This is a genomic window from Pontiella desulfatans (assembly GCF_900890425.1).
In the GTDB taxonomy this organism is placed as follows: Bacteria; Verrucomicrobiota; Kiritimatiellia; order Kiritimatiellales; family Pontiellaceae; genus Pontiella; species Pontiella desulfatans.
Genome location: NZ_CAAHFG010000001.1, coordinates 1037549 through 1095219, shown reverse-complemented (window position 1 = coordinate 1095219; position 57671 = coordinate 1037549). Strand labels below are relative to the sequence as shown.

Below are 57671 nucleotides of genomic sequence, written 5' to 3'. Positions count from 1 at the left end.
AAGGGCAGGAAATCGAACGCGAACCGCGCAAGATCACCATCTTCGATTTCGATGTGCTGGAGTTTGAAAACCCGCTCGTGAAATTCCGCGTCAAGAGTACCAAGGGCACCTATGTCCGCACCCTCGCCCACGACCTGGGCAACATCCTCGGCGTTGGCGGAAGCCTCGACGCCCTGCGGCGCACCGGCTCCGGCCCCCTGTCGATCGACAAGGCCCATACCATGGAAGAGATTCTGGAATGCGACCGGGAGACGCTGCAGGAAAAAGCCATCCTGTTGACCGATATGATGAGAGACTAAAGTCTCCGTATTTCGTACTGCGTATTACGTATTGCGAATGCGGAACAACCAGCAATACGGAGTACGCAGTACGTAATACTTGTTGCCATGAAAATCATTCACGCACTTGAAGAGTTCCACGAATCGAAGACCCCCGTCATTCTTGCGGCGGGTTGTTTCGATGGCTTGCATATCGGCCACACCGCCGTTATCCAAAAAGCGATCGACCGCGCCCGGGCCATCGGCGGTGAAGCATGGGTGTTCACGTTCGACCCGCATCCTGCCAAGGTACTGATGCCCGACCGCGCGCCGCCGCTGATTTTCACGACTGAACAGCAGTCGCGCCAGCTCCAGCAGATGGGCGTGGACGGCTGCATCCTCCAGCCCTTCACGATTGAGTTCATGAAGCAGGAGCCGCTGGACTTTTTCGACAACCTCTGCACCTGCATCCCGAAGCTGGCCGGCATCTCGGTTGGCGAAGACTGGTCGTTCGGCCGCAACCGGGCGGGCAACGCCGCATTGTTGACCAAACTTTGCAACGAACGCGGCATGTGGTTCAACGCCCACGAAGCCGTTTGCTGGCAAGCTGAACGGGTTTCAAGCACCCGCATCCGCGAGGCCATCAAGCTGGGCCACATGAACGATGCCATCAGCATGCTCGGCCGCCCCATCAGCACCATCGGCATCGTCGAACATGGCGAAAAGATTGGCCGTAAGCTGGGCTACCCGACTGCCAATATCGCCCCTGAAAACGATATGCTACCCCCGCGCGGAATCTATGCCGCCAAGCTGCGCGTTGGCCAGGAAACCTATACCGCCGCCGCCTACATCGGCCACCGGGGAACCTTCCACGAAAACGAGCCCCAAGTGCTCGAAGTCTACCTGCTCGACACAACGGATATCGACCTCTACGGCCAACACGTCGAAGTCAGCTACATCGAATACATCCGTGGGGACGAGGTCTTCGAGGATGCCGACAAGCTCAAAGACCAGATCGTACGGGATATCGAAGCCATCCGCCGCACACTCTCCTAGTGCGTTGTATCGTCTTAATATTCGGGGTTTGACCGCAAAGACACTAAGACGCAAAGGAACGAGAGTGATGAAAACCTTAGCGCCTTAGTGTCTTTGCGGTCATTACTCGTCTAAGTTTCGGCTGCATCCGTCTGAAGCTTTAATGTATTCAGTGTACTAGCGCCCCTCCCGGAAACACGGAAATTGCCTAACGCATCCCCATCATACTTGCATAAGTATGATAATCCGATTCGCGCTACTATAACTGAACATCCAGCAATATCATACTTATGCAAGTATGATAATACCCCGCCCTCAGCTGTCACATGGCCCGCCGTCCCTTGGAGCGCTACGCCGGAATTCCATCGCTATATCCCGGCAAATCCCAGGGTTGTGGAAGCCCGGCCGGAATCCCCATGGCGACCTTGTCGGAAAAATTCCTGAGTTCATTGCCTTTGAGCGGCTTAAAATTGGTGGCCATCCTGGCGTTGCTTTCAAGGTGGTCGATGTCGCCGGTTCCAACAATGGCGACGCAAATGCCCGGAAGGCTGAGCGCATACCGGACCAGCTCGCGCGGTGGTTCATCGGAATTCTTCACGTGTTTCACCGTCTTCATGGCAATGACGCCTATGTTGCGTTCCCGGGCCAGCGGCAGCAATTCGTCTTCATACCGCCCGTTATCGGGACGGTTGGCCGGAAAAATCGACAGGAGCGCATCGGGATCGTAGGCCTTGATGCATTCCATCAGGATGTCGGGGCCGCTATGGCCGGTGACGCCGAAGGCTTTGATCATGCCCTGTTCGCGTGCCTTGAGCGCAGCTTTGCAGGCGCCTTCGCGGGCCTTCGGCGAGGTGTCGCCTTGCTTCGGTTGCCAATTATGCATGTGGTAGAGATCGAGATGGTCGGTGCGGAGGTTTTTCAGACTGGCATCGAGTTCCTTCATGAAATCGTCGTAGGACTTGGCGTTGCTTTTGGAAACCATGAACACCTCGGAGCGCCGTTTTTCGAGCACAGGGCCAATCAGAGCCTCGCTCCCTTCGTAGCTACGGGCGGTATCCCAATAGTTGATGCCATAGTCGAGCGCCCTTTCCAGCATCCGATGCGCTTCCTCGGGTTTCCCGGCGAATGGCTTGAAAAAGGCACTGCCCAGGCCGAGTCCATAGATGGAGACCTCGGCACCGGTTCTCCCCAGCACCCTGCGATCCACCTGTTGTTCCTTTGGCTTGGCTTCGGCGACCGTTGCCGCCAACCCCGCCAAACCGCCACCCACCGATGTTGCAACAAAACCTCTCCTTGATCCATTCATGGGAACACCTCTCGTTGAAGTTGTTAGAACACTACTATTTAGATCGCGTTGCAACAACGCATTTATGGGCACAAAAAAAAGGCCAGCCCCGTAGGCCGGCCTTCATACGCTTCCACCGGGGAATCTAGATCCGGGCAATTTTCGTTGACTTTGCCGCCGTCATCAGGCGTCCGACCAAATCATCGTAGCTGCCGGCCGCCAAAAGGATTTCGCCATTGGGCATAACGAGTTCCGCGCGATCGTCGAATTGCTCGGACGTCCGAATGCGCACGCCGGTCATTTCGATCAAGCGACGGTTTTCCGGTTTCTTGGAGTCGGCGGTATCATTGGTGTAGTTTTCGAGGTTAACTGCATATACTTCGAGGAACATAGGTTTCTCCTTACTGGTCTGTTTAACCGGATCCACCCCGAAATTTTCCATTCCAGAAAAGGGCGAATCCGTCAAAGGGCGGGTCTTATATAGGCGGATTCCCGCCATGTCCACCCCCAAAACACAATACTTTGCGGCCATGCCGGACCGCCATGACTTGCGGGATATTGGCAAAACCTGCAAGCCGGACACGGTTCGGTGCCATTTAATTTGAGGCAACCCGGCCTCCCGATTCATGGGGCTGAATACTTGACGCGAGCAATGCGTTTCCCTAATTTCCCCGCTTCATAAGCCCCCTTGTGAAAGCGGGCTTTTTTAATGGTTGTCAGAAAAAAGGCGGACAAGTGCGGATCTTCCGATAACCGATAATTACTAATAGGAGTGTACCAACATGTCGAAAACAGTACTTATCGGGTCGCAGTGGGGCGACGAAGGCAAAGGGAAGATCATTGACGTACTAACCGCCAATGCGGACTGGGTGGTCCGTTACCAGGGCGGAAACAACGCCGGCCACACCGTGGAAATCGGCGACCAGAAATATGTGCTCCACCTCACCCCCTCCGGCATTCTCCGCGAAGCGTGCAAATGCGTAATCGGCAACGGCCTCGTGGTTGACATCTACGGCCTTATGACCGAGCTGACCGAGCTCGTTGAGCGTGGGATCAAACTGGAGGGCCGCCTCTTCATTTCCGACCGCGCCCACATTGTCCTGCCCTACCACAAGGCCCTCGACGGCACCAAGGAAGGAAACCTTGAAGAAGGCAAGAAGATCGGCACCACCAAGCGCGGCATTGGCCCGGCATACATGGATAAAGCCGACCGGATCGGCCTGCGCATGGGCGACATCCTTGAATCCGATTTCTTCGATCGCGTTCGCGCCCTGACCGCAGACAAAAACAAGATCATCGAAGCCATGGGCGGCGCTGCCCTCGACGTGGAAGAAGTGATTGCCGACATGACCGAAGCGGCCAACTATTTGAAGCCGTTCATCTGCGACACCATTCCAATCCTGCACAAAGCCGTTCAGGACGACGATGAAATCCTGTTCGAAGGCGCACAGGGCGTGATGCTCGACGTCGACTTCGGCACCTACCCCTTCGTCACCTCGTCGAGCACGGGCGCCGGCGGCGCCCCGGCCGGTTCCGGCATTCCGCCGAATGCGATCGACCGTTGCGTCGGCATCGTCAAGGCCTACACCACCCGTGTTGGCGAAGGCCCCTTCCCGACGGAACTGTTCGACGACATGGGCATGCATATTGCCAAAGTCGGCCACGAGTTCGGTGCCACCACCGGACGGCCGCGCCGATGCGGCTGGTTCGATGCGGTGATCGCGAAATATTCCGCCATGGTCGGCGGAATCAACGAATGGTCGCTGATGAAACTCGACGTGCTCGACGCGGTCGAAACCATCAAGGTCTGCGTGGCCTACGAATGCGACGGCGAACGCATTGACCATGTTCCGGCCTCCATCAGCAAACTGGCGCGCTGCACGCCGATCTATGAAGAGTTCAAAGGCTGGAACACCCCGACCACCGAATGCACCTGCTGGGAAGAGCTACCGGAGCAGGCGCAGAAGTATGTCGAATACATCGAAAAAATCACCGGCGTCAAGGTGAGCATTCTTTCCGTTGGCCCGAAACGCGCCAGCACCATGCTCCTTGACAGGTAACTCCCAAATCCGAATATCGAAATTCTAAACAAATTCAAAACTACAATGGACAACTGTCAAAACAGCCAATTTGGAACCGTGGGATTTTCCAATTGGAATGTGTTTAGAATTTCGAATTTAGAGATTGGGATTTTCGAATGACACCGCCATTCGACAAAGTTCCTCGCCACGTTGCCCTGATCATGGACGGCAACGGGCGGTGGGCCCAGGAGCGCGGTCTTTCGCGCATCGAAGGCCATAAGGAGGGGGCGCAATCGGTTCGCGCCGTCCTGCGCGCCGCCGCGCAGGCCGGGGTCGAGTTCATCACCGTCTACGCCTTCAGCACCGAAAACTGGAAGCGTCCGCCACAGGAGATCGACGGCTTGATGAAACTGCTCGTCAGCTCGCTCGAAGCCTATGAGCAGGAGCTGCACGAAAACCGCATCCGCCTGCGGGTGATGGGCCAGTTCGAACGGCTTCCCCTGCCCGTCCGCATGCGCCTGCAAAAGACGATCGATGCGACGGCGCACTATGCCGACCACACGTTCATTATTGCCTTGAGCTATGGCTCGCGCACCGAAATCGCCAACGCGGCAAAGCAGCTCGCCGAAAAGGTGGTCGCCGGGGAAATGAGGATAAAGGATATCGATGAACAGGCGGTCGCCAACCACCTCTATCTTCCGGACATCCCCGATCCGGAACTCATGATCCGCACCAGCGGCGAGCTACGACTGAGCAATTTCATGCTCTGGCAACTCTCCTATTGCGAGTTCCACATCACCGACACCTACTGGCCGGACTTCCGCGAAGAACAGTTTTTCCAAGCATTGGAAGCTTTCAACGGGCGAAATCGTCGGTATGGTGGTGTAAATCAAAAGTAGCGAAAGCCCTGTATGGACAAAAAACGGATCCTCATAGCCCTCAGCATCGCGGCGGTTCTCATCCCCGCCTTCAGCCTGGTGCCCTGCAGCTGGCCCATCGGGCTGGTCGGAATGCTTCTTTTTGCAGGGGTCGGCACGTGGGAGTTCTTTGGTTTGCTCAATGCCGGCGGCGTGAAAACCTCGACCAAGTGGGGCATCGGAAGCGGGCTGGTCTTTGTCGCCGCCACCTGGTTCCACATGACGGGCCACCTTTCCAACAGCCTGCTTTGGTGCATCCTGTTGCTGGTGATCGTTTCCAACTTTTTCCGGATCCTGGCCTATACCGACCTGCGCAAGGGACTCGACAGCTGCATGGGAACCATTCTCGGCGTGGTCTATGTTCCCCTGCTCTGGAGCTTTGTTGTTCGCCTCTTCCTCTGCGGCGATCTTTCAAAACCCGGCTGGGCGGCCTTCTATGTGATCCTCTGCATGAAACTGGCCGACTCCGGTGGCTATTTCTTCGGCACGCGCTTTGGCAAACACAAACTGGCCCCAACCATCTCCCCGAAAAAAAGCTGGGAGGGCCTCCTGGGCGGCATTGTTTTCTGCGTTGCCGTGAACGTGCTCTGGGTGTTCATCTCCAAAGGCAAGCTCAACAGCACCATCCCCCTGCCCATCGGCCACGCCCTCGTTCTCGGCGTCCTGTTCCCCATTGTTGGAACATTGGGCGACCTCGTTGAATCGCTCTTCAAACGCGCAGTCGACGTCAAGGATTCCAACACCATGGTCTACGGACTCGGCGGCATCCTGGACATGGTCGACAGCATCCTGTTCGCCGCGCCCATGCTCTACATCTACATCGAACTCTTCCTCAAATAAAACTCCACCAAGGCTTTCCCCATGCTCGAAACACTCTTCTTCATCGCCATGATGCTATTCCTTTTCGGCATCACCATTTTCGTCCACGAATTCGGTCATTTCATCGTCGCCAAGAAATGCGGACTGGTGATCGAGGCCTTCTCGATCGGCATGGGCCCCGCCCTTTGGAAAAAGGAAGTCGACGGCATCGTCTACAAGATCGGCGCCTTCCCCATCGGCGGCTATGTCTCCCTGCCCCAGCTCGACCCGGAAGGCATGGAAAAGATGCAGGGCGACAACGAGAACGACCGCGCAACCCTGCCCGAGGTCTCCCCCTGGAAAAAGATTGCCGTCGCCGTTGCCGGCCCCCTCTGCAACATTCTCTTCGCCATCCCGCTGGCCCTGATTGTATCCACCGCCGAAAAGGCCCCCGACACCACCGTGGTCGGCGGGGTTTCAACCAACAGCGTCTGCCATGCCAAAGGGCTCAAGGCCGGAGATGAAATCATTGCCATCAACGGCAACGAAGTCACCAGCTGGTACGACATCATGGTGGAAAAAATGCTACTGCAGGATACCGGGCGCATTTCGATCGACTATGTCTCCGCCGGCACCACCAACCAGCTTGAACTTGTTGGCGAGGAAATCGACCAGGAAGTCATCGGCTTCAGCGGCGTGGGCCAGGCCCTGCGGCCCTTGCTGGCCGACATTCGCTCCGGCGAACCCGCAGGCGATGGCGGGCTCAAGACCGGCGACCTCGTCACACAGATCGACGGCAAACCGATCCACTATTGGCACGAGCTGCCCGAAGCCGTCCAGGCCCGCCGCGACCAACCGACGGAGTTCACCGTGCTGCGCAAGGACGAAACCCTCACGCTCACCGTCACCCCCAAATATATCGAGGAATACGACAAGGTGATGATCGGCGTCACCCCGGGCGACCCGAACGCCCTGCCATGGTCGATGTCCGGCAACCCGATCACGCAGATCAAGAGCGACGCCATGAAGATTTTCCGCCTGCTCAAGGCGCTCACCACCAAGGGCGAAGCCAAGCAGGCCGCCGGCGGCCTCGGTGGCCCCGTAGCCATCTTCACCATGATCTGGTTCGCGCTGAAGCTCGGCCTCCCCTACGCCATCGGCCTGATCCGCTTCATCAACATCAACCTGGCCGTACTCAACCTGCTGCCGCTGCCCGTGCTCGACGGCGGCCACATCTGCTTCGCGCTGTGGGAAGGCATCACCAAACGCAAGGTGCATCCCAAGGTGGTCGGCACGCTGGTGAACATTTTCGCCATCCTGCTCATCTCCGCCATGCTCTTCCTCTCCTGGCGCGATGTCGACCGCAACTGGAACGTCAGCCGCTTCTTCAAGAAGGCCCCGGCGGAACAGGTCGATGAACCGGCACCGACGGAATAGCCGAAACAGAAAAAAGCATTCGCGATTTATCCATTTAGGTTTTCGGGGTTGGCAGCCAATTTCAGACGTTGTGGATGTTGCATCGGGACTGATCGAATGGCATTATTCCTCCATGCAAAGGCAACACACCTCTAAAGGCCGGTTAGGCAACCATGAAGACGACAACTATGTCGAAGGCTCGGTGAGCTATCGCTTGGGCCTGGTATGGCCTCTTACCCGTGAAGTTGCCGCATTGAGTCCCTCCCATGATCCTGAACGACGATTACAGAGACATATTACAAGCGTTAAACGACGAGCGGGTTGAGTTCATCCTGGTCGGTGCCTACGCCTTGGCGGCACACGGATATCCTCGGGCCACGATGGATATCGATCTCTGGGTGTGTCCCTCCGAAACAAATGCCCTAGCCGTGTTGCGGGCGCTCAACCGATTCGGGGCACCGCTACATGGTCTGACCGCCGAGGATCTCTGCAAAGACGATACGGTTTTCCAAATAGGAATCGCCCCTTGCCGGATTGACATCATTACGGGAGCAACGGGCTTGGCATTCAAGGCGGCTTCCGCAAATTGCAAACCATGCGAGATCGACGGTATCCCTCTTAAAATTCTTTCACTCGATGATCTCATTGCCAATAAATCCGCAACAGGGCGTCCCAAAGATGCCGTCGATGTGATTGAGCTGAAAAAGCTCAAGGCCGAATAGCGCCCATCTCCACATGCTCTTCCTCTCCTGGCGCGACGTCGACCGCAACTGGAACGTCAGCCGCTTCTTCAAGAAGGCCCCGGCGGAGCAAGTCAAAGAGCCGACCGCCCCATACTGCCAAGTTGCTAGAATGCGTAATGCAAACCTCCCCAGAGACTATGGGATTGATAACTGCTGCGCATTGCGGCCTCGTACTCCAAACCAATGCTATCCGGGTCTGCTTCATCGCCGCCCGCTGGGAACATTTCTCCCAGTCACTGATCATGTCTGACGCACAAAACACGCACGTTCCGAAAGGAAACGTGCGCGTGGAATTGCAGTGCACTAGCTCAAGACTCTATAATTTTTTGGCACTCCAGGTAAAGGCGATAGATATTTCCACTGCAACCTGTTGATCAAGCGGAAAGGAAACATCCGATGGGTAATATGTGCCGGTACCGCTCATGGACGTACTACTATGAATATCACCGTCTAGCTCCGCCCGATCACCATCCGCTAGATCCATGTCTAAACGAATTTTCTTTCCTCCTCCGTAAATTTCGAGTTCAAACACATTTCCATCGTAGGGAATAGTCGTTTTTAAATCCACGACTTTACTCAGCTCAGCAGGAAAGGGGACTAAATATGTGTCAGTAGCACTAATCCCTGCGGCTGTTAGCTTATATTCCCAAGTACCTTCAAGATTTATCCCCTCATCGCCGCCGCCATCATCACCACCACACCCCATCATTCCGGCCATGCAGACCACACCAAATGCCACGATCAGTGTTTGCTTTAATATGCTCGACCACTTTGTTCTAGTTTTCATAGTTGGCTCCTTGTAGTTTGCTTGTGAATGGCGGCCCGACCACCCGTCGCATCGACCTCCGGGAGCACCGTTGCCCCCGAACCCTTTCTGTCGAATGAGTATACTCTGCCCGACACCACTCAGCATAGGGTGCATAAGTTTGGTTTAGAGGACGTTTGTTTAGATCCTCAAGAGGGAACTTCTTGCGAGGTGCCTATCTCGAAGGCCGCATGGCTTCGCTCCAAGCCCGGGGAGGCAAGCCGGTCAGCTTCTTGAAGGCAAGGCGAAAGCGATGCGCGCTTGCATAGCCGACTGCCTGCGCAATCTCGTTCACGTTCTTGTCCGGATGGCCAAGCAACTCCTTGGCTTTTTCCAGGCGAAGCTCGGTGAGGTAGGCCTTGAAGGGCAAGCCTACCGTATGGGAGAACAGATCGGATAGATATGCTGAGTTTCGCCGCAAGTCGCGGGCACATTTCTGGAGCGTGATCGGTTCGGCATAATGCTGGTGCACCATCTCAAGCAAACGTTGCACGAGAGGTGGCGGTGGAAGGAACTGCTCAGACTGCCGGTGTTCCTCCGGCATTAGACGATGGATGTGCTCTTTCAACCGATCCTGTTCCTGTTGCAGGGCGCCCATCGCCTGTCGGGCCTGTGCCACATCCGTCTGGTTCAGCTCGGCCAGAACGGAAGTTTCCGCACTTTGGGCAATGAACTGCAGTAGGCGCGCCGCGTCGTCGAACTCAGACCGGCTAAGGAAGCGGGCCTCGGCACTCGCGGGGTTCTTCAAGAGCTGATTGCGAAGAATGTGGTTGGCCTTGTCGAGCGCCTGCACGAACGCGGTTCCGACCACCACATCCCGAACCGTGATCGTAAACCAATAGTTGCTTACGCCCATCCCGCACGTGAACCGGTGGCCATTCTGGCCCGCGCGCCCGGCAAGCTCATGTTGATGCCGACTGCAAGCGGAGCATATCGGCGGAGGGGGTGTGCCTGATAGCTGGCTACAGACATTGCATGCCGTGGAGGACAAGGGCTCCTCGGATGTCGGATGTAGCGGTGCCCAGGCAATATGAAAATGAAGCCCCGTGAATTCGGAAAAGAGATTCTGGCGCAACTCGCCAAGGTGCTGGCATGCAAGATCCTGATATTGCTTTTGGAGCAAAGACCGATCAATGGCTTGGGTAGCAGGCACAACCGGAATCGCAGGTATGGAAAGGCCCGGGGAACCTTGCCGGTTTGCTGGCTCCCCAGACCCGCAGCACTCATCTTTCGATTGTTTGTCAAAATGCATATTATTTCACATCGCCCAAACCAATACTCAAACTCGCTCCCCTCTTTTATTAATTACAACATGCTTTGTCAAACCCATCCACTCATCATCAATTAACTAGTTTCTTAACACCTTCACTCCTCTGCGAGTCATTTATGAAACCAACAAAAAAATGAGAAACAAGGTGACCTTGGAAGGAGTTGCCTTCGGGATTCGACATTCCCGGTTCGATATTCGATATTCGCTTCCATGAAACGTAGCTACAAAAAGCGAACGGTGTTAGATTTTTCCAAGATCGGGCAGATCGCTTTTGTTTTTTTCGTGGTGTTCATCGCCTACCGGATCCTGACACCGCCGAGCAATGAAACAGGTCCGCTTAAAGCCCCCGACGGCAGCAAGACCGCGCGGCTAAAGACGTTTTATTACTACGACAACCAGCCCTCCTATAAAATCTACTACCGCGAGGCCGGGAAACGGGCCTGGCTCAACCTGCTCTATCTGCCCGCCCACACCAACGCCCCTGCCAATGCGAAGGCCGACATTGCCTGGAGCAGGGATTCCGACCGGCTGGACTTCCTGATCGACGGAACCTCCATCTGGCACCATGTGTTCAGTCCATAGCGGACTTTCTTCGGCCCACCGGAAAATAAAAAACCTCCTTGTCCGTTATTCGACCGAACCGGGGAAGCAACCGATAGGAGGCACCAAAATGAAGACAGGATTAAAAACAGCGGCCATCGTCACCGCAACCATCGCAACGGCCATCGTTGCCGGAGCGCACCCTCACCCAGAGTGGCAAAACGAGCAACAGATTCCACAGCAACCGTTCCAAGGCCATCAACGCCAAGGATGGATGCAACACCAGTATGCCCCGCAACAGCTTGCCCCACAGCAGCCATTCCAAGGCCGTCGGCAAGGTCCATGGGCACCGCAGCAGAGACCGCTGTTCCAGAACCAGCAGCAGCCGCAAGTCCCGCAATTCCATGGCCGCCGGCAGCAAGGTCGCCGGGCTCTGCAGCAAAGACCGCAGTTCCAGAACCAGCAACAGCGTCCGCGGGCTCCGAAGTTCCAGGGCCGCCGGCATCCACAAGCGATGCAGCAGTTCCAGAACCAGCAGCAACGCCCGCAGGCTCCGCAATTCCAGGGCCGCCAACGCCTGGGCCACGTACAAGGCCAAGTGACTCCGCAACAGCGGAAGCAGGCCTGGCAACGCAGGCAGCAGTTGCAGAACCAGGGCAACCAACCGCAGTCCCAGCAGTTCGAAGGCCGCCGAGGACAAGGGCAGCAGAAACCGCAGCAGGGGCAGCTGCTCCAGCAGCGAAAACAAAAAATCATCGAAAAATTCGATGCGGATAGCGATGGAAAGCTCTCTGAGGAAGAGCGCCAAAAAGCCCGCGAAGCCTATAAAAAGCATCGTTCAGGCCCCAAAGGCAACCCTGCCCAGAAACCGACCACCCCCGAAGCTGGCATATCCGAGGAATAAAGATGTCCAAAACCCCACACGACCTGCGTCGTGTGGGTATGAATGTTCCCGCGGGAACATGAGAAACGGCGCAAGGTTTTCCTCCTCTTTTCCTTGCGCCGTTTTTTTTTGCGCCCAGTCGGAGGGGCATTGGCCTCAATGCCCGGACGGCGAGGCCGCCGTCCCTCCGCAACACGGGCTATTCAAGAAAATAGTTGTAGTCGCGGGCTTCTTCGCTTTCGATAACTTCCATCGCGTCTTCGGGACTGATGGCGGCCATGAGGCGGGTGCGAATGGCATCGTTGCGAACCATCGAGGAGAGGCTGGAGAGCACCTTGAGGTGCATGTCCTTCTTATCCTTCGGCGTAACGATCAGCATGATCAGCTTCACGGGCTCCCCGTCGGGGGCATCGAATTCGATTCCATTCCGGCAAATGCCCATCACGCCCTGAATGGCGGGGCCTTTTTCGATGTGCCCATGCGGAATGGCAATGCCCCGCCCCATGGCGGTCGACATATCCTTTTCCCGATCCACCACGGACTGATACAGCTCGTCCTGGCTGATATGCTCAACCCGGTGCGTACGCATCATAAACGTGACGAGTTGCCGGATGGCATCCCACTTGTCGAGCGCCTTGAGATCGACCACGATGAATTCCTCGGCTAGGAATTCCACCAGGCGCTGCCGGTCGCGGTTGGCCTCGCCGGAACGCGCCAACGCGGCTTTGGTGGCAAATGGGCCAATGATTTCCGCCACGGTTACACCGGCAAGAATAATGGCACCAACCGCACTCTTGATCTCTCCCGGAACAAATGCATCGTCGTTCAACAACACCACCAAACCGATGGCAATGCCGGATTGGGGATACAGGGCGTAGGACATGTTTTGCCACATCCGTTTGGAACACTTTCCAACCATACCACCCATCGCCGCACCCAGTGTTTTACCCAGAACACGGGCACCGATATACACCGTGGCGGCAACCCCGACCGCCGCGAGTTCATCCAGGTGGAGCGAAACCCCGGCCAACGTGAAAAAGATGACGTAGAGGGTCGGCTCCAACGGCGTTAGTGTGTTGAGTTGCTTTTCTGCCACCTCGGAACTGTTGCCCAGATAAACCCCGAAAAAGAGGCACACCAGCAATGGGCTCAGGGTGAGGTAGGCCGCCAATCCGTCGAGCAGCATGATCGCCAGCAGGATGGTCGTGAAATCGTGGAACTTTGGCTTTGAAACCAAAATTTTGGTGATCCACCCCATGCCCAGCCCCAGTATCAGGGCACCCAGCAAATGATAGCCGGATAACAATAGGGCGTCGTCGATCTTGCCGGTGGTCTCCCCACTTTCAAAATAGGCCGACACAAAGGTGCGCATCATCACGAAAATGAGGATGCAGAGGATATTGTTCAGGGCTACGGCGGAAATGAGCGTTTTCACAAACGGCCCCTTTGCACGAGATTCCCGGATGAGGGCAATGGTGGTGGCCGGAGCCGTGGACGCGGCGATCCCGCCCAACAGCAACGTAGTCGGCCAGTCCATACCGAAAAGTTTGCAGGCAACGACCACCGTGATGACGGAAAGGAAAACCTCGAACATCGAAATGGATATAATGCGGCGCAGGGAGTTGTGGATCCGGCGGTAGGACAGATGGCCGCCGATACTCACCGCAACCAGGCTCATGGCGAATGTGGCGATCGGCTGGAGATCATGCAATTGATCGTGGCCGCCGATCAATCCAAGGCAGTAGGGCCCGACCACAATCCCGCCGAGAATATTCCCTGTTACGTGGGGCAACTTGAAAAATTTACCGACCCAGTCGCCGGCAAACCCAGCCAGGATCAATATGCCAACCACCAGAAACGGGCTCATGTGCCCGGCATGCATAATTGAATCAAAGATTTGTTTTAATGCTTCCACAAACGCCCTTTCAGAATCAGATGCACCCTGATGGATTGCTTTTTAGTGTGGCAGAGCCTAAAGCCAATGGCAAGTAATCAGGATGGAATCTAAATAATCCATTTCCAATGCCTTTGCAAAACCCCTCGACTTTCAGTGGTAAGCGCATAAACTTCTTCAAATTCAAAGGCACCGCACAGTGCGGAGTCCGGAACCAGGAGGCACCCATGAAACGAGTACTATCCATTGCAGCCGTTGCGCTGCTGCTTGCATCCACCACCATGGCCATGGGCCGCGCGAAGAAATGCTGCGGCGAAGATGATGCATGTTGCAAGGAAAAGGCCAAATGCGAATGCCCGGAAGGCAAGTGCACCTGTGCCAAGGAAGAAGCCAAGAAGGAATGCTGCGGCACCTGCCAAACGGAAGCGGAAAAGAAATAACGGCAACTCCGTGAATACAGAAAGCCCGTCCACCACCGTGGGCGGGTTTTCCTTTGAAGTCATCCAACCTCATCCGACTTTTACAATCCGTGCTCGATTTTATAGTCTACGATTTATAAAAGCATCCCCTATAAAGCGTCCATGCGGCAGAGGAGTTGAGCAGAATCATTAAATGCAAAATGAGGAACATTCAACATGCCTTGTCGTAGCCAACATTTTGCATTAAATGATTTTGCTTAAACCCTTGTAGAACGGCAGTACCGATAAAGCGGCCCAATGGGAATGGATACGATGAACCTGATTGAAGAACTGGAAAAACTCGAGGCCCTCCACCGGAACGGTGCCCTCTCGGATGCTGAATTCCGCGAAGCAAAGCATGCGCTGCTGACCCAACACCAGGGCTTCGCGCAAAGCCCAAGCCGCGGGATGGCCTCCTCCGACGATGAACTTTGGGGCGTGTTGCTCCACCTGTCGCAGTTTGGCGGCTATCTGATTCCCCTTGGCGGATGGATTATTCCGATCGTCCTCTGGCTCATCAAGCGCAACGACTCGCCGGTGATCGACCGGCATGGACGGATCGTCATCAACTGGATCCTCACGGAAATCATCTACGGCATTATCTTCGCCCTGCTCAGCATTTTCGTCATCGGCATCCCCTTGCTCATCATCCTCGGCATCCTCGCCTTCGTCTATCCCATCATCGGCGCCGTCAAGGCCAGTGGAGGAAAAACCTGGGACTATCCCGGCAACATCCATTTCCTTTAATTCGACGTTTACCCATAGGCAAGGCCCATCCTTGTATCCCTAGCCCGGAACCCCTACCATCGGCGCCATGTTTATCATCAACAGCATAGCGCCGATCTTTTTGCTGATCGCCTTGGGCAAGGTTTTGCAGAAGACCGGCTTTTTTCCGGACGCCTTTTTCAAGGGACTGAACAAGTTTGTTTTTTGGTTTGCGCTGCCGGCCTTGCTCATTGGCAACATCAGCCAGGCCACGCTGGAACTCGACACCATCTACAAGATTGTTCTGTTGTTCAGCGCAGGCACTTTGCTCAGCCTATTGTTTGCCTGGTGTGTTGCCAAAGTCCTCAAGCTGCCAGCGCCGACGACCGGCTCGTTCATTCAGGGATCGTTCCGGGGCAACGGCGCTTTTATTGGATTGCCCGTCATCATCTACACGCTATCCGGCCTTGATGCTTCGGCAGAAGCCCTGGGTACGGTGGTGCTGGCGCCGGTGGTCGTGTTGTTCAACGTTCTCGGGGTTACGGTGCTGCTCCACTATGGCAAGGGCAAGCATAGTGCGGGCGACTCGATTGCGACGTTTTTCATCCAAATGGTTAAAAACCCGTTGCTGATGTCGTGCGTGGTGGGCATTGCCCTCAACGTGCTAGGCATCCGACTCCCCCTCTTTCTCCATCGTTCGCTGGAAGCCCTTGGCAAAACGGCGCTTCCGCTGGTTCTGCTGAGCATCGGATCGGGACTCGCCTTTGAGCGCGTGAAGGGAGTGGCATCCCCGTCCCTAATTGCCTCGTTGATCAAGGTGGTCGTCACGCCGGCCATCGGCTTCCTGTTGGCGGGGCTGTTCGACCTATCGACGACGGAACGAATGATTGCCATTTTCTACCTGGCCTGCCCCGCCGCCGGCATGTCGTATGTGATGGCGGATGTGATGGGCAACGATGCCACCCTGGCCAGCCGGATTATTGCACTGAGCACCTTGCTCTCCGCCATCACCCTGCCTATCATCATCGCTATCGGACTCTAAAATGAAATTAACCGCGAAAGAACGCATAGAACGCAAAATCCCACCCCAATTACTTTTGCGATCCTTGCGTTCCTTTGCGGTTTAAAAAAACATCCATGATTGAATTTAGAAACATTACATTAAAGGTGCACCGGCAGACGCTGCTGGAGAGCGTGAGCCTGCAGATTGCGGATGGCGACAAGGTTGTGATTCGCGGGGCATCCGGTTGCGGCAAAAGCTCGCTGCTGAAGAGTGCCATCGGGGCAATTCCCCTGGGCCAGGGTTCAATCCGGATCCATTCATTGGAATTATCGCCCGCCACCGTTGCCGAGATACGGGCGCGGATTGCCTTCATTGGCCAGGAGCCCACGCTTGGAGCGGATCAAGTTCGCGATGCCCTTTTGTTGCCGTTCAATTTCAAGGCCCACCGGGGAAACCAACCTCCGGAAAAGGAGATTATCGAGACCCTTGGGCGGTTGCACCTCTCGACCGATATACTGGACAAACCCTCCAAGCGCATCTCCGGGGGCGAAAAACAGCGCATTGCCATTGCCCGCGCCCTGCTGCTGGGGAAAACCGTATTCCTCGCGGACGAAGTTACATCCGCACTCGATCCGGAAAGCAAGGCGGCTGTCATGGAGGAACTGTTCCGCCCCGGGATCACATTGCTCTCGGTATCGCACGATCCCGACTGGATTGCCGCCTGCAACAGGATCATCGCCATTGAAAACCGGCAGCTTGAGGAGACCTCGAAATGATCGCCGAGATGTCCATTCCCGCCACGGTGTCGATGTTCGCGTTGTTGCTCATCCCGATCGGCATCTTTCTCTATCTCCGCATCGGGGTCGTCCGCGAAACCATCGTTTCGGCCATCCGGATGGCGGTACAGCTGGTGCTGGTTGGCCTCTACCTGAAATATATTTTCCAGCTGAACAATGGATGGGTCAACCTGGCCTGGGTCGTGTTGATGATGGTGGCGGCCAACATGAGTATTCTCGGGAAGTCCGGTTTGAAGCGGCGGTTCTTTTTCTGGCGCACCCTCACCGGCGTGGCCGCCAGCACGTTGATCGTCAGCGGCTGGTTCATCCTCGTGGCCATCCGCCCCGAGCCGTTCTACGACGCGCGCTACATGATCCCGATCATCGGCATGATCCTCGGCAACTGCCAGCGCAGCAACGTGCTAAGCCTGGAACGGTTCTATAGCGGCATTCGCAAGAACGAACACGAATTCATGACCTACCTGATGCTGGGCGCCACCCTGCGCGAGGCCACCTTCCCCTACCTGCGCACCGCCATCAAGGGTTGCGTCAATCCCTCCATCTCCACGATGGCCACCATGGGCATCGTTTCGTTGCCCGGCATGATGACCGGCCAAATCCTCGGCGGGGCCATGCCGATGGCCGCGATCAAATACCAGATCGGCATCATGATCTGCATTTTCACGGCCATGGTGATTGCCGCCATGGTCAACATCCTGCTCAGCCTGCCCGTGGCGTTCGACGACTACCAGCGCCTCAAAACCGACATTTTCCAGTAGTGGGCAAAAAACATGCAACATTTTACGGAACGTGCCGTTATTCGCTGAAGAATGGAGAAAAACATGAATAAAAACCTTCCCTCATACATTGCGGGGGCATCGCTCGTTGTTGCCGTCGCATGCATTGCTGCGACCGTTTCGACGTTAGGAAAAGCCAGCAAAGCCGAAAACGACGCCATGGAACTACGCGCCCAAATTGCCCGGATGAAGGCGATTGTCCCGGACATGGACATTGACGCGGCCATGGGCGGGGCGCCACTTGCCACCAACGATGTCGCCGAACTGCTCTCCCTGCTCGCCAAGAAGGATGCGGAGGTCGAAAACCTGCTCATCGAGCTGGCCCGCAACCAGATGCCCAAGGAGGAACAGGAGCAGGAAAACGAACGCCCGAAGCGCGAATCGTTCGAGGAGCGCATGGCCAAGATGAAGGCCGAGGATCCCGAGGGCTATGCAAAAATGATCAAGGAGCGCGAGGAGCGCCAGCAAAGCATGCGCTACAACCTGGCCGAACGAACCGCAACCTTCATGGATCTAGACACCTCAACCATGACCGAAGAGGAACGGGCAAACCACGATCTGCTCGTGTCGAAAATGGCCAATGTCTGGGCGCTGACCGAACAATTCCAGGATCCCGAAGCAGCCCCCGACCGCGATGCCATGCGTGAACTCTTCACGCAAATGCGGGATGTCCGCCCCCTGATGGACCAGGAGCGAACGGTCATGTTCAAGCAACTGGGAACCGACCTCGGCTATGAAGGCGAAGATGCACAGGCATTCGCCGCCCATGTCGAAGACATTATTTCCGCCACCTCCCTGCAAGTGCCCGGTGGGCGCGGCGGCTCCGGTGGCGGACGCGGAGGAAACCGTGGCGGCGGAGGCGGCGACGGGGGAGGCGGACGCTAAGGAGCGAAAAGAGGTTCATGATAGCCTAACCCTTTGCAACGGCACCCTTTTTCTTCCTTGCCCATTTTCATATCGCGAGTACGCTATTCGCAGGTGGCGAGATGTCCACCCGTAGCCGAAACCCAGAGGTATGAAATGAAGAAAGCCGCATTGATACTCCTGTTTGCCTTCATCGCACTGTCTTCTTCCGGACAATTCTTTTCCAAGGAGGAAAAGGCCGCACGGAAAACGGAAAAGAAGGAGGTCGTAAAAACGGCCCTTCCCGAAGCCGAACAAAAGGCGGTCTATATGGAACTCTGCGCCGCCCGGGTCACGGCGGAAAAGAAGGCGATGAATATTTTCCCAATCAAAATACACCAGACCCCGGCACAGCGCGAACAACGCAGGAAAAAAGCCAAACGGGCGGAGGGAAAATTGATGGAGCAATACCGCAACGAGATTGCCAAGAAACACAACGTGACCGAACAACTACTTTCCGAAATCCTGACCACCGGCGATGAGCAGCAGTGGCCAACGCAGGCCGCCGGGGAGTAGGCTCAACTTCGCAATACCATCAATGGCAACGGGTGCCGGAAAAGGCACCCGTTTTTTTGCGGTTGCATTCCCCCGTACCTCTGGCAAAATCCGCGCTTCATTTTAAAAAACAAAGGAAGAATCATGTCCAAAACCTATAAAATCACCCTGCTTCCGGGCGACGGCATCGGCCCCGAAGTGATCGCCGAGTCCGTCAAGGTGCTCGACGCCGTCTCCGAAAAAGCCGGCTTTGCCCTCGAATACACGCAACAGAATGCGGGCGGAGCGGCGATCGATGCCCATAACGACCCGATGCCCGATTCCGTGGTTGAAACCTGCAAGGCGTCCGACGCCGTGCTGCTCGGCGCCGTTGGCGGCCCGAAATGGGATGCTCTCACCGGCGCCATGCGCCCGGAAAGCGGCCTGCTTAAAATCCGCAAGGAACTGGGTGCGTTTGCCAACCTGCGTCCGGTCACCGTTCCTGCGTCGCTGGCCGAAAACTCGCCGCTGCGCCCCGAAACCGTAGCCGGCCTCGACCTCTTCACCGTCCGCGAACTGACCGGCGGCATCTACTTCGGCCAGCCTGTCGGCACCGAAGGCGAAGGCGACGACAAGAAAGCCTGGAACACGATGGTCTACTCCGTCGGCGAAATCAAACGTGTTGCCCGTGTGGCCTTCGAATGGGCCCGCAAGCGCCGCAACAAAGTGACCAGCGTCGACAAAGCCAACGTCCTCGAAGTTTCCCGCCTCTGGCGCGATACCGTCATCGAGTTGCACCAGGCCGAATATTCCGACGTGGAACTCGACCACCTCTACATCGACAACGCCGCCATGCAGATGGTGGTTAATCCACGCCAGTTCGATGTGATCCTGACCGGAAACATCTTCGGCGACATTTTGTCGGATGCCTCCGCAACACTCGGCGGCTCGCTCGGCCTGCTGCCGTCGGCATCCGTCGGCGGCCCGGTTGGCATCTTCGAGCCGGTTCACGGTTCCGCTCCGGACATTGCCGGACAGGGCAAGGCAAACCCGATCGCGATGATCCTTTCCGCGGCCATGATGCTCGACACCCTCGGCGAAGAGGCCGCAGCCAACGCGATCCGCGCCGGTGTTGAAAAAGTGCTCAACGATGGCTATCGCTCCGGCGACCTGTGGCGCGAAGGCAACACCCTCGCCTCGACCACCGAACTCGGCGACCTGGTTAAAGAAGCGGCCCTGGCCGCAATGTAACCCATCGCATCAAGAGGCACAAAAAGCACAAAGACCGTTCGTCGGGCTTTGTGCTTTTTTATTGGGAGCGCAGCGCAGTGGAGCTGATGTCCTCCCGGAACAGCTCTTCCGGGATGGGGATGAACAGGTCTTCGAAGCCTGCGGGGATTTCGATGTTGCCCAACCCTTGGAAGCGCCCGCCGTGCAACCGGCCGGCCACGGCGAAACGGACATCCAGTTCACGGAAGCGCGAGAGCATCGCGGGAACATCGTCGTGGTATTCGGGACTGAGCAACCGGATGGCGGTGTCGTAGCCCATGGCGAACCAGACGCCTGGCAAGAGGTCTGCTTTTTCGGCAAAGGTGGGCGCACAGGTCAACACGGCGGTGTAGCGCCCCTTCAACTGAAGCAAGCGACGCTCCACCTCGACGATGTTGAGCGGAGGCTTGTCGACGTTGAGCACGGACAGCTCGAGCACCCCCTCGCGTTCCGCCACCTTTTCTGCCGCAAGCAACAAGCCCTCGTGCCCCGCGTGCAGTGGATTGAATGAACCGGAGAGCAGAATGGCTTTTTCGGGAAAGTCATCCCGCCCAACAAGGATGAAGGGCAGCTCGCCGGCAATGAGTCGGTCCAGGGCATCCTTCATTGATCCGCTCCAACGAATTCCGCAATCCGGTCCAGCAGCACCCCGCTCAGGAAAGCATCCTGTTGCGAACGGGATCCGGGGGCAACATCCACTTTTTCACATACGGTTTGCCCGGCCGACTGGATGCAGATGTGGGCGCGATCGGCTCCCCGGCGCGTCCGCTTCGTTTGCAAGGCGGCGGTGCAGGCAATGCCCAGGGCGTGATGCGTGAGACTTGAGGCGTGATCGAATGCAACCTGGGCCATGGCCCGGGCGGCATCCTCCGAGCACGATGACGCCGGAGTCTTGCCCAGGAAACCGGCCAGTGCATCCGGACTGTAGGGAATCCGGATGTCGAGAACGAAGCGGGAAGCTCCCGGGTGGGCCAACATGGCGTGCACGGCCCCGACACCGCCACCCGTCACAGCCCAAACGGATTGGAATCCACTCGACTGTATGGCCTCGATCAAGCTTTCGCGCCCCTTGTCCATGGTTCGTTAATCGACAACGACCACCTCGTTGATCACAACCGCCTCTGTCGGCACATTCTGATGAGGGCCGGCGTTGCCGGTGGCAACGCCCTTGATGTCGTTGACCACCTCCATGCCTTCAACAACCTGGCCAAAAACACAGTAGCCCCATCCATCCTGACCGGGATGGTCGAGGAAGTTGTTGTCGTTAACGTTGATGAAGAATTGGGCGCCAGCGCTATGCGGATCGGATGTGCGCGCCATGGCAATGCTGCCGACCTTGTTCGAAAGACCGTTGGCTGCTTCGTTTTCAACGGTGTCGGGTGCCGGTTTCTGGTTCATGGCTTCGTCGAAACCTCCCCCCTGGATCATGAAACCGTCCATTACGCGATGGAAGATGGTTCCGCCATAGTGGCCGGATGCAACATAGCTCATGAAGTTGGCAACCGTCTTGGGCGCCTTCTCCGAATCGAGTTCGATTTTAATGTCCCCTTTGGACGTTTTCATCAAGATCATCGTCTTTCACCTTTTCTTTATCGTTGTTCGCCAACCGCTTCCACAGGAGGTGCCGGGTTGCACCAGGGTTATCAGCACAAAATACATAAACCTATTCCCTCCGGCCTACGTTTACACATGGCAGAAAAATATTGGTCTGCACCGAGGTTGTCGATAAAGTTTGAGGTTCATTTTTGGAAATCGGCATGGCGAATTGGAAACAAACAAGAAGAACGCTGCGGCGCCCGTTCGAAACGGGCCTGTTCATGGCAACCAAGGCACTGGTCCCCCTGCTGCCCCGCCGGGCAATCGTCGGTCTGGCGAAAGCTCTGGGCCATCTGGGCATGGTGCTTCCGATCCGTGAAAAATCCATCGGGATGAAGAACCTGGATGCCGTCTTCGGAAACACGAAGTCGGTTCGGGAAAAACGTAGGATTCTCGCCTCCTCGTTTGCCACCTTCAGCCAAACCATGCTGGACGTGCTCTGGTTTTCGGTGAACCCGGAAAAGCGCATCGGGGAATATGTCGAGTTCAAGAACGGGCCGCTCAAGGATCGGTTTCTGGAAGACCGACCGCTGATTTGCATCACGGCCCATATGGGCAGCTGGGAACTCATGGGGCAGACCTGTGCGTTGCTGGGAGCGGATTTGGCCAGTATTGCCGCCCCGATCAAAAACAAAATGGTGGATCGGCTCCTGATCGGAATGCGCGAACGCACCGGGCAAACGATCATCCCGCGCAAAGGGGCGTTGCGGGCGTTGATTGCCCGGCTCCGCAAGAACGGCAAGGCGGCCTTTGTCTTGGATCAAAACACGTCCCCGGAAAATGGAGGCATCAAGGTCGACTTCCTCGGGTTGCCCATGATGGTTTCTTCCGCTCCGGCGGCGCTGGCCTACCGCACCGGAACGGAAATCATGCTGGGTTTCTGCCGACCCTGCCCCGGCGGGAAATACCTTATCGAGATCGCCTGCTGCATTCAGCCCCCGCCCTTCGACAAGGCGGAGGATCCAGACAACATGGCGCTTGAACTGACCCGGCTGATCGAGGACAACGTGTCGGAGCAAATCCGGAAATACCCGGAATACTGGCTGTGGTCATACAAACACTGGCGGCGCTACGAAGGAAACACCTACCCCTCCAACTACCCGCACTACTAAAGGCAATTCCAGACTTCAACATGCACGCTGATTACAGTACGTTTCCCCTAATTTCACATACTCAACCAAGAAGGTAACCATGAAAAAATCTTTCATCCTCGCAACCGCCATCGCCGCGGCATCCTTTGCCGGCGCAGAAAACGCGCCCAAGCAGCCTGGCCTCTACGCCAAGTTCGACACTTCGAAAGGCGAAATCCTCTGCATGCTTGAATTCGAAAAGACCCCGCTCACCGTCGCCAACTTTGTTGGTTTGGCCGAAGGCACAATGAAGAACGACAAAAAGGCCGCCGGGGAACCGTACTACGACGGACTCGTTTTCCACCGGGTCATCCCCGACTTCATGATCCAGGGCGGTTGCCCCGAAGGCAGCGGTCGCAGTGGCCCCGGCTACAAGTTCCCGGACGAGATCGACTCCTCCCTGAAACACACGGGCCCGGGCATCCTGAGCATGGCGAACGCCGGCCCGGGTACCAACGGCAGCCAGTTTTTCATTACCCACAAGGAAACACCTTGGCTCGATGGCAAGCACACGGTCTTCGGGCACGTGGTCAAGGGACAGGATGTGGTCGATGCCATCGCCAAAGGCGACAAGATCAAGAAACTGACCATTCTCCGTGTGGGTGAAAAAGCCATGGCCTTCAAATCCGACCAGGCCACCTTCGACAACCTGCTGGCCAATTTTGAAAAAATCAAAAAGGAAAAAGCCACCAAGGCCGCCGCCGAACAGGAAGCCAAGATCAAGGAAATGTTCCCGAACGTCGAAAAGACCGCTTCCGGCCTGATGTACACCATCGAAAAAGCCGGCGAAGGGGCATCCCCGGAAAAAGGGACCACGGTCAGCGTCCACTACACCGGCAAACTCTTGACCGGCGAGGTGTTCGATAGCTCCGTGGAGCGTGGCGACCCCATCCAGTTCCCCGTTGGCGCGGGCCGTGTTATTCCGGGCTGGGACGAAGGCATCATGCTGATGAAGGAAGGTGGAAAACGCACACTCGTGATTCCCCCGAACCTCGGCTACGGCGCGCGCGGCGCGGGCGGGGTCATCCCGCCAAACGCCTGGCTGATCTTCGAAGTCGAACTGGTCAGCGCCGGGAAATAACCAGGTAATTGGATTCCCCATGTCGGACATCAACCGGATCAAGGAGCGGATTAATTTCTGCATCAAAGGCGAGCTTTGGGAACAGATCCCAAAGTTCTTCGAGGAATTGCACCCGGCCGATATTGCGGAAATCATAAACCACGCCTCGGGCAGCGTACACACCAAGCTGTTCGAGTTAATCGAAGACGAGATCAAGCCGGACGTACTCGCCGAGCTGGATGACCAGACCGAAGCCGACATCCTGGAAGATCTTTCCGACGAGGAAATCTCGGACATCGTCGAAGAGATGGCACCGGACGATGCCGCCGACGTCTTGGGTGAGTTGGAAGAGCGCAGCAAAGAGATTCTTGACCTGATGGAGTCGGAGGATTCCGAAGAAGTCCGCGAACTCCTGCAATACCACGAAGACACCGCCGGCGGTATCATGACCCCCGACTTTGTCGCCGCGAGCGCCAACATGACCGCCGGCGAATCAATCGACTACATCGGTTCACTTGATCTGGATGAGCCGTTCTACTATCTCTACGTCGTTGACGCAGAGGGGCGCTTGACGGGCTGGATCCAGCTCTGGGAGCTGCTCAAGCAAGCCAACCGGAATCAGACCCTGGACGTACTGGCCGACAAGGAAACCATTTCCGTCCATACCGATGCCGACCAGGAAGAAGTGGCTCGCCTGGCCACCAAATACGACCTCAGCTCGTTGCCGGTTCTTGATTGGCAAAACAAGCTGGTCGGCCGGATTACGATGGACGACATCATGGACGTCATCGAGGAAGAGGCCTCGGAAGACATTTTCAAACTGGCCGGTTCCGACGATTCGGAACTCGACTATTCCTCCCCGCTGCATGCCGTCAAGACCCGTCTTCCCTGGTTGATGATCACCCTTTTTGCGGGGTTCGTCAGCAGCGTCATTCTCAAGCGCTTCATCGACCACCATATTGTGGCGCTCAGTTTTTTTGTCCCGATCATCATGGCCATGGGCGGCAATACGGGGATCCAGTCCTCCACGCTGATCATTCGCGGCCTGGCGGTTGGTTCGTTTTCCGACCAGGAACTCTTCAAACTCCTCGGCAGGGAACTGGCCACAGGAGCCTTGATGGGATTGATTTGCGGGATGATCATCGGAGTTTGGTCGCATTTCATGGTTGGAAGCTCCAGTGAAATTCCGGCCATCTTCCTCGCCTTCACCGTCGGCGTTTCCCTCTTCAGCGCCATGATGTTCGCCGCCGTATTCGGTGCCTTTGCGCCCTTGCTGCTCAACCGCGCCAACGCCGACCCGGCCGTTGCATCCGGCCCCTTCGTGACGGCATCGATCGATATTCTCGCCCTACTGATTTACTATGGCGTAACGGTCACCCTAATCGCGTTGCGCTCAAACCTGCTCGGAGGTTGAATGATCGTCCGGGCAACAGCCATCCCCCTCGCCATCTACCCCTACTCCAGCACCTCGCGGATTGTGCACTGGCTAACGCGCCACCACGGGAAAATATCGACGTTGCTGAAGGGGGCGTTGCGCCCGAAGAGCCCGTTCCTGGGGGAATACGAATTGTTCAGCACCAGCGAACTGCTCTATTACGGCAACCGCACCCATTCCCTGCACACCGGAAAGGAATGCGCCCTGATCCACCGCCGGGAAGCCTTCCGCAACGACTGGCGGGCCATGCAGACGGCATCGTATCTTTCCGCCCTCTTCAACCGCTCCACCCCGGAAGATGCGCCACACCCCGAACAGTTCGAACTCTTCGAGGAGCTGCTCGACCTAGCCGGAACCTACGGTAGGCGGCCCCAGTTCCTGCTGTGGGCGGAACTCCACTTCTGCACCCACCACGGGCACAGCCCGAACCTTGGCCACTGCGTGCTCTGCTCCTCGGATAAGGAGTTGCGCTTCTGTGCATCGCAAGGCGGCGTGGCCTGCGCCCGGTGCGCCAAGGAACACAAGCTCCCCACCCTGGAAATCCCGCCCGACGTGCTCGCCATCCTGCGCGCCTGGCAAAGGGCCGCCCATCCGGACGCCGTTGTCAACACCCAGTTGGCCGGGCGGCAACTCACCCAGCTCAACGCCATTGCCGGCACCTTCATGATGTACCACTTCAATCTCAACCCCGAACACCGCAACGCCGTGGTGCTGGCCGCATGAGGCAGGAGAAAAAAATCGCCTTCATCCACCGCTATGGGCTGGAAGGCTGGACCTGCTGCGGCGGCCACGCCGTTCCGGCCATGGTGGACCAGCTTTCGCCTGTTGCCGAAGTCCACTTCATTGGCCCCGAATCGTCGGAACCCGAAAACGAGAAGCTACGGGGCAAACTGCACATGCATCTGTTGCCCTGGACGTTCGACCGCTCCAACCCGAAGCACAAGTGGACGAAAACCCTCCGCTTCTACCTCGCCCTCCCGGGCATCGGGCGGCGATGCAGGAAAATGGGCATCGACTTTATCTATTGGGAGGAAACCCTGCCGCTCGGCACGATGATTCTCCGGAAATTCTACGGCCCGAACATCGGCGTCATGGTGATGGACTTTTTCGCCCGGATTTATACGGAGGGAAAGCCCGGCCTGCACGGGCTACGCAACTGGGTGGAGCGGATGGACTGCAAGAGCTGGCAAAAGCTGCCCGTGGTCTATACGCATGTTGAATTCGCCAAAAAGTTTTTGGTTGAACGCGGCGTGCAGGCCGACCGTATCCACGTTGTCCCCAATCCCTGCGACCATTCGAAGTTCCATCCGGTCGACGATGAAACCCGGAAGACCACCCGCAACAAGTTTGGCTTCAGCGATGACGACCTCGTTTTGAGCCACCACGGCATCCTGCACCCCAACAAAGGCAACGATTGGATCCTGAGGCGGATGGCCGAACTGAGAGACGATCTGCCCAACCTGAAATATCTACTGATCGGCGACGGCCCCGAAATGGCCCACCTCAAAAAACTCGCCGAACAGCTCCACCTATCCGACCGGATCGTGTTTACCGGTTGGCTCCCCTCGGAAAAGGCGCTCAACCAAGCCCTCGCCTCCTCCGACATCGGCCTGGTCATGCGCATCGGGCAGGAAACCGACCATTTCCACATGACCGACACCCTCAACCACGAAATGGCCTGCGGCAAACCCATCCTCGCCGTCCAGCTCGAAGGCATCGCCGAATTCATCGACAACCAAACCAACGGCTATCTCTTCCCTCCGGAACAACCGGAGATCTTTTGCGACAAGCTAAAGCAACTCGCTGCATCTCCAGCCAAACGCATGCAGTTTGGAGCAGCAGCCTTGGAACTCAGCAAGCGCATCTGCAACTACGAAACCTGCGCAAAAAAAACCATAGACCCGATTTTGCGACATGTTCAGGAAGGAACCGGAGGGGCATGAGCTATCTTGGGAAATACAAGGTTGGCTCAACGCTCTTTCGAACCCTGTCCGAAGGGCGGATGCAATGGAATGCATTGCGCAACGGCTTTCGCCATTCCCACCCCGCACCAGCATCCATTATCAGCTGCCGCGATGGCCATGGATCGTATCAAAAGCGCTCCGAGGCCATCGCGTTCTCTCTTCCGCCAACCATCGTTGAGCCGGAGAATGCCCGTCCCCTGCTCGGAAAGGACAAACGCGTGGAGTTTCCCGAAACCTTCGTACTGCGCCTGCCCCATGGACGTGTGCTGGGTGACGGCACGGTGATCTCCCCGCAAAATGCGATCCTTTCGGAATCCACCATCGACTTCCACCGTAAACAGGAACACCACCACCTGCTCAGCGAACGCCGGGTGCCGGACCCCGAACACTTCGAAGGCCGACTTGCCGTGATTACATCGCCGGGTAGCGACAACTACTTCCATTGGACGCTCGACTCCGTCCCGCGCCTTAGCCTGCTGCAGGGAATGGCGAACGAAATCGACGGCTACTACATCGACAACCAAAGCCGCTTCCACCTCGAATGGCTCGGCATGCTGGGCATTCCTCAAGAAAAGATAGTTGAGGCCTCCCCTGAATGCCACATCGAGGCGAAGGAGTTGTTCGTTCCATCCTTCGCAGGCCTCCCCGGTCTCCCGTCGCCAGAAGGCCTGGACTTTGTGCGTAGCTTTATGCCGCCGACCTCCGGCGAAGGGCGACGACTCTACATTTCGCGTTCCGGGGCCCGGCGCCGGCGGATCCTGAATGAAAACGAAATCCTGCCCCTGCTGGAAAAATATGGTTTCGAAACCGTGCATCCCGGAAAATTGACCGTAGCGGAGCAAATGAAGCTGTTCGCTTCAGCTTCGGTAATCGTATCGCCCCACGGCGCGGAACTCACCAACCTCGCATTCTGCCCGTCGGGAGCAAAGGTGATCGAGCTGTTCTCCCCCTACTACCTCAACCCCTGCTTCAAGCAACTCGCGGCCGTCCGCGGCCTGCACCACACCGCCCTCGTCGGCCAGGGCGGCGAACGCATGTTGCACAGGCAAATCGACGCCCATCACGTTTGGGCGAACATCAAGGTGGACGTTGCTTCGCTGAATAAGGCACTATCGGAACTTTAATGAGCAAGGGACTGAACATTGCATTGGTGGGCGGATCGCTGTCGGGCTATGCCGGCGGCGCGCCGCGCTCGCTGGCGGTGCATGCCAAGGCATTGCATGGCCAGGGCACCGGCGTGACGATCTTTGCCGGATTCAGCAAAAAATATCCGCTTACACCGGAACAGTTTGGTTTGGATGGCATAGAGGTCGTGGCATCCCGCCTTTGGGGGCCGAGTGTGCTTGGCCTGAACGTGAAGGCCCTTGGCATGCTGTTCAAACGGGCCCGAGAGTTCGACGTAATCCACCTGAATGGCCATTGGAACTTCACCACCTTCATCGGCGCAACAATCGCCAAGATTCGCAAGGTGCCCTACGTCATCACCGTTCGCGGGCACCTGGGGAAATATGACTTCGAACACCTGCGCCCCCTGAAGAAAATCCTGTTCCCAACCATGGAAATGCCGAACATAAAAGGAGCCGCGCTGATGCATGTCTGCTCCGAGTGGGAAAAGACCGATTCCATGCGGGCGCTGAAATTTGCCAAGCGCATTGAAAAAATACCGAATGCGGTCGATGTCTCCAAACTGCTTCCCATGCTTGAGAGGAGTGACGCCCGCAAGCAGCTCGACCTTCCAATCGATGTTCCGGTCTACCTCTACCTCGCCCGGGTTTCGCCGGACAAGTCCCCGGAAATGCTGATCAATGCATGGGCGGCTTCAACGCGAAAAACCGACGGTTCCATGCTGGTTATCGCCGGCCCCTACGATCCCGAATACGGAAAAAAGCTTTTCGATCTCGTCGATGACCTTGGGGTCAAAGAGAGCATCCGCTTTCCGGGCTACGCCGACAACGAAGCCAAGCGCAAGTGGCTCTCCGCTTCGGACGTCTTTGTGCTGCCCTCGACCGACGATAGCTTCAGCGTGGCCGTAATCGAGGCCGCCCGCTTCGGCCTGCATTGCATATTGTCGCCCTATGTCGGCGCAGCGGAATATATTCCCTCAGCACTATTGACCACCGCCGAACTCCATGAAGAGGCGTGGGCAAAAGCCCTTTCCGCGGCGCACCCGCGCACCGGCGATGCCCCAACGGATTGGATGGACTTGTTCACCCTCGAAGGTCTCGGGCAACACTGGATGATGCTCTATGGGGAAATCGCCGACCAAAAAATCGGTTGCCATGGCACACCGGCGTAGCCATCATGTATTGCTTGGAGAAAGCCCTGTAGGATGAAGCCCACAAGCCAACATTTGAAAGAAGTCGCCGGGGAATACGACCGGTTCCTAAAGGATATCGCCCACCTTGCGTCGGACTATGGCGAAAGCGACATCCGCAAATACCTTGTCCAGCACCGCGCACGCATCTCATCGCAAATCGCCATCCAGCTCGGAATCATAGAGAAAGAAGGCTTTGGGGAAGGGAAAATGCTCTCGATGGGTGGTTGGCCGGGAATCGCCTTGGTCATCCTCAACCGGCTGACGGGCATCAAAGGGACCCTGCTCGACCATCCTGCCTTGCTGACCGGAACCATGGCCGGCTTTTATGAAGCCCAAGGCTTGGAAACGGTTGCCTTCGACTTTGCCAAGGCCGCCGAACAACCCCTACCTGTCGACGGGACGTTCGAGGTGATCGAATGTTGCCAATGCATCGAACATTGGAACTTCAGCCCGATCCCCGTCTTCCGACAAATCTTCTCCGAACAGCTTTCGCCGCAGGGCCGCCTATTGGTCACAGTACCGAACGCGGCAAGCCTCTATCGGCGGCTTGCTGCCATGGCGGGACAGAACCCCTACCCCTCCATGCAGTCCTTCATCGATGTGGACGGGGAAAAACCGGGGGCCGAGGTCTCGCCGCACTGGAGGGAATATACCCGCACGGATCTTGCGATGCTGATTGCGCATTGCGGCGGTTCCTGCATAAAACTCCGTACAGCATCCTATCCTCCAGCCCACTACAACTCACCCGCCCAGCGACTCTATTCCCTCTTCAACAACCTTCATCCCTGTCTCAAGGAAAATGTAGAAGCCGTTTGCAGGAAAGCATGAACCCCGCCGCATCCATGAACCCAAACGGAATCGCGCCCATCCTCATTTCGGTCTACGACCGCAAGGAGCATCTGCAACGTTGCATCGAAGCTCTCCTTTTGAACAAGGAAGCCAGCCAAACCGTGCTATATATCGTTTCCGACGGTGCGAAGGATGAAGACCGCAAGAGAATCATCAGGGAGATCCGTACATACATCCTGGGCATCGAGGGCTTCAAGGAAGTCCGCACCCGCTTTCGCGAAGAAAACTGGGGCATGCGGGCGTCGGCCATGGACGCCATTGCATGGGTTTTCTCGGAACACGCCAGCCTTATCCGCATGGAGGACGATATTGTCTGCTCCCCGCACTACCTGGAGTTCCTGAACCAAGGGCTGCAAACCTACCGGAATGACGAGCGGGTGTTCTGCATCTGCGCCCACACCCATCCGCAATACAAGCCGCCGGCCAACTATCCACACGATGTTTTCCTCTGGCGCTCGTTCTCCCCATGGGGCTTTGCGATGTGGAAGGATCGCTGGGAGGATCTCCTCGAAGCCACGGAAATGGAACGTAAGCGGCTGGACGACCCGACCGTGTGGAAAGCCTATTGCCGCAACCGCCCGATCCTCTCGTCACGCAAGAACTATCTTGAAGGCGTTCTGCACAACGATGCGCGCATCAACCTCCATATGTTTCTGGAGGACAAATATGCGATCTACCCGAACAAGGCCTTGAGCATCAACAGCGGGATGGATGGTTCCGGCACCCATTGCGGTCTCGGATGGACCTATCCCAAACAGCTATTGAACGACGCACCGGTGCAACTGCCGGGCAACCTCGAACCCTCCAGGAAGATCCATCGCAAACTATACCGCCTCCAATATTCGCTGCTGAACCATGGCGTTGGCGGCATGTTGCGCTCGATGGGTTGTTTCGATACAGTGTATGCCATGGTGCGCGGTCTATTCGGTTCCGCACCGAAACGGAAGAAGGCTTGATGAAAGAAGAACAGACATTGCATGTTGGTGCCCCGAATATTGGGAGCCGTGAGCGGTTTTTTGAAAGGGCGAACAAAATGTTCGACCGGCGCTGGCTAACCAATCGTGGCGAGTTGGTCCAGGAGTTCGAGCAAGCGGTGGCGGACTACCTGGGCGTCAGGCATTGCATCTCGATGTGCAACGGCACCGTGGCTCTGGAAATCGCGATCCGGGCGCTCGGTCTCTCCGGCGAAGTCATCATTCCCTCGCTCACCTTCATCGCCACCGCCCATGCGCTGCAGTGGCAGGAAATCACGCCCGTATTTTGCGACATCGACAGAAATACCTATTGCATCGATCCTGCGGAAATCGAAAAGCACATCACCCCGAAAACCACGGCCATCATGGGCGTCCACCTCTACAGCCGCCCGTGTGATATCGAAGCCTTGCAATCCATCGCCGACAAGAACGGACTCAAGCTTCTGTTCGATGCCGCCCACGCCTTCGGTTGTTCGCATAACGGCCGGATGATCGGTAACTTTGGCGAATGCGAAGTGCTCAGCTTTCATGCCACCAAGTTTTTCAACACCTTTGAAGGCGGCGCCATCACCACCAACAACGACGAACTGGCCGAAAAGATCCGGCTCATGCAAAACTTTGGGTTCCAGGGCATGGACAATGTTGGTTACATCGGAACCAACGGAAAGATGAGCGAAATCTGCGCCGCCATGGGACTGGTCAATCTAGAGGAAATCGGAACCTTCCTCGAAACCAACCGAATCAACTACACCGCCTACCGCAAAGGACTGGCCGGAATCCCCGGACTCAAGCTCATCGAATTCAACGACGCCGAAAAATGCAACCGGCAATACATCGTGGTCGAGGTGGGGAAAGAATACCCCCTCTCCCGAGACGAACTGATGGAAAAACTGCATGCCCAAAACATCCGCGCCCGCCGCTATTTTTGGCCGGGTTGCCACCGCATGGAACCCTACCGATCCCTCCAACCCAATGCCGGCATGATGCTCCCAGCCACCGAGGAAGTCGCCGAACGCATTCTCGTGCTTCCAACCGGAAGTGCCGTGAGCGAAGAAACCGTTTCGAATATCTGCCGACTGGTGACCCCGAATGGGTAGGGACAGAATGCGATCCAAAACATGCTTCATTGTTTTTTCGGGATTCAACGAACGTTCCGTCATCTGTCTTTGCAGAACGCTGAAAGAACTGGGGGTTCCCTTTTGCATCATTGCCTTGTCCAATAACGATCCCATCTACCAAACGGACTATGCTGGCAACATTGCCACCCATCGGCAACATCCCCAGCTTGATCTTCCGGGAATTGACGCATGCCTTAGGAAGGCGATGCAATCGATCCCCGCAACAAAATATATCATTGCACCGTCCTCGGAATTCCTGAACATCTTCCTGTTGGACAACCGCAGGCATTTCGAGGCCATGGGACTGGAAATTCCGCTTCCGGAAAGAGCCGTCTACAAACAACTCTCGGACAAACAAGCATTCGCCACACTTTGCCAAACCAACGGAATTCCAATTCCCGAGGAAATTCCCAGAAATAATATTGGGGACAACCTGCCGATAGTGGCGAAACCCATATGTGACATTACCAACGAGGGAATCCGCGTCGTTCCCGAAATTCTAGAAACTGCAGCCGATCTTCGGCGATTTCGTGAAACGTGTGACGAAACTTTTTATTTCTACCAACGCTACATCAAAGGGGCATCGTATTATTTCCTGATTTACCGTCATGCCAATGGCGAAACAAACACGTATTCTCAACGCAACCTGCTACAACAACCCAACGGGAAGTCCATGGTTCTGGCCACGGGTTCAGACCTATATCTGACTTCATGGATAACACCTTACCTTGAACTCTTGGAAAACCTGGACTACCGGGGACTGGCCATGATCGAGGTCAAGGAACAGGGGGGAAAATACTATATGATTGAAGCCAACCCCCGGATGTGGGGCCCCGCCCAGCTCATGGCCGATGCCGGCAGCAACCTCTTCATCAGCTTCATCAACGATTACACAGGCACCTCATTCCCGTGGCAAAGGGAGGGCGGGCATAACCTCTATTCATGGCAAGGAGGCATAATGGAAGTCATCGAACGCGGGGAAAAACTGGACGCCCATGCGGAAATTAAGGAAGTGCTTGAAACCTTGCGATCGGAAAGTTTGCAGGATATATATGGACGTTCCGACACAGCAAAGGCCTTTAAATCGGGCAATGTCGCAATCAACAGCAACAACATCAGGAAAGTCGTTTAATGGACATCATTGAAAAACTCCGGGCACTATATGCCGACGAATCCAAGCATTCCATCTATCAAAACACACCTCAGTTCATCCGTGAAAAGCTTGGTTATACCGAAACCATCGATGAAAACTGGCGCGGCGACTCCGCCCGTTGGGACTACCTACGAAAGAATATGAATTTTTCGGGGAAAACCGTCCTAGATGTCGGGGCGAATACCGGTTTCTTCGCGTTAAGCATTGCCCACGGCACTCCGAAAGCCAAGGTAACCGCGTTGGAGGGAAATGAAAACCACTCCCGCTACATCGAAACGATCGCCGACTACTTTGAAATACCGAACATGCATGTTTTGCATCAATACCTCGGGATGACGGAGCTCCCCTCCCTTGGCAAATACGACACACTACTGCTGTTCAATGTACTTCACCATGCGGGTGTGGACTTTGACCAGGATCATATGGGATCAGAGGAAGGCCTTTTCGACTACTGTGTGTGCTACATGGAGCAACTCGCGAAAAAATGTAACCAGGTGATTTTTCAGATGGGATACAACTGGGGCGGCAACAAGCAGCATCCGGTCATTGAACTTGACGATGATGCAGGAAAAGTTTTCTACACGGCTAAATTCATGCGGCAAGCTAGATGGAAAATCGAGTGCGTACTGATGCCAAGGAAATGCGTAGGGAAGTCTTACCCTGCGGAGCTGAACAAGCTTGATGCATCCATTTTGACAGCACTGAACTCAGGTGAACTTGACGCAGCGCAAACAGAAATATCCAAAGCACTCGACCCTAATACGGCGAACTTCAGCGAGTTCTACCGCCGCCCCCTCTTCATCTGCAACAGCCCGTCCGCATAATCAACCGGCTCGCCTGCATACCACCAATATGCCAATTGAAACAGCCGATGCCACCAGCCCCGCCAATTGCAGGACGGAACCCATTTTCTTGGCCGTGCATTTGAAGACGACTTCCTTTGTTCCAGCGGGGACGTGGATGCCCATGGAAAGGGCGTTGCTCCGGAAGACCGGTGTTTCCTGGCCATCGACGTAGGCCTTCCACTGTGGCTGGAAGCGCTGGGTGAACAGCAGGACGGAATCGTGCTTGGCATCCACCTGCACCTTGACCGAGCTGGTTTTCCATTCAACGGAGACGGGTTCAACAAAGCCGGTTCCGGTTGCCGCCGGAAGGTCGGCATCGACCAGTACCTGTTCCATCAAGTTGTTCTGTTTTGAAAAGAGCTCGCCCATCATCTGCTCCGGTGCGACCTTCTTCCAACCACTGAATAGCGATAGGCGCGGCAGCGTTTGCTGCAGCTCGAGGATCACCTGGTCCTGCGCACGTTCCGGCCTGGCCATGGATTGCACGATCAGTTTTCCGTCCGCCCCCATGCCGAAGCGATAGAACATGACCGGCTTGAAGACATCCTTTGGCAACTGGTTGACCGCGCCGACCGGCGCCAGGGCATATTTAACCGAGGTGGATTGCAACAGGGCAACGATGTTTTGGTTAGCCCCGGCCAGGTAGTCCTTGTATTCCTGACTCAGGCGCGGCGCCTGCCAAAACCAGAAGCCCTTGATTCCGTGCAAGGGGAAATCGACACCAATCCAACGGTTGTAAATGCCGTTTCGGTCGAAGGTGAAGACCCGGTTCTGCCCGTTGTTTTCCTTCAGATAGTTGATAACAAGGTTGCCCCGCCGCATTTCGGCAAGATCGTCGGCGTGGAAATAGTGCTTTGTAAGGTAGAGTGAATCAACCACAGGAAACAGGCAGGCCAACCCACAGAACAAGGCGGCGGTTTTTCCGGCGCCCTTGGCGGCAAGCAGCGAGAAGAGGCCGGCGGCGACGGCCGCATAGAACGAGCTGGCCATCATACGCTTCAAAATCAACGGCGAGGAATCGCCCCACGCAGTCAGTTTGCCCTCGAATCCCGAAGCCCCGAGCATGAGCGCCAAACCGCTCAACAGGAAACAGCCCCCCACGGTCGCGGCGCAAATCCAGACGCGCTTCCTGGCCTTTTCCGATTCCAGCATGGCATCGATCCCATAGGCGGAGAGAATGCCCAGCACAATGCCGAGGTTGTGCAGGAACTTGATTGGTGCGCGGATGCTGCCGAAAAGCGGCAGCTTGATGACCAGCTTGTACAACGGCGTGAACTTGCCGAATGCCAGCACCAGCAACACCAGCGCCATGATCCACCAAAAGATCAAGGTAGCCCGCTCCCCGCGTCCTTCCTTGCGGCCACCAACCGAAAAGAGCGCGGCCAAGGCAAGGATGAATGGAACGAGGCCGAGGTAGACACTGTCGAGCCGGAAATTCTGGAAGCCCTGCTTGGTTCCCGGCCACTCGGCCGACTGGCCGGTCTTGCCCCAGTAGGGCGCATCCGGGTCGCCGCTCTTCCAGCCCATGAAGCCGGGGGCGAGCAAATCCGGGAACTCCTGGGGCGGCTGGCTCCATTGCGTAATGAAATTCCAGGTGCCGTCCGTCGACTCGTTGACGGAAGAGGCCTGAACCACACTGGTCTTGTAGGCAGAGAGGGCCGTACCGACCGAAAGAACCAGCCCGATCAACGCAATGGGTAGCAGCGTGGACGCCCAGTCGAGTGGCTTCTTCGGCGAGGTTTGCACAAGGCGGAACAGGGCATAGGGAGCGAGGACTACGCCGAACAGCAAACCAATGTCCTGTTGCGAAAGCAGCATGAACCCGACCGCCGTTCCGCAAAGCACGGCCCAGCAAAGGCGTCGCAGCCCCTGCGCGGCAAGGCTCTTTTCGAGTAGCACCAGGGAGGCGGTAAAGAAGCAGGCAACACCGAGCTTGCCATAGTGCCCGGCCGCGGCCAGTGTGGCCGACCCTAGCCAGAAGGCCGAAACCGCTCCGAAGAACGACGCCCCCCAGCTCCGTTCCCGCAACCGCAGGAAGACCAAGAGCAGGAACGACGACACCACTAGCGTGAGCGGTGCGTAAAGATCGTTAAACAGGAACGGTGGCAGCGCGGCGTGCAGGAAGCCATAGGGAGAAAAGCGCGGGTTGCGGACGGCCCCCAGGATGAAGCCCCCATAGCTAGGCGCAAACATTTCCCCCATCTCCGGCCGGCCACCGGCGATCTGGCCTATGTTTGCATCCGATGCGGCAAAGGCGTTGTCCGCCCCCAGCGCACAGCGGAAGACCACTACCGCCAGCAGAACCAGCAGAACCAGTGCGGCGGCATAGCCCGCCCACGCCTTTTTCATGAACCCATTTTCCTTCACTCAACCGTCCTCTGTCTTTTGTTTCAGAATAAACCAGGTCGTAACCACCAGCCCCAACATGTTGGCGCCCCCCGCAACGGCAATGATCTCGAAGGAGTTGCCGTGGAAAAGTTGCACTCCGCCATAGTAAAGCAGTGCCGAAACCACCACGATGGCCGCCGCCTTGAAGCGCCGTTGCGCCAGCAGTAGCGAGGAGTTAATCCCGAGCAAGACCGAAATGCCCATCACGACCGCCATCCAGCGCGTCTGGGCAATCAAGTCTGGACTGGGCTCCAGCACCCGGAACAGGAAGCCCAGCAGGAAGCGCGGAAAAAACACGCAAAAAAGGAACGACCCGGTCAGGAAAAACGAGGTGTAGGCCACCCCCCGCAGATAGATCCGCCGGTGCTCCTTCGTGAACTCCCCGGAGGAGGACACTTTCGGAAACATCGCCATCGTGACCGATGCGGTCAGGAACACCACCATGCGGCCAAGCGTGGCCGCCTTGGCGAAATCGGTTTCAGCCGGCAGGAAATGTTTCACGAAAACCACATCCCCGTTCATCAGCAGCGCCATGCCGAACTGGATGAAAAAACACTGGAAAAGGTAGAGCCGGAAGCTCGGAAGCTTTTTGCTATCGGCCGGAAAGCGGACAACCAGGAGCAGGAGCACCACCATCGTAATCAGCAGGTTGATGTATGCGCCGCCCACGTGCCCGACCAACGCCCAGCCGCAGGCCGGGAAAAGCAGCAGCACCAAGGCCGCACCAATGGCGACACGCCCGATCGCCCCGGCAACCGAGGCCACCGCGGACCAGCCGAACTGCTGCATGCCGCGCAGCGTCCCGCCAACGACCGGGGTCAGGAACAAGGCCGGCAAGGCCGCCGCCGAAACGACGACCGGGGCAATGCGCTCCAAATCGAACAATGCGGCAATCTGCCTGGCAAACAAAATACAGACGGCCGCACTGAGGATCGATGGAACTCCCGCAATCAGCATCCATTTCCGCACCAAGCGTTTGACCGTCCCCGAACGTCCCTCCTTCAGCAGAAGGCTGGTATAGTGCGTGGTCGCCGTCGCCAGCGTCCCCAGCGGACGCGAAACGATTGCAAACAGCGAAAGGAAGGTTGCAAGCAAGGCATAGTCGACCGGGGAAAGCGCCCGCACCACCACCATTTGGAACGCCACGTTGCACACGTTCGCCACCATCGATGCCATGAAAAGCATCATGGCATGGCAGAACAGGGAATCGCGCCGGAGGAATTCGACGATGCGGGCAAGGAACTGATCGTAAAGCCGCACGGTGAACTTCAGCGGCGAATACAGCAACCGCATGCGTACGATGGCCAGGAACATATCGAGCGAGGAGTTGAAGAAGCGGACCTTCGAGCCTTCGATGTCGCGCCAGACGGTGGGTTCCTCGGCGACGGTGTAATTGTGGCGCTTGAGCTGGTAGAGGATGTCGACGTCGAAGGCGAAGCGGGTGGTGCCGATGTTCGGCAGGATCGCGTTCCAGGCCTCGGCCTTGAAGATTTTGGCGCCGCACTGGGTGTCTTTGTATTTGAGGCCGAGCAGGATGCGGGTAATCCAATTGAACGTTCGGGAGGAAAGCAGACGCATCGCCCGTTGCGGAATAACCACATCGGCCCCTTTCATCCAGCGCGAGGCAATCACGCCATCCTTGCCGGCGGCGATGGTGTAGAGCCGGAAAAACTCCTCTGGCGAGGTGGCGCCGTCGGCATCCACAAATCCGATATAATCCCCAACCGCTGCCTTGGCGCCAAGAATGACCGCCCCGCCCTTGCCAATACGATTCGGTTCGTCGATGACGCGGATGTTGGAATGGTTCCTGGCGATATCCTTGGCCACCACGGCGGTGGCATCGGTGCAGCCGTTGGCAACAAGAATAATCTCGGCTTCTTCGCCCAGCTCATGGGCGAAGAACTGCGCATAGGCATCGAGCACCGGCGGCAGCCGCTGCTCTTCGTTGTGCGCGGGGATAACGATGGAAAACTTCACTCGGAATCCTTCAGTTTATAAATGGAAAGCGTGGTGTGGGCTTGCCCGAAGCTAGCCAGTTCCTCGACCTTTTCAAAGCGGGCTTCAACGATTTCGGCAAACTCGGCGGCATCGTTTTCCGCCACGGGAGCGACGGCCGGGCATTCGATGGCGAGGCCGTAGCCGCTGAAGGCGGCCAGGGGGGCATCGGTTTGATTTAGGAGTTGGATGAGCATTTCGCGATTGAGCAGGTGGAACTGTTCGGCCTGCTCGCGCGGCATGTCCGGATAATAGCAAAAAGGGCCCAGCTCCATACCGGATGGAACCGAGACCCCCGCCTCGACGGCTAAATAGGTGTCCTGTGTCAACAATACGTCCTTTTCAGGCATGTTTTGGCGAACAACGCCCGCCGCCTCGCGCAGGGTTTGCAGATCGTTCTGCTCTTTGAACTGCCACCAGATGCGGTCGCGGCCGCGCACGAACCAGTCCATGTTGACCGGCGAGGAAAAGGCGGCGGCGGTGGTGGATAGCAGCAGCAGCACCAACCCCGGGGCAATCCATTTTTCCTTGAGCTGCGGCAGCAAACTTGTTGCAACGGCGGTGGCCAGAATGGGATAGGCGATGGCTTGGTAGTCGTCGTACGGAAAGTTGGCGGAGAGGTGGACGAGGCTGATGCCCGCACCGCACAGCCACAGCAGCAGGGCAAACGGATTGCGGAAGCTCTCTCTGGGGGAAAAGCAGAATGTGGCGAGCGCCAGGAGGGTGAAGATGAAATAGGCCTGCACAAAGCGGGAGACAAAACCGGTTTTGAGCACCAGCAGTTTGCCTAGCCCGCCGCCATCGCGACCGGCGTGGTATTCAAGCAAACCAAATTTGGTTTGTTCGAAGGCGGAAACGAAGAATGGAAGATAGACGGCCAGCAACACCAGTCCGCCGCCGACACCGAACCAAAACCAATCGAGCCGCCGTTCGCGCTGGAAAAGCAGCCAAACACCGGCGACCGGCAACACGACCCCCGCCGAAAGCCGTGTTCCGGCGGCGAGCGCCAGCAACGCACCGCATACCAGCGCCCCCCACCGGTTTTTGAACGAAAGGGCAAAAAAGCCGACCGAAAGGAAAAAGGCGCAGAGCCCATAGGTTTTCACCACGGTCGTGAAATAGCTTTGGTAGACGTTGCAGGCGACCAGCAAGAAGACCGCAACACCAGCCGCGCTTTTGTTTTTTTCCGAGAGTCGCCACGCCGTGGCAGCGGCGAACAGTGCGGCCAGCAGCCCCATAATAGTTGTGACCAAACGTCCTCCGGCAACGCCCAGCGCATCCACCACCGGATAAAAGATGGCGTAGACATGCGGAAGAACCGGCCCCTGGGTAAATGCGAAGTCGGCGTAGGGCGCGTGGCCATCGCGCACCATTTTGGCGGCATAGAGGTACCACCCCTCGTCCTGGTTCAGGTTGCCATGTTGCATATTGAGCGCAGCCAGCAGCACGGCCAGGGCAGCGGCGGCAATCCCAATGGCTGGAATAAGCTTCCGGTTCAAGCCATCACCCCTTGAAGACAAACTTTTTTCGCATGGTGAAGTTGGTCACCATGGCGCACGCAAACACGAAAAAATAGCTCCACGAAACCTGCCAACCGAACTGGCTGATCAGCAGACGGCTCAACCAAGTGAAAACCACGAACGAGATCGTCGAGAACAGATAGAAGAGGCCAACCTCCTTGAAGCGCTGGTGGCGCCCGCCCTGGAAAACGAACATCGCGTTGGTCACATAGGCCGCCGTATTGGAGGCGAGGAAGGCCACCACCTTGTTGATCACGAAGTTTCGGAGCAGCACCTCCTCCGGCACCGCCCCGATTTTCCAACCAAACACCCCGATCACCATGCCGAACGGATCGCCCTCGCGCAGGCTCGGCAGCAACAACCAGGCCATCAGGTAGAACACGGCCACATCCACCACGAAGGTGATCCCGCCGCAGAACAGGTATTTGATGAACTGCATGGAAAGCTTGTCCTTGCTTCGGAGGAATTCGGCCAGATTGGATAGGATCGTCTTCATAATATGGAATAAACGGGACAAGAGTAAGCCGCCCCGCTCCCTCAATGCGAGTATTTTTCGTATTTGATGCACCGGGGCAAAATACCCATCAACTTCATTGTAACGTGGGTGCACACTTGACCTGAAGGCTGTTTAATCTATCCTGTAGGTTCATTTTGCAAATGGAGAGAATCGCTTTGAGTACTGATAAGTTTTTCCGCAAATCGGACTGGATCGCCTGCTGGGCCACCTTCGCCATCTCGTTGATCGTCTACACCCTGACCCTCCAACCCACGCTCGGCCTTGAGGATTCCGGCGAGCTGGTGGTTGCCTCCGACTATCTCGGCGTGCCGCATCCGCCGGGTTATCCGATTTGGTCGTTGCTCACCTGGTTCTTCCAATGGGTCTTCCACGGCGTTAAGTTCCACGGGCATCCGAACCCGGCCTGGGGCGTCAACTTTTTCTCGGCCTTCGCCGGTGCCGCCGCCTGTGGCGCACTCGCCCTGCTCATCAGCCGCTCCGGCATGGACCTGCTGCGCAGCCTTAAAAAGGAATCGAGCATGCTGGGCGAAGGCACGGAAAGCCTGTTCTGCTCCGTGGCCGGCATTGCCGGTGGCCTCTTGCTGGCGTTTGGCCAGGGCATGTGGTCGCAGGCGGTGATTGCCGAAGTGTATACCTTCAACATTTTTTTCCAGTCGCTGGTGCTGGTTTTCCTTTACCGCTGGATGTCGCAACCCGGCCAATCCAAGTGGCTCCTACTCTGCGCATTCGCTTTCGGCCTGGGCATCACCAACCACCAAACCCTCATGTTCATGGGGCTGGCCATTGCCGCCGCCGTCCTTTTCAACGAGCTTGAAATCTTCCAGCTCAAGCATCTGGGCTTCATCCTCGGCGCCTTTGGCGCCCTGGTGCTCTCCCTGATTGGCGTCTATTTTGGCAACCTCTTCATCCAGATTCTCGGCATTGTGGCCTGCATCGCCTGCTGCATGCTGATCAGGCATCCGTTCCTGGTGCGCGATTTCATCGTTACCGGCTCGATGTATATTTTGCTGGTGGGCTTCAACAAATGGGCCGCCACCTCGCCGGAGCATGCCAAGTGGATGTGGGTCGCCGGCCCCGCCGAAGCCGGATTCTGGATCTGGACGCTCTACGGCTTGCTCGTCCCGGTCGTCGCCACCTTCGTGCTGCCCAAGGGCAAAATTGTTGGCCCCACCTTCCTGGTGATGTTCATCGGCCTCGCGTTCTACCTCTACATGCCGCTCTCGTCCGACCAGAACCCGCCGATCAACTGGGGCTATCCGCGCACCTGGCAGGGCTTCATGCACGCCATCACCCGCGGCCAGTACGAACGCGTCAAACTCGCGCACGTCTTCACCCCGCGCTTCCTGGAGCAGGTCGGCACCTACCTCATGGACCTGCGTTCCCAGTTCTACTGGCCGATCGCCATTCTGGCCGCCATCCCGTTCGGCTTCGGCTGGAAGACCGGGAAAAAGAACATTGGCTGGCTGGTCACGACCTTTATTGCGTTCCTCTCCGTCGGCATCGTGTTCATGATCCTGCAGAACCCGAAGACCGACATCCAGAGCCTGTTCATCGGGCGCGTGCAATACATCCAGTCGCACGCCATCTTCGTCATCTGGCTCGGCTACGGCATCCTATTCCTCATGGCCTTCCTTGAAACGATGGCCAAGAACAACAAGATCACCAAAATAGTCGGTGTGCTCCTCGTGCTGCTCCTGCCGTTTGCGCTGATCTACAAAAACTACAACAACGAGGCCCAACTCAAGGTGGTCGGCGGCGCCGAGCAGGACGGCCACGACTTTGGTTGGCAGTTCGGCAACTGGCAGCTCGAAGGCGTCAAGGGCATCGAGGAAGACATGCGCGCGTGGTATTCCGAGGCGGAGTTCGAAAGGCTGTGGGACGAATACCCCAACAAGGCCTATCCCCCGCCCATGGGCACCAACGCCATCTTCTTCGGCGGCACCGACCCGGGACGCTTCGTGCCGACCTACATGATCTATTCCGCCAAGGTGCGTCAGGACGTCTACCTCATCACCCAGAACGCGCTGGCCGACAACACCTACATGAACGTCATGCGCGACCTCTACGGTGACCAGATCTGGATTCCCTCGCCCATCGACTCCAACCGCGCCTTCCAGCTCTACGTCCAAGGGGTCCAGAACGGAACCATCCAGGCCGGGGCCGACGTCAAGACCGAAGGCGGCAAGGTACAGGTGCAGGGCGTCGCCGGCGTCATGCAGATCAATGGGTTCCTCAGCCGCATGATCTTCGACCACAACCAATACCGCACCGAAACCAAGACCAACGAGAAAACCCGGCCGGTCGGCGCGGCCCTCGTCCCATCCGATCCCCCGCTCGGCCAGGATGGCAAGCCGCCGCTACGCACCTTCTATGTTGAGGAAAGCTATGTCCTGCCTTGGATGTACCCCTATCTTACGCCGCACGGACTGATCATGAAGATCAACAACAAGCCCACCCCGCTCTCGGCGGAAATGGTCAAGAACGACACCGACTTCTGGAACTGGTATTGCGACCGCCTGCTCAACGATCAAAAATTCATTCGCGACATCGTTGCGCGAAAGTCGTTCTCCAAGCTCCGCAGCGCCCTGGCCGGGCTCTACGCCGCCCGTGGCAAGCCCAAGGAAGCCGAAGCCGCCTTCCGCCAGGCCGTCGCCCTATACGACCTCAGCCCCGAAGCCAACTTCCGCCTGGCCGACCTCATCTCCAGGCAAGGCCGCTTCGACGAGGCCATCGCCCTGTTCGATGAGTTCCTTGAAAAGGATCCGAACAATGACAAGGGCGCAGCCTTCCGCGAAAACCTCAAACGGATGAAAACCATGACCGCCCGCCGCGAGGAACTGGAGAAAAAGATCCAGGAAGATTTCAAGGCCAACCAGTTCGTCTTTCCCGAAATAATGGAGCTGATCGCCATCCAGTTCAATTCCGGCCTGGCGCGCAACGGCGATGCGCTTGGCCGCCAGATTATCGCCAGCAACAAGCTGAAGCCGGAGGAAATGATGGCGCTCGCGCAGTTCATGGCCGAGAAGCGCCAGTTCCAGACCGTCGAACTCGCACTGAAGAAATACACCGCCGCCGTACCCCAGGATCCAAACGGATGGATCAACCTGGCCGGCCTTCAGCTGGCCCTCAACAAACGCGGCGAAATGTATGTTTCGCTCAAGAAAGCCATCGAAGTGGGAGGCGAACCCGTCCGTAGCCGTATCCGCAAAGACCAGCGCTTCGATTCGGTTCGCAACACCAAGGAATTCCAGCAGCTCGTCCCGCCGCAAGCCAAAACAACCATGGGACTCGCCCCGTTGCCGGGTTTATAGGCCCTCCTTTCCATTTCCCTCTAAAACCATGCTGATCCAATTAACCGCGAAAGAACGCAGAGAACGCAAAAACAGTGGGAGAATATTGAATTTCCTCTTTGCGTTCCTTGAGTTCTTTTGCGGTTACAACCTCCCGTTCCATAGCCGCGTTTAGAATGTGAAGATCCTCATATACGACGACAATCCCGACTTTGGCGGCCATCAGGTCATGGCCTGCCACGGGATCGAGGCGCTGGCCGCCGAACCCTCGGCCGAAGTCGTCTGCCTGATCAACCCCGCCAACCAAAAACTGGCGGAACGGCTTCGCGGGGCAGGCATCCCTGCCTGCCCGGCGCAGGAAAAGATGCCTCCGGCCGACCTCGTGCTCTGCATCCAGGGCGACATTGCCCAATCCACCAAGGGCATAAAAACCGCGAAACAGGCCGGTATCGAATGCGCCAGCTATATCGCCATCCCGCACCGCATGGCCGACATGGGCGCCAAACTCGGCGCACTCCGCGACCGCCTGAACCAACACCGCTTCAACACCCCCGACCGCTTCATCACCATCTCCAAAAGCATGAAGCAAATCATGCTCGAACGTGGCTGCGCCAAACCAATCTCCATCGTTCCCAACGGGATTCCCGCTCCCGGCATCCAACACCAACCATCGGAGCCAACAACGCTGGGCGTCATCGGGCGCATCGAGTTCAACCAAAAACAACAGGACTTCATGGTGCGCGCATTCCTGAACGAGTCCGCTTTCAAGGGTTGCCACCTCCTCCTCGTCGGCGGCGGACCGGATGAAGCCAAACTGCGCACCCTGGTTGCCGGGCAACGAAACATTACCCTGATGCCCTGGCAGGAGGACATGGAAGCCATCTACGAAAAAATCGATTTCCTCATGATTCCTTCGCGCTATGAAGGCGTTCCGCTGGTCATGCTCGAAGCCCTCGCCCGCGGCATCCCGGTCATCGCCAGCGCCCGTGATGGCATGAAAGACCTCCTGCCGCAAAACTGGACGTTCGATCCGGGCCATGCGGATGCCCTCGCCCGCACCCTGCAGGAGGTGCGGGCCAGCTGGCCAAACCAAATCGAACCCCTTCGGCAACACGTCCTATCCGCCCATTCCATGGAAGCCTTCAAACGCAACTTCATCCGCAAGGTTGCCGGAATCAACCCCGAATAAGAATTGCCTCAAAACCACATGGCTCCTAGAGTATCCCCACCAAAACGAGGTATTCCATGGGAACCGAACTCTGCTTTTCCAGCAACAAATCCCGTGCCGACATCACCTGCACCGGGAACCTTGACGGCAAAGGGATGCGCAAGATTGTCGAGCGCCTCACCGCTCCCGACATGCTCCCCCGCCTCAAACAGGTTTTCCTGGATTACACCGCGGTCGAGCACTTTGAGATTAATCTTGCCGACATCCAATACATGGCCGAAAAATGCAATGAGTCAACGCAGGAAAGGCCACAAGTAATTGCCATTGCGGTGGTCACCCGTCGCCTGCTCGCCATCCGCCTGACCCGCATGTGGCAGGCGTTCACCCCCCGCGCCAACGTCGAATTGGAAATATTCCCCAGGGCGGAAGATGCCGAAAGCTGGTTGGAAAAACAGTAGAAGGGCCCACCAAACAAAAAGGCGCCCCGCGAGGGACGCCTTTTGCAGTTTCCTATGGAGGGGAAACTTATTCCGCAGCGGCAGCTTCGTCGTTCAGCGCGGCCTTGCGGCTGAGACGTACGCGGCCCTGGTTGTCGATGTCGATGCACTTCACGCGCATGGCATCGCCCGGCTTGCAGATTGAATCAACACTGTCGATCCGCTCGTTGGCCATTTCGGAAATATGAACCAGCCCTTCTTTACCCGGCATGCATTCGACAAACGCGCCGAAGTCCTTAACCGCAATAACCTTGCCGTCGTAGGTGGTGCCAATTTCGATTTCGGCGGTCAGGGCGTTCACTTCGCGAACCGCCGCCTGCATGGCTTCGGCATCGGCCGCGAAGATGTTGACGGTACCGTCTTCTTCGATGTCGATCTGCGCGCCGGTTCCATCGGTGATGGCACGGATGTGCTTGCCGCCCGGGCCAATCAGGGCACCGATCTTATCCGGATCGATCTTGACGGTGGTGATGCGCGGCGCACAAGCGGCGAGATCTTCGCGCGGTGCCGGCAGCACGCTTTCCATGTAGTCCAGGATATCGCAACGTCCCTTGCGGGCGATTTCGAAGGCTTCCTCGACCTGGTCCCAGTTCATGCCATGCACCTTGAGGTCGACCTGGAAGCCGGTGATGCCCTTGCGGGTACCGACAACCTTGAAGTCCATGTCGCCGCAATGGTCTTCGATTCCGAGGATGTCGATCACTTCAACAGAAGCGCCGTTATCGTCGGTGAAGAGGCCCACGGAGATCCCGGCAACCGGTGCCTTCAGCGGAACGCCGGCATCCATCAGCGCCATGCAGCCGCCGCAGGCGGAGGCCATGGAGGAGGAGCCATTGGAGCCCATCACTTCGGAAACCACGCGCACGGTGTACGGGAAGTCTTCCGGCATGACCGGGGCAATGGAGCGTTCGGCCAGGTTGCCGTGTCCGATTTCGCGGCGTCCGGTCATTCCCAGACGGCCGACTTCCCCCACCGAGTAGGGCGGGAAGTTGTAGTGCAGGATGAAGTTCTTTTCGTCCACACCGCCGGTAACGGCATCGAAGCGCTGGGCTTCTTTCTTGGTGCCGAGGGTCACGGTGCAGATGGTCTGCGTTTCGCCACGGCCGAAGATGGCCGATCCGTGCGTGCGGGGCAGCACGCCGACCTGGCCTTCGAGGTCGCGGAGCTCGAGCATGCCGCGTCCGCCGATGCGGGTTCCGCCTTCGGTGACGTTCTTCCGGACGGTTTCCACTTCGAGATCGTGGAAGGCATGGAAATATTCATCTTCGGTCATTTCCGCGAAGAGTTCCTGCATCTGGGGTTTGAGCTCTTCCTTCAGGGCCGATACGGCGTCCTGACGCTCCAGCTTGCCACCAATCTTCATCAGTTCCTTGAACTTTTCACCAACGAGTTCGCGGGCCTTGTCGACCAGCGTGGTATCCTTGGGTTCCGGAGCGTAGGTTTTTTCCGGCATGCCGAGCGCCTTGCGGAGTTCGAGCTGGCCGTCGATGATTTTGACCACTTCAACGTGGGCCGTCTTCATGGCTTCGATGAAATCGGCTTCCGGGATTTCCTGGGCGCTGCCTTCGATCATCATGACCTTGTCGCGGGATCCGCAGTAGGTCAGGTCGATGTCGCTGGCGGCGAGCTGGTCGTGGTTCGGGTTGATGATCCACTGTCCGTCGTTGCGCACAATGCGGACGGCGCCGATCGGGCCGTTGAACGGCAGGTCGGTGAGGGTCAGCGCGGCCGAAGCGGCGTTCACGCTGAGCACGTCGGTGTCGAGCGTGCCATCGCAGCTCATCAGCATGTTGTTGATCTGGACTTCGCGGTGGAAGTTGTCCGGAAACAGCGTGCGGATCGGACGGTCGGTAACGCGCATGGTGAGGATTTCCTTCTCGGAAGGACGCGCCTCGCGCTTGATGTATCCGCCCGGGAAACGACCGGCCGCGTAAAACTTTTCGCGGTATTCGACCTGGAGCGGGAAGAAGTCGCACCCTTCGCGCGCTTCTTTTGCAGCGGTAACGGCGGAGAAAACAATGTTGTCGCCAATTCCGCAGGTTACGGAGCCGTGTGCTTGCTTGGCCAAAAGGCCGGTTTCGAGAACCATCGACTTGCCGCCGACTTCGAATTCTACTTTGGTTGTACCCTTCATACTAAAATTGCGCCCTTGCCATAAATTTTATTCCGAAGAGCGCACCTTTCTATTGTTTAGCCCCTGCGGGCTGGATTATTGGAAGGCTGGAAGACGGGATGGATGCTTGTTTCGCTCCCCGATCTTCCATGAATCCAACCTTCCCTTATTGCGCCGCCCAACGGGCGGACTTTAAACGACGCAAGCCCTTTAGAAATAAAGGGCTTGCGAACGAATACGGATTTCAGAGCATCCGGATAGACGATTATTTACGCAGGCCGAGCTTACCAATCAGCTCTTTGTAGCGTGCATCGTCTTTCTTCTGTAGGTAGCTCAGCAACTTGCGGCGCTTGTTGACCATCATAATGAGGCCGCGACGCGAACTGTGATCCTTGGAATGGCCCTTAAGATGCTCTGTCAATTCCTTGATGCGCGAGGTGAGAAGCGCAACCTGAACCTCGACGGAACCGGTGTCTTGCTCGCTGCGCTTGAATTCGTTTTTAACTTCAGCTTTGACTGCTTGATCCACGTGTGGACTCCTTAATTAGTTTCTTTCTTTTCCAAAAGTAAGAGCGGGACTATACGGATCGCCCCCCCCTATGTAAAGCACTGTTTCCCCGCCTTTTTTCATGCTTTTTCCAAGCAGCAAGAGCCGCTTCCGAATGGGCCCAACAGACTAGAGATCCAGGAAATTCTGGAGGAGCTGCTTGCCTTCCATCGTCAGGATGGATTCGGGGTGGAACTGGACGCCATGCACCGGGTGCTCCTTGTGTTTCACTCCCATGATTTCGCCCTCGGCCGTCCAGGCGGTGATCTCCAGACAATCCGGCAGGGATGCGCGCTCGATGATCAGGGAATGGTAGCGGGTGGCGTCGAACGGGCTCGGCAGCCCTTTGAAGACGCTCTTGCCTTCATGGATCATGGGCGAGGTTTTGCCGTGCATCAGGCGGTCGGCGCGGATGACGTTGCCGCCATACACATCGCCAATCGACTGGTGGCCGAGGCAAACGCCGAAGAGTGGCAGGCGAGGGCCGAACTCGCGGATGATATCGCACGAGATGCCGGCCTCCTTCGGTGTGCAAGGGCCGGGACTGACCAGCACCTTTTCCGGATTGAGGGCAACGGCTTGCTCGACGGTGATTTCGTCGTTGCGGAAGACCCGCATTTCCGCGCCCAGCTCGCCGAGGTATTGCACGAGGTTGTAGGTAAAGGAATCGTAGTTATCTATTACTAAAATCATATCTTATCTCTCGCAAAGGCGCAAAGACGCCAAGGTTACAGACCATTAACCACCCGTGTAATGCCGTTTTTTATCAGGCTTTCACCAAAGTTAATCAACAAACCCAGCTTTCTGCCAGAAAGCTTTAAATATGTAAGCAACTGTTTTTTATGAACATCCTTTACATGCTCAATGGACTTGAGTTCTATAATGACCTTTTCATCAATAATCAAATCCGCACGGAACCCCTCACCCAATACCCTGCCCTTATATTTGATCGGAATCGGAACCTGACGATGAACGGATAAGCCTCGCCTCTCCAGCTCATCCGCCAAAATCACTTCATAAACACTTTCCAACAGTCCCGGCCCGGTTTCCTTGTGGATATGCAACGCGACATCCACCACTATCCGAGCTATATCGTTTTCACTCATCTCTTTGCGCCTTTGCGTCTTGGCGAGAGGTTATTTCCCTATCCGGGCGGCGTGGTAGTGCTTGGCGAGGGCGAGGGCCTTCATCATGCCGCGTGCCTTGTTGCGCGTTTCCTCGTATTCGTTGATCGGCACGGAGTCGGCGACGATGCCGGCGCCAGCCTGCACATAGGCTTTGTTTTTGTCGAGGATGACGGTGCGGATGGTGATGGCCGAATCGAAGTTGCCGTTATAGTTGAAATAGCCCACCGCGCCGGCATAGGGCCCGCGCTTGCTCTTTTCAAACTCGGCAATGATTTCCATCGCCCGGATCTTCGGCGCCCCGCTCACCGTGCCCGCCGGGAAGCTGGCGCGAACCACGTCATATTCGTCGTGCGCGTCGGAAAGCCGGCCGGTTACATCGGACACAATATGCATCACATGGCTATAGCGCTCGATGACCATCAGGTCGGGCACCTCGACGGTATTGAAGTCGCAAACGCGGCCGATGTCGTTCCGGCCCAGATCGACCAGCATGATGTGTTCGGCGCGTTCCTTCGGATCGGCCAGCAAATCTTGTTCGAGGGCCAGATCCTCCGCCGGGGTTTCACCGCGCGGGCGGGTGCCGGCAATCGGGCGGACTTCCACGTTGCGGTCTTCGCAGCGCACGAGGATTTCCGGGGAGGTGCCGACAATGGCGCTCTCGCCCATGTCGAGGCAATACATGTAGGGAGAGGGATTGATCGAACGAAGCGCCCGGTAGACATCCAACGAATCGGCTTCGTTTTCCACCTCGAAGCGCTGCGAGAGCACGGTCTGGATCACATCACCGGCGCGGATGTATTCCTGGGTCTTTTCGACCATCTCCAGGAATTCCTCCTTCGTGGTGTTCGACTTCGGCTCAAGCGGTTCCACTTCGTCGTGCGTATCGATCAGCACGCGTTCGATCGGCGTCTGCAAGGCCTCGCAAAGTTCATCGATCTGCGCCAGCGCCTTGTCGTAGGCGGCGTTGGGATCATCTTCGACATGCGCATTCGCCACGATCTTCAGGTTATGGTTCACCCGGTCGAAGGCAATCAGGCCATCCGTAACCATGAACACCATATCGGGGTTTCCGATCTCGTCGTTCCCAATGATGGGAACGCGCGGCTCGAACTGCGAAACCACATCGTAGCCCAGAAAACCCACCGCCCCGCCGATGAAGCGCGGCAAGGCCGGATCGTCCACCACGGGCGCGAACTGCCGCATGTGGTTTTTCAGCGCCTCCAGCGGATCGATATCCTCGATCACCACCGGTTCGCCGCCATTCGTGGCGATTTCCACCCGGCGCCCATAGGCGCGCAGGATCGTGCGCGGGGTGCCGCCAATGAAGGAATAGCGGCCAATGTTCTCGCCCCCCTCCACCGACTCCAGCAGATAGGTGTGCGACGCATGGTCGCGCTCGCGCAAAAACTTGCGCACCCGTTCATAGGCCGAAACCGGCGTCTCCTGGTCGGCGAGGACTTCCTTCCACACCGGCACCAGGTTCCCCTGCTTCGCCTTTTCCAAAAATGTTGCTCTATCCGGAACGATTGCCATGGTTTTTCTCTTGGTTAAAAGAGTGGATGGTAACTTTTGCGATTTTCGAAGCAACCAAAAACGTGATGAGTGAAGCGTGAGACGAGAGGAGCATCACCGATCACGCATCACTTTTCATGCGAAGAAGAATCTGCATCGACTGATTTTGCATCTCCTGCACGCGCTCCTCGGAGTCGGCCTCGTTGTAGCAGCGGAACTCGGGCGCGTTGCCGGAAGGACGCATGTGCAGCACCTCGGAAGACTCGAAGGTCACGCGCAATCCGTCGGTGAGATCGATGGAGCCCACCTTGCCGAACACTTCGCCAAAGGCGTCTTCGATCGCGGAAACCTCGTTGAACCGCTCAATGATCTTGCGGCTGTCCTCGGTCGGGAAATCCTGGATACGGTCGCTGGCGGTGAAGCGTTGCGGCAATTCGGCCAGCAAGGCGGAGATGGGTTTGCGTTCCTGAATCGAAAGCAGGATGATGCACAGCACAGGAAGCACAGCATCGCGCGTCGGCAACGCCCGCAGCTCCTTTCCATTGATCGGGAAATCGGAATTGGTCAGGAAGCCGCCGTTGGCTTCGTAGCCAATAACACCCTTGCAACCGGCGAACGAGGCTTCGATCATCGAGGCCACCACGAACGGCGAGCCGATCATCGTGCGGCGGATATCCTTGAACCAACCGCACTTTTCCACCGCAGTGTTGCAGCTGACGGGGGTGCTTACGGAATCGGCGCCGAGATATTTCGCCGCCAGGATGCAGGACACATCGCCGCGCAACCAGTTGCCGTTCTCGTCGGAGATCAGCGGCCGATCGCTGTCGCCATCGGTGGAAAGAATGGCATCGAACCCGTTTTCGGCCGACCACTCCTTTGCCAGTTCGACGTCCTCCGGCCGGATGGCCTCGGTATCGACGGGGACAAACGTGCTGGAAAATCCGAGCGGGGTAACCTTTGCCCCGAGGCCGGAAAAGATTTCGATCAGCACATCGCGCCCCACGGCCGAATGCTGGTAGATGCCCAGCTTTGCGCCTTGGAGACAATCCTTCGGGAAGGTGCGGAGATAGCGTTGGATATAGTTGATCCGCGCATCGATGTTTTCCTCGGGCAGCCCAAAGCCTTCTCCGCCGAAAACGGATTCATCCACATCGACAACCTGTTCACGGATCTGCTCCTCGTCGAATTTAAGGATTTCGCCGGTGGGCTTGTTGAACTTGATGCCATTGCGGTCGGCCGGAATGTGGCTGCCGGTCACCATGATGGCGGGGCAGACGTTTTCCAGACCGTAGAGCGCCACCGCCGGGGACGGAATCCGGCCGCAGTTCACCGGGTGGTAGCCCATGTCGGACGCCGCCTTCGCCACCGCCCCCATGATCCGCCCGGTGCTCGGGCGCAGGTCGCCGGCAATGGCCACCGGCTCGCCGGCCTTCTTCAGCTCGCCGGTCTCCTCCAGATATTGCAGGAAGCCCTTCGTGTAGGTGTAGCAGACCTGGTCGGTCATCTCGGCCGCCAGGCCGCGTGCGCCGCTGGTACCGAACTTCACGCCGCTCTGTTGCATCAGGTCGTTGATTTTGATTTCCATGATTCCTCATCTCTCTGATTGCGTAATGCGTAATGCGTAATGCGTAATGCGTAATGCGTAATGCGTAATGCGTAATGCGTAAAATGAAAGCGCGCCCCACCCTGCTAGAGCAAGAGAAAATTACGCATTACGAATTACTCGTCATTCTTTACTCGTCGATGTTTTCGAGCTGGGTCGGGTTGGCGAGGTCGATCTTGCGGTAGTAGCAGTTGCGCGGCTCGCCCTTGGCGTTCTTGGTGTGGCAGATGCCGCCGCGGTTCGGGCGCACGACGAAGAGCAGCGAATTCTGCTCGCAGTTCACATAGGCTTCGAGCAGCTCGAAGGTTTCGCCGGAGGTCAGGCCTTTCACCCACAATTCCTGGCGGGAGCTGCTCCAGAGCACCAGCATCTTGCGCTTGAGCGATTCCTCGAACGCAATCTGGTTGATGTAGGCCACGAGGATGACTTCCTTCGTGTCGGCATGCTGCACGGCCACGGGGATGATGCCCTTCGTGCCTTCAACGGCCTTCTCCAACTTGTTCCAATCCAGCGCCAGTTCCAATCCTTCTTCAAGTTCCTTGCTCATAGTCTCACCTCTATACCCTTTGATTTCATATATTCCTTCAGCTCACCCACCGTGAGCTCCCCAAAGTGGAACAGCGATGCGGCCAGGACAGCGTCCGCCTTCCCCTCCGTTACTGCGTCCACAAAATGATCCTTCGTCCCGGCCCCACCCGATGCAATGACCGGCACGTTGACCGCTTCGGATATCGTGCGGGTCAGCTCCAGGTCGTAGCCGTCGCGGCATCCATCGCAATCCATGCTGGTGAGCAGGATTTCCCCCGCCCCGCGCCGGGTTCCTTCGATCGCCCATTCGATGGCGTCTAGCTCGGTCGGGTTGCGCCCGCCGTGCGTGAATACGCCCCAGGTGCCGTCGCCGTTGCGTCGAGCATCGATGGCGAGCACGGTGCACTGCGACCCGAACGATTCGGAGCATTCGTTGAGAATGTCGGGATTGTTGATGGCCGCCGTATTGAACGAAACCTTGTCGGCACCGGCGTTGAGCATGCGGCGCACATCGGCTGCCGTGCGGATTCCGCCGCCGACGGTCAGCGGCATGAACACCTGCTCGGCGCAACGGCGGACAATATCCACCATCGTGTCGCGCCCGTCGCTCGATGCGGTGATGTCGAGGAACGTCAGTTCGTCCGCGCCCTGGGCCTCGTAGGCCTTGGCGCATTCCACCGGATCGCCCGCATCGCGCAAGTCCACAAAATTCACGCCCTTAACGACGCGCCCGCCCGTTACATCCAGGCAGGGTATGATTCGTTTTGCCAACATAAGTCCATTCCCCAAATCTCAAAAGGTCGTGACGATATTGGAGGAAGGGGAAAAACGCAAACGGGTTTTCGGGCTATTCCCCGGTGGATGGCCAATCGTCGGTGCGGAAGGGCGAAGCCGGGAAACCTTCCTTGTTGAACAGGTTGCAACCCACCGGATTATCCGCCCAGGCATAGCGAACCGCTACCGGATCGGAAACCTCGGGGGAACCGACCACGACCGTTTGGCCCACAATGGCGGCCTGCGCCGCAACAAATTGCTTGTCCGCGCCGGCAATGGCAAAGGTTTTCAGCGGCGCGGCGCCCTGCTCCACCAGGCCGGATCCAACATCGTCGAACGTGATGACGATCTTGCCGCCTTCCTTTTTCATCGATTCATAGATCGGGCCACCGGCCACCACCTCCATTTTGTAGGTTTTTGCCAGGGCCTGCCGGGCCAAGCGGTAGCCTACGGCCTGCTTGTCGGTCGGATGGATGTTTTTCTCCATGCCCACGTCGATCGTGACGGCGATTCCAACGTTTGGAACTTCTTTATGAAAGTTCAGGAAGCTTTCGCGGATGAATGCCCAGGCGGTGTCTTCGACCGGCAACTCCTGCGGTTTTTTATAGTTCACCAGCTGCACGGCGTAGAACGGGAATTCGCTGTTCCAATCCTTGCGCCACTGCACCACCATGTTTTCGAGCAGGTCGCGGTAGAGCATCGCCCCTTCGGAGGTTTTCGCATTGCGCTCGCCCTGATACCAGATGGCGCCGCGCATCCCATAGGGAACCAGCGGGTGGATCATGGCATTGTAGAGATTGGCGGGATAGTTCTGCGATTGCTTCGGATCGGTCTTCGGCTGCGGGCGGCGCGGCGCCTTCTTGCCCTCCGCCTTGGCCTGCTTCACCTTTTCCACCCACTGCTCCAACGCCCTGGCCTGCTTCGCCTGTTCCGCAGCCGGATCAAACCTGCCGGCTTGTGCATCCAGGCCGGCCTTGTATTCCATGACGGACGGGAATTGCTCCATGGAGGCGATGGGCGTCCAGGCCTCGACACAGGTGCCCCCCCAGGAGGAATGCAGCAACCCCACCGGCACGCCCAGCTCCTTATGGATTTCGCGGCCAAAGAAATAGGCGGTGGCGGAATAGCCGCCGACGGTTTCCGGCGCGCAGACCTGCCAGCTTCCGGAACAATCCGCCAGCGGTTCGGTGCTGGTCGTGCGGGCCGTCGTAAACATGCGGATCAGCGGGAAATTGGCCGCAGCCTGCTCCTTTTCAAACTGATCGGCCCCCTTGACGGACATCGCCATGTTCGACTGCCCGGAACAAAGCCAAACCTCCCCGACGACAACATTCCCGACTTCCACCACATCGGCACCGGCCTTGACCACCAGCACCTGCGGCTTGGCGGACGCCTCCATTTTTTTGAGGCGAACCATGAACTTACCATCGGCACCGGCTGTGGCGTTTCTTTCCTGCCCGGCAAAAGAAACGGTCACTTCCGCCCCCGGATCGGCCCAGCCCCAAACGGCCACCTTTTGATCGCGTTGCAGCACCATTCCATCCGCAAACACGGTTGCGAGCTTGAGCTCGGCAAAACTTGAACATCCCATGGCCCATACGGCCAGCAACACCATCCATCCACGCATTAGATTTCCCCCTGGTTCACATCTTCATTGCAAAGCTTGCCATCCACATCGTAGTGGCGCGCCGTTAAAACCGGTTTCCCGTCGCGACGGTCAACGCCGATCGTCATGAATCCACCCTGCACATTCAAATAGCGGTGTTCCGGCAGCACGTTGCTGTTTTTCCATCCACCCGCATGTTTGTTGGAGGTAGGCCCGCACGAAAACTCCTTCACGCCGATTTCGGCATCGACGGAGACATATTGCCAATGCCGGTCGCCACAGGCCACGAACATGTTTTTCTGCGACGCGATAAACGCGCGAATTTCGTCGCCCTCGTGCTTGAAACCAACATTCGCATGGTTGTCGTTCTTGTTGCCGCGGTCGGGGCCGACGACCGGTGTCGGGCTGATCAGCACCTTGAACGTCGCATCGGATTCCTTGACCGTGCGGAAGAACCATTCCTTCTGCTCCTTGCCCCAAATACTTTTGGCCGGCCCGTCCTTCATCGTGTTGGGGCTGCGGAAATCACGCCCCTCCATCAACCAGACCTGTAGATCCTTGCCCCAGCGAATGGTGCGGTAGTTTTTATCGAGCACCGGGAAATGCTCGCGGAACAGCTCAAGCCCCTGGTTCCAGGTCAGCTCTCCGTAGGCCTGCTCCGGCCACGCATCGTTTTTGGTGGTATCGTGGTCGTCCTTGATGAAATAGCTGGGCATGGAAGAATGGAACGCCACTTGGTTGGGCAGGCCATACATGCGCGCCATCTTGAAACGGGCGTATTCCAGGCTCGTGGCGTAGGGTTGCGACTTGTCGTAGTATTCGATGTCGCCGGTATGCACGAAGAAATCCAAGCCAAGCTTTTGCATGTGTGGATAGATCTTGTGCCCCTTCTTCGCGTCATCACGCCGGTTAAAGTCCTGCCCGGTCACGACAGCAAACGAAACATCCGCACCCTCACCGACGGGCGGGGCGGTCTTGAACATTCCATTGAAATGAGTTCCTGAGTCCGACTCCATTCGAAGCGAATACTCCGTTGCCGCTTTCAATCCGGCCAACTCAAACTTGGCGGTGAAATCAGTGGTGGCATCCACTGATTTCCAATCGCTGGCAACCTGCTTGCCATCTTTCTTCTGCCAGACCAACCGAACCTTGCCGGGAGCCCCGGAAACCGCGCCCTCCATATCGGCGAGCGCTTTGCCTTCGGGCAGCTGCTTCGAGGCCGGAACCACATGGGCTTTGCTCTCGATAAACTTCGCTCCGACAATATTCAGCGCCGGTTCCTGGGTCAACCGCGTCCAGATGATCGCCGAATCCTGATCCACCTCGCCAATCTTGATGCCGTTGGCAAAATAGGTTTCCGCCGAAGCCCCGGCAACAGCCAATAAACATAATGCAATCGATATCAATTTCATCTGATTTCCTTTTTAGCCGCCTCGTAAACTTCCCTGACTGATACACCGTTGATTGATGCCCGTGCCCGGCAATCGTCGATCTCCGGCGAAGCCGTAACCACCTCACCATGGCGTCTGCCAACTTTTATCCGAACAGCACCAAACGGGGTTTCCACGGTTTGGAAACTACGCTCCAGCACCGTCCGCCTGGACAGATGCTCGCGAATACCGAAGGTAGTCGACTCCGCAAAAACCAGATCCAGCATCGCCTCACGATCCGATGGCAGACACAGCACCGTCAGCAGAATTCCCTGCCGCTGCTTCTTCATGAAGACCGGCGTGGTGTAGACATCCAGCGCACCGGCCTCGAGCAGTCGATCGAACAGGCAGCCGACCAGCTCCGGC

56 protein-coding genes (2 of these 56 running past the window's edge) are annotated in these 57671 nt (G+C 57.2%); 32 read left to right on the top strand and 24 right to left on the bottom strand.

The genetic code is table 11. From position 1 onward, the window contains the following. Both truB and ribF read left to right on the top strand, forming a co-directional pair. Positions 1-299, top strand: the end of a protein-coding gene (gene truB / locus E9954_RS04280; protein ID WP_136077992.1) for a tRNA pseudouridine(55) synthase TruB. Its footprint begins 433 nt before the window's first position; the window shows 299 of its 732 coding nt (coding positions 434-732); the start codon falls outside the window, past its left edge; its stop codon occupies positions 297-299. Between the two features lie 87 nt (positions 300-386). After that, positions 387-1313: a riboflavin biosynthesis protein RibF gene (ribF, locus tag E9954_RS04275; RefSeq protein ID WP_136077991.1), complete on the top strand. Its 927-nt coding sequence runs from the start codon at positions 387-389 to the stop codon at positions 1311-1313. 328 nt (positions 1314-1641) lie between these two features. Here the strand turns inward: ribF and E9954_RS04270 are convergent, their stop codons facing one another. Continuing rightward, the gene (locus E9954_RS04270) at positions 1642-2598 is read right to left on the bottom strand and encodes an aldo/keto reductase (RefSeq protein ID WP_136077990.1); all 957 of its coding nucleotides are present in this window, start codon (positions 2596-2598) and stop codon (positions 1642-1644) included. A gap of 124 nt (positions 2599-2722) precedes the next feature. Continuing rightward, the gene (locus E9954_RS04265; RefSeq protein ID WP_136077989.1) at positions 2723-2968 is read right to left on the bottom strand and encodes a hypothetical protein; all 246 of its coding nucleotides are present in this window, start codon (positions 2966-2968) and stop codon (positions 2723-2725) included. Between the two features lie 391 nt (positions 2969-3359). Here E9954_RS04265 and E9954_RS04260 point away from each other — a divergent pair, with 391 nt between their 5' ends. From E9954_RS04260 to E9954_RS04240, 5 genes are all read left to right on the top strand, one after another. After that, positions 3360-4637 (top strand): adenylosuccinate synthase, encoded by a 1278-nt coding sequence (locus tag E9954_RS04260; protein ID WP_136077988.1) that lies wholly within the window; start codon positions 3360-3362, stop codon positions 4635-4637. Positions 4638-4774: 137 nt separating this feature from the next. Continuing rightward, positions 4775-5497: a polyprenyl diphosphate synthase gene (gene uppS / locus E9954_RS04255; RefSeq protein WP_136077987.1), complete on the top strand. Its 723-nt coding sequence runs from the start codon at positions 4775-4777 to the stop codon at positions 5495-5497. A 12-nt stretch (positions 5498-5509) separates the two neighbouring features. Further along, entirely contained in the window at positions 5510-6355 is an 846-nt protein-coding gene (locus E9954_RS04250; protein ID WP_136077986.1) for a phosphatidate cytidylyltransferase, read from the top strand. Positions 6356-6376: 21 nt separating this feature from the next. Continuing rightward, positions 6377-7750 carry an RIP metalloprotease RseP gene (rseP, locus tag E9954_RS04245; protein WP_136077985.1) on the top strand — a complete coding sequence of 458 codons (1374 nt, stop codon included), beginning with the start codon at positions 6377-6379 and terminating at the stop codon, positions 7748-7750. Between the two features lie 245 nt (positions 7751-7995). Continuing rightward, positions 7996-8451, top strand: a complete 456-nt coding sequence (locus E9954_RS04240) for a DUF6036 family nucleotidyltransferase (RefSeq protein WP_168441952.1) — start codon at positions 7996-7998, stop codon at positions 8449-8451. A 337-nt stretch (positions 8452-8788) separates the two neighbouring features. Here the strand turns inward: E9954_RS04240 and E9954_RS04235 are convergent, their stop codons facing one another. Together E9954_RS04235 and E9954_RS32280 are read right to left on the bottom strand one after the other, a co-directional pair. Further along, on the bottom strand, positions 8789-9259 hold the full coding sequence (locus E9954_RS04235) for a hypothetical protein (protein ID WP_136077984.1): 471 nt from the start codon (positions 9257-9259) through the stop codon (positions 8789-8791). Positions 9260-9452: 193 nt separating this feature from the next. Beyond that, positions 9453-10133: a helix-turn-helix domain-containing protein gene (locus E9954_RS32280; RefSeq protein ID WP_168441951.1), complete on the bottom strand. Its 681-nt coding sequence runs from the start codon at positions 10131-10133 to the stop codon at positions 9453-9455. 174 nt (positions 10134-10307) lie between these two features. On the opposite strand from E9954_RS32280, the gene E9954_RS32275 reads away from it, so the two are divergent. Both E9954_RS32275 and E9954_RS04225 read left to right on the top strand, forming a co-directional pair. Continuing rightward, positions 10308-10625 (top strand): hypothetical protein, encoded by a 318-nt coding sequence (locus tag E9954_RS32275; RefSeq protein ID WP_168441950.1) that lies wholly within the window; start codon positions 10308-10310, stop codon positions 10623-10625. A 132-nt stretch (positions 10626-10757) separates the two neighbouring features. Then, positions 10758-11129: a hypothetical protein gene (locus E9954_RS04225; protein ID WP_136077982.1), complete on the top strand. Its 372-nt coding sequence runs from the start codon at positions 10758-10760 to the stop codon at positions 11127-11129. Positions 11130-11229: 100 nt separating this feature from the next. Here E9954_RS04225 and E9954_RS04220 read toward each other — a convergent pair whose 3' ends face one another. Both E9954_RS04220 and E9954_RS04215 read right to left on the bottom strand, forming a co-directional pair. After that, positions 11230-11922, bottom strand: coding sequence for a hypothetical protein (locus E9954_RS04220; protein ID WP_136077981.1), 693 nt, complete (start codon positions 11920-11922; stop codon positions 11230-11232). Between the two features lie 247 nt (positions 11923-12169). Next, a complete protein-coding gene (locus E9954_RS04215) occupies positions 12170-13885 on the bottom strand; it encodes a PTS sugar transporter subunit IIA (RefSeq protein WP_136077980.1) in 1716 nt (571 codons plus the stop codon). 206 nt (positions 13886-14091) lie between these two features. Here E9954_RS04215 and E9954_RS04210 point away from each other — a divergent pair, with 206 nt between their 5' ends. The 8 genes from E9954_RS04210 to leuB all read left to right on the top strand — a co-directional run bounded on the left by E9954_RS04210 (position 14092) and on the right by leuB (position 20231). Beyond that, on the top strand, positions 14092-14304 hold the full coding sequence (locus E9954_RS04210; RefSeq protein ID WP_136077979.1) for a hypothetical protein: 213 nt from the start codon (positions 14092-14094) through the stop codon (positions 14302-14304). Between the two features lie 291 nt (positions 14305-14595). Continuing rightward, complete coding sequence (locus E9954_RS04205; protein ID WP_168441949.1) at positions 14596-15069, top strand: DUF4870 domain-containing protein; 474 nt, start codon at positions 14596-14598, stop codon at positions 15067-15069. A gap of 67 nt (positions 15070-15136) precedes the next feature. Then, positions 15137-16069, top strand: coding sequence for an AEC family transporter (locus E9954_RS04200; RefSeq protein WP_136077977.1), 933 nt, complete (start codon positions 15137-15139; stop codon positions 16067-16069). A 95-nt stretch (positions 16070-16164) separates the two neighbouring features. Further along, complete coding sequence (locus tag E9954_RS04195; protein WP_136077976.1) at positions 16165-16806, top strand: ABC transporter ATP-binding protein; 642 nt, start codon at positions 16165-16167, stop codon at positions 16804-16806. Beyond that, entirely contained in the window at positions 16803-17585 is a 783-nt protein-coding gene (locus E9954_RS04190) for an ABC transporter permease (protein WP_136077975.1), read from the top strand. Before E9954_RS04195 ends, E9954_RS04190 begins: the two co-directional genes overlap by 4 nt. Positions 17586-17648: 63 nt before the next feature. After that, positions 17649-18488, top strand: coding sequence for a hypothetical protein (locus E9954_RS32270; RefSeq protein ID WP_168441948.1), 840 nt, complete (start codon positions 17649-17651; stop codon positions 18486-18488). Between the two features lie 135 nt (positions 18489-18623). Then, positions 18624-19022 (top strand): hypothetical protein, encoded by a 399-nt coding sequence (locus tag E9954_RS04185; RefSeq protein ID WP_136077974.1) that lies wholly within the window; start codon positions 18624-18626, stop codon positions 19020-19022. 123 nt (positions 19023-19145) lie between these two features. Then, positions 19146-20231: a 3-isopropylmalate dehydrogenase gene (leuB, locus tag E9954_RS04180; protein ID WP_136077973.1), complete on the top strand. Its 1086-nt coding sequence runs from the start codon at positions 19146-19148 to the stop codon at positions 20229-20231. Positions 20232-20289: 58 nt separating this feature from the next. On the opposite strand, the gene E9954_RS04175 is transcribed toward leuB, so the two are convergent. The 3 genes from E9954_RS04175 to E9954_RS04165 are packed head-to-tail and all read right to left on the bottom strand — an operon-like array spanning position 20290 to position 21821. Then, positions 20290-20856, bottom strand: coding sequence for a nucleotidyl transferase family protein (locus tag E9954_RS04175; RefSeq protein WP_136077972.1), 567 nt, complete (start codon positions 20854-20856; stop codon positions 20290-20292). After that, positions 20853-21305 carry a hypothetical protein gene (locus E9954_RS04170; protein WP_136077971.1) on the bottom strand — a complete coding sequence of 151 codons (453 nt, stop codon included), beginning with the start codon at positions 21303-21305 and terminating at the stop codon, positions 20853-20855. The genes E9954_RS04175 and E9954_RS04170 overlap by 4 nt, the downstream gene beginning before the upstream one ends. Positions 21306-21332: 27 nt before the next feature. Next, entirely contained in the window at positions 21333-21821 is a 489-nt protein-coding gene (locus E9954_RS04165) for a peptidylprolyl isomerase (protein WP_136077970.1), read from the bottom strand. Positions 21822-22006: 185 nt separating this feature from the next. Between E9954_RS04165 and E9954_RS04160 the strand changes: the two genes are divergently transcribed. From E9954_RS04160 to E9954_RS04105, 12 genes are all read left to right on the top strand, one after another. Then, positions 22007-22957 carry a lysophospholipid acyltransferase family protein gene (locus E9954_RS04160; protein WP_136077969.1) on the top strand — a complete coding sequence of 317 codons (951 nt, stop codon included), beginning with the start codon at positions 22007-22009 and terminating at the stop codon, positions 22955-22957. 79 nt (positions 22958-23036) lie between these two features. Continuing rightward, entirely contained in the window at positions 23037-24056 is a 1020-nt protein-coding gene (locus E9954_RS33435) for a peptidylprolyl isomerase (protein WP_136077968.1), read from the top strand. A 19-nt stretch (positions 24057-24075) separates the two neighbouring features. Beyond that, positions 24076-25449, top strand: a complete 1374-nt coding sequence (mgtE, locus tag E9954_RS04150) for a magnesium transporter (RefSeq protein WP_136077967.1) — start codon at positions 24076-24078, stop codon at positions 25447-25449. Further along, entirely contained in the window at positions 25450-26193 is a 744-nt protein-coding gene (recO, locus tag E9954_RS04145) for a DNA repair protein RecO (protein ID WP_136077966.1), read from the top strand. It abuts the gene before it with no gap. Then, positions 26190-27413: a glycosyltransferase family 4 protein gene (locus E9954_RS04140; RefSeq protein ID WP_136077965.1), complete on the top strand. Its 1224-nt coding sequence runs from the start codon at positions 26190-26192 to the stop codon at positions 27411-27413. Before recO ends, E9954_RS04140 begins: the two co-directional genes overlap by 4 nt. Beyond that, the gene (locus E9954_RS04135; RefSeq protein WP_136077964.1) at positions 27410-28558 is read left to right on the top strand and encodes a glycosyltransferase family 61 protein; all 1149 of its coding nucleotides are present in this window, start codon (positions 27410-27412) and stop codon (positions 28556-28558) included. The genes E9954_RS04140 and E9954_RS04135 overlap by 4 nt, the downstream gene beginning before the upstream one ends. Continuing rightward, positions 28558-29730, top strand: a complete 1173-nt coding sequence (locus E9954_RS04130; RefSeq protein WP_136077963.1) for a glycosyltransferase — start codon at positions 28558-28560, stop codon at positions 29728-29730. Before E9954_RS04135 ends, E9954_RS04130 begins: the two co-directional genes overlap by 1 nt. 33 nt (positions 29731-29763) lie before the next feature. Then, complete coding sequence (locus E9954_RS32265; protein WP_168441947.1) at positions 29764-30579, top strand: class I SAM-dependent methyltransferase; 816 nt, start codon at positions 29764-29766, stop codon at positions 30577-30579. Next, complete coding sequence (locus tag E9954_RS04120) at positions 30576-31556, top strand: glycosyltransferase (protein ID WP_168441946.1); 981 nt, start codon at positions 30576-30578, stop codon at positions 31554-31556. The genes E9954_RS32265 and E9954_RS04120 overlap by 4 nt, the downstream gene beginning before the upstream one ends. Further along, positions 31556-32671 (top strand): aminotransferase class I/II-fold pyridoxal phosphate-dependent enzyme, encoded by a 1116-nt coding sequence (locus tag E9954_RS04115; RefSeq protein ID WP_136077960.1) that lies wholly within the window; start codon positions 31556-31558, stop codon positions 32669-32671. Before E9954_RS04120 ends, E9954_RS04115 begins: the two co-directional genes overlap by 1 nt. Positions 32672-32990: 319 nt before the next feature. Then, positions 32991-33824, top strand: coding sequence for an ATP-grasp domain-containing protein (locus tag E9954_RS04110; protein WP_136077959.1), 834 nt, complete (start codon positions 32991-32993; stop codon positions 33822-33824). After that, positions 33824-34669, top strand: coding sequence for a class I SAM-dependent methyltransferase (locus E9954_RS04105; RefSeq protein ID WP_136077958.1), 846 nt, complete (start codon positions 33824-33826; stop codon positions 34667-34669). The genes E9954_RS04110 and E9954_RS04105 overlap by 1 nt, the downstream gene beginning before the upstream one ends. Here the strand turns inward: E9954_RS04105 and E9954_RS04100 are convergent, their stop codons facing one another. Genes E9954_RS04100 through E9954_RS04085 form a run of 4 tightly spaced genes read right to left on the bottom strand, consistent with a single transcriptional unit; the run spans position 34670 to position 41089 of the window. Next, entirely contained in the window at positions 34670-37039 is a 2370-nt protein-coding gene (locus E9954_RS04100) for a glycosyltransferase family protein (RefSeq protein WP_136077957.1), read from the bottom strand. It abuts the gene before it with no gap. A gap of 18 nt (positions 37040-37057) precedes the next feature. Then, positions 37058-39055, bottom strand: a complete 1998-nt coding sequence (locus E9954_RS04095) for a glycosyltransferase (RefSeq protein ID WP_136077956.1) — start codon at positions 39053-39055, stop codon at positions 37058-37060. Next, positions 39052-40572 (bottom strand): glycosyltransferase family 39 protein, encoded by a 1521-nt coding sequence (locus tag E9954_RS04090; RefSeq protein ID WP_136077955.1) that lies wholly within the window; start codon positions 40570-40572, stop codon positions 39052-39054. The genes E9954_RS04095 and E9954_RS04090 overlap by 4 nt, the downstream gene beginning before the upstream one ends. Positions 40573-40576: 4 nt before the next feature. Next, entirely contained in the window at positions 40577-41089 is a 513-nt protein-coding gene (locus tag E9954_RS04085; RefSeq protein WP_136077954.1) for a GtrA family protein, read from the bottom strand. A gap of 176 nt (positions 41090-41265) precedes the next feature. Between E9954_RS04085 and E9954_RS04080 the strand changes: the two genes are divergently transcribed. The 3 genes from E9954_RS04080 (at position 41266) to E9954_RS04070 (ending at position 46026) form a co-directional block, all read left to right on the top strand. Beyond that, entirely contained in the window at positions 41266-44421 is a 3156-nt protein-coding gene (locus tag E9954_RS04080) for a glycosyltransferase family 117 protein (protein ID WP_168441945.1), read from the top strand. 157 nt (positions 44422-44578) lie between these two features. Further along, positions 44579-45589 carry a glycosyltransferase family 4 protein gene (locus E9954_RS04075; RefSeq protein WP_136077952.1) on the top strand — a complete coding sequence of 337 codons (1011 nt, stop codon included), beginning with the start codon at positions 44579-44581 and terminating at the stop codon, positions 45587-45589. A 56-nt stretch (positions 45590-45645) separates the two neighbouring features. After that, on the top strand, positions 45646-46026 hold the full coding sequence (locus E9954_RS04070; protein ID WP_136077951.1) for a hypothetical protein: 381 nt from the start codon (positions 45646-45648) through the stop codon (positions 46024-46026). Between the two features lie 67 nt (positions 46027-46093). Here E9954_RS04070 and pnp read toward each other — a convergent pair whose 3' ends face one another. The 11 genes from pnp to larC form a co-directional block, all read right to left on the bottom strand. Beyond that, positions 46094-48199, bottom strand: coding sequence for a polyribonucleotide nucleotidyltransferase (pnp, locus tag E9954_RS04065; protein WP_136077950.1), 2106 nt, complete (start codon positions 48197-48199; stop codon positions 46094-46096). 244 nt (positions 48200-48443) lie between these two features. Then, positions 48444-48707: a 30S ribosomal protein S15 gene (gene rpsO / locus E9954_RS04060; RefSeq protein WP_136077949.1), complete on the bottom strand. Its 264-nt coding sequence runs from the start codon at positions 48705-48707 to the stop codon at positions 48444-48446. A 147-nt stretch (positions 48708-48854) separates the two neighbouring features. After that, positions 48855-49418, bottom strand: a complete 564-nt coding sequence (locus tag E9954_RS04055) for an anthranilate synthase component II (RefSeq protein ID WP_136077948.1) — start codon at positions 49416-49418, stop codon at positions 48855-48857. 35 nt (positions 49419-49453) lie between these two features. Next, positions 49454-49831, bottom strand: coding sequence for a GxxExxY protein (locus E9954_RS04050; protein WP_136077947.1), 378 nt, complete (start codon positions 49829-49831; stop codon positions 49454-49456). A 30-nt stretch (positions 49832-49861) separates the two neighbouring features. Then, the gene (trpE, locus tag E9954_RS04045; protein ID WP_136077946.1) at positions 49862-51385 is read right to left on the bottom strand and encodes an anthranilate synthase component I; all 1524 of its coding nucleotides are present in this window, start codon (positions 51383-51385) and stop codon (positions 49862-49864) included. A gap of 100 nt (positions 51386-51485) precedes the next feature. Next, positions 51486-52952, bottom strand: coding sequence for a phosphohexomutase domain-containing protein (locus E9954_RS04040; protein WP_168442308.1), 1467 nt, complete (start codon positions 52950-52952; stop codon positions 51486-51488). A 145-nt stretch (positions 52953-53097) separates the two neighbouring features. After that, complete coding sequence (locus E9954_RS04035) at positions 53098-53514, bottom strand: phosphoribosyl-AMP cyclohydrolase (RefSeq protein ID WP_136077945.1); 417 nt, start codon at positions 53512-53514, stop codon at positions 53098-53100. Further along, on the bottom strand, positions 53511-54269 hold the full coding sequence (gene hisF, locus E9954_RS04030; protein WP_136077944.1) for an imidazole glycerol phosphate synthase subunit HisF: 759 nt from the start codon (positions 54267-54269) through the stop codon (positions 53511-53513). The genes E9954_RS04035 and hisF overlap by 4 nt, the downstream gene beginning before the upstream one ends. Before the next feature lie 73 nt (positions 54270-54342). Then, positions 54343-55896, bottom strand: a complete 1554-nt coding sequence (locus E9954_RS04025; RefSeq protein ID WP_136077943.1) for a sialate O-acetylesterase — start codon at positions 55894-55896, stop codon at positions 54343-54345. After that, a complete protein-coding gene (locus E9954_RS04020) occupies positions 55896-57287 on the bottom strand; it encodes an alkaline phosphatase D family protein (protein WP_136077942.1) in 1392 nt (463 codons plus the stop codon). Before E9954_RS04020 ends, E9954_RS04025 begins: the two co-directional genes overlap by 1 nt. Beyond that, a protein-coding gene (gene larC, locus E9954_RS04015; RefSeq protein WP_168441944.1) for a nickel pincer cofactor biosynthesis protein LarC crosses the window boundary here: on the bottom strand, positions 57284-57671 show its final stretch. Its footprint extends 815 nt past the window's final position; the window shows 388 of its 1203 coding nt (coding positions 816-1203); its start codon lies off the right edge, out of view — the gene reads right to left on this strand; the stop codon is at positions 57284-57286. The genes E9954_RS04020 and larC overlap by 4 nt, the downstream gene beginning before the upstream one ends.

Coding starts and splice junctions, on each gene's coding strand:
- E9954_RS04105 (WP_136077958.1), top strand. CDS start 33,824: ATGGACATCATTGAAAAACTCCGGGCACTATATGCCGACGAATCCAAG.
- E9954_RS04085 (WP_136077954.1), bottom strand. CDS start 41,089: ATGAAGACGATCCTATCCAATCTGGCCGAATTCCTCCGAAGCAAGGAC.
- E9954_RS32265 (WP_168441947.1), top strand. CDS start 29,764: ATGAAGCCCACAAGCCAACATTTGAAAGAAGTCGCCGGGGAATACGAC.
- E9954_RS04175 (WP_136077972.1), bottom strand. CDS start 20,856: ATGAAGGATGCCCTGGACCGACTCATTGCCGGCGAGCTGCCCTTCATC.
- ribF (WP_136077991.1), top strand. CDS start 387: ATGAAAATCATTCACGCACTTGAAGAGTTCCACGAATCGAAGACCCCC.
- E9954_RS32280 (WP_168441951.1), bottom strand. CDS start 10,133: ATGGGCGTAAGCAACTATTGGTTTACGATCACGGTTCGGGATGTGGTG.
- E9954_RS04185 (WP_136077974.1), top strand. CDS start 18,624: ATGAAGAAAGCCGCATTGATACTCCTGTTTGCCTTCATCGCACTGTCT.
- E9954_RS04110 (WP_136077959.1), top strand. CDS start 32,991: ATGGGACTGGAAATTCCGCTTCCGGAAAGAGCCGTCTACAAACAACTC.
- E9954_RS04130 (WP_136077963.1), top strand. CDS start 28,558: ATGAGCAAGGGACTGAACATTGCATTGGTGGGCGGATCGCTGTCGGGC.
- E9954_RS04100 (WP_136077957.1), bottom strand. CDS start 37,039: ATGAAAAAGGCGTGGGCGGGCTATGCCGCCGCACTGGTTCTGCTGGTT.
- E9954_RS04200 (WP_136077977.1), top strand. CDS start 15,137: ATGTTTATCATCAACAGCATAGCGCCGATCTTTTTGCTGATCGCCTTG.
- recO (WP_136077966.1), top strand. CDS start 25,450: ATGATCGTCCGGGCAACAGCCATCCCCCTCGCCATCTACCCCTACTCC.
- E9954_RS04020 (WP_136077942.1), bottom strand. CDS start 57,287: ATGAAATTGATATCGATTGCATTATGTTTATTGGCTGTTGCCGGGGCT.
- E9954_RS04050 (WP_136077947.1), bottom strand. CDS start 49,831: ATGAGTGAAAACGATATAGCTCGGATAGTGGTGGATGTCGCGTTGCAT.
- E9954_RS04250 (WP_136077986.1), top strand. CDS start 5,510: ATGGACAAAAAACGGATCCTCATAGCCCTCAGCATCGCGGCGGTTCTC.
- E9954_RS04025 (WP_136077943.1), bottom strand. CDS start 55,896: ATGCGTGGATGGATGGTGTTGCTGGCCGTATGGGCCATGGGATGTTCA.
- E9954_RS04190 (WP_136077975.1), top strand. CDS start 16,803: ATGATCGCCGAGATGTCCATTCCCGCCACGGTGTCGATGTTCGCGTTG.
- E9954_RS04135 (WP_136077964.1), top strand. CDS start 27,410: ATGAGCTATCTTGGGAAATACAAGGTTGGCTCAACGCTCTTTCGAACC.
- E9954_RS04035 (WP_136077945.1), bottom strand. CDS start 53,514: ATGAGCAAGGAACTTGAAGAAGGATTGGAACTGGCGCTGGATTGGAAC.
- E9954_RS04160 (WP_136077969.1), top strand. CDS start 22,007: ATGGCGAATTGGAAACAAACAAGAAGAACGCTGCGGCGCCCGTTCGAA.
- E9954_RS04205 (WP_168441949.1), top strand. CDS start 14,596: ATGAACCTGATTGAAGAACTGGAAAAACTCGAGGCCCTCCACCGGAAC.
- leuB (WP_136077973.1), top strand. CDS start 19,146: ATGTCCAAAACCTATAAAATCACCCTGCTTCCGGGCGACGGCATCGGC.
- E9954_RS04195 (WP_136077976.1), top strand. CDS start 16,165: ATGATTGAATTTAGAAACATTACATTAAAGGTGCACCGGCAGACGCTG.
- E9954_RS04210 (WP_136077979.1), top strand. CDS start 14,092: ATGAAACGAGTACTATCCATTGCAGCCGTTGCGCTGCTGCTTGCATCC.
- E9954_RS04225 (WP_136077982.1), top strand. CDS start 10,758: ATGAAACGTAGCTACAAAAAGCGAACGGTGTTAGATTTTTCCAAGATC.
- E9954_RS32270 (WP_168441948.1), top strand. CDS start 17,649: ATGAATAAAAACCTTCCCTCATACATTGCGGGGGCATCGCTCGTTGTT.
- trpE (WP_136077946.1), bottom strand. CDS start 51,385: ATGGCAATCGTTCCGGATAGAGCAACATTTTTGGAAAAGGCGAAGCAG.
- E9954_RS04235 (WP_136077984.1), bottom strand. CDS start 9,259: ATGAAAACTAGAACAAAGTGGTCGAGCATATTAAAGCAAACACTGATC.
- E9954_RS32275 (WP_168441950.1), top strand. CDS start 10,308: ATGAAAATGAAGCCCCGTGAATTCGGAAAAGAGATTCTGGCGCAACTC.
- E9954_RS04120 (WP_168441946.1), top strand. CDS start 30,576: ATGAACCCCGCCGCATCCATGAACCCAAACGGAATCGCGCCCATCCTC.
- hisF (WP_136077944.1), bottom strand. CDS start 54,269: ATGTTGGCAAAACGAATCATACCCTGCCTGGATGTAACGGGCGGGCGC.
- E9954_RS04220 (WP_136077981.1), bottom strand. CDS start 11,922: ATGCTTTTTATAGGCTTCGCGGGCTTTTTGGCGCTCTTCCTCAGAGAG.
- E9954_RS04140 (WP_136077965.1), top strand. CDS start 26,190: ATGAGGCAGGAGAAAAAAATCGCCTTCATCCACCGCTATGGGCTGGAA.
- E9954_RS04240 (WP_168441952.1), top strand. CDS start 7,996: ATGATCCTGAACGACGATTACAGAGACATATTACAAGCGTTAAACGAC.
- E9954_RS04265 (WP_136077989.1), bottom strand. CDS start 2,968: ATGTTCCTCGAAGTATATGCAGTTAACCTCGAAAACTACACCAATGAT.
- E9954_RS04260 (WP_136077988.1), top strand. CDS start 3,360: ATGTCGAAAACAGTACTTATCGGGTCGCAGTGGGGCGACGAAGGCAAA.
- uppS (WP_136077987.1), top strand. CDS start 4,775: ATGACACCGCCATTCGACAAAGTTCCTCGCCACGTTGCCCTGATCATG.
- mgtE (WP_136077967.1), top strand. CDS start 24,076: ATGTCGGACATCAACCGGATCAAGGAGCGGATTAATTTCTGCATCAAA.
- E9954_RS04270 (WP_136077990.1), bottom strand. CDS start 2,598: ATGAATGGATCAAGGAGAGGTTTTGTTGCAACATCGGTGGGTGGCGGT.
- rseP (WP_136077985.1), top strand. CDS start 6,377: ATGCTCGAAACACTCTTCTTCATCGCCATGATGCTATTCCTTTTCGGC.
- E9954_RS33435 (WP_136077968.1), top strand. CDS start 23,037: ATGAAAAAATCTTTCATCCTCGCAACCGCCATCGCCGCGGCATCCTTT.
- pnp (WP_136077950.1), bottom strand. CDS start 48,199: ATGAAGGGTACAACCAAAGTAGAATTCGAAGTCGGCGGCAAGTCGATG.
- E9954_RS04055 (WP_136077948.1), bottom strand. CDS start 49,418: ATGATTTTAGTAATAGATAACTACGATTCCTTTACCTACAACCTCGTG.
- E9954_RS04070 (WP_136077951.1), top strand. CDS start 45,646: ATGGGAACCGAACTCTGCTTTTCCAGCAACAAATCCCGTGCCGACATC.
- E9954_RS04165 (WP_136077970.1), bottom strand. CDS start 21,821: ATGATCTTGATGAAAACGTCCAAAGGGGACATTAAAATCGAACTCGAT.
- E9954_RS04115 (WP_136077960.1), top strand. CDS start 31,556: ATGAAAGAAGAACAGACATTGCATGTTGGTGCCCCGAATATTGGGAGC.